This is a genomic window from Marinobacter sp. EVN1, from assembly GCF_000475375.1.
Taxonomy (GTDB): Bacteria; Pseudomonadota; Gammaproteobacteria; order Pseudomonadales; family Oleiphilaceae; genus Marinobacter; species Marinobacter nauticus.
The window spans coordinates 1-57671 of sequence record NZ_AXCB01000045.1; the positions used below are offsets into that span (position 1 = coordinate 1).

At 57.8% G+C, this 57671-nt stretch carries 43 protein-coding genes (1 of these 43 running past the window's edge); 26 read left to right on the top strand and 17 right to left on the bottom strand.

Translation table 11 applies throughout. The annotated features are described in order from the left end of the window. The 5 genes from Q674_RS34815 to Q674_RS34835 all read left to right on the top strand — a co-directional run. A partial coding sequence (locus Q674_RS34815) for a type VI secretion system Vgr family protein (protein WP_023009419.1) occupies positions 1–1168 on the top strand: 1168 nt, incomplete at its 5' end. A gap of 18 nt (positions 1169–1186) precedes the next feature. Beyond that, positions 1187–1726, top strand: a complete 540-nt coding sequence (locus Q674_RS34820; RefSeq protein WP_023009420.1) for a DUF4123 domain-containing protein — start codon at positions 1187–1189, stop codon at positions 1724–1726. Positions 1727–1765: 39 nt separating this feature from the next. Further along, positions 1766–5806, top strand: coding sequence for a hypothetical protein (locus Q674_RS34825; protein ID WP_023009421.1), 4041 nt, complete (start codon positions 1766–1768; stop codon positions 5804–5806). After that, positions 5796–6854: a hypothetical protein gene (locus Q674_RS34830; RefSeq protein WP_031210280.1), complete on the top strand. Its 1059-nt coding sequence runs from the start codon at positions 5796–5798 to the stop codon at positions 6852–6854. The genes Q674_RS34825 and Q674_RS34830 overlap by 11 nt, the downstream gene beginning before the upstream one ends. 137 nt (positions 6855–6991) lie before the next feature. Beyond that, positions 6992–7441 (top strand): DUF4124 domain-containing protein, encoded by a 450-nt coding sequence (locus tag Q674_RS34835; protein WP_022993270.1) that lies wholly within the window; start codon positions 6992–6994, stop codon positions 7439–7441. Positions 7442–7467: 26 nt separating this feature from the next. Here the strand turns inward: Q674_RS34835 and Q674_RS34840 are convergent, their stop codons facing one another. The 4 genes from Q674_RS34840 to Q674_RS34855 form a co-directional block, all read right to left on the bottom strand. Continuing rightward, the gene (locus tag Q674_RS34840) at positions 7468–8562 is read right to left on the bottom strand and encodes a rhomboid family intramembrane serine protease (RefSeq protein ID WP_023009424.1); all 1095 of its coding nucleotides are present in this window, start codon (positions 8560–8562) and stop codon (positions 7468–7470) included. Between the two features lie 43 nt (positions 8563–8605). Further along, positions 8606–8938 carry a hypothetical protein gene (locus tag Q674_RS34845; RefSeq protein WP_011787111.1) on the bottom strand — a complete coding sequence of 111 codons (333 nt, stop codon included), beginning with the start codon at positions 8936–8938 and terminating at the stop codon, positions 8606–8608. Positions 8939–9005: 67 nt separating this feature from the next. Further along, positions 9006–9704, bottom strand: coding sequence for a PspA/IM30 family protein (locus Q674_RS34850; RefSeq protein ID WP_011787110.1), 699 nt, complete (start codon positions 9702–9704; stop codon positions 9006–9008). Positions 9705–9718: 14 nt separating this feature from the next. Next, a complete protein-coding gene (locus Q674_RS34855) occupies positions 9719–10123 on the bottom strand; it encodes a YjfI family protein (RefSeq protein WP_011787109.1) in 405 nt (134 codons plus the stop codon). A gap of 205 nt (positions 10124–10328) precedes the next feature. On the opposite strand from Q674_RS34855, the gene Q674_RS34860 reads away from it, so the two are divergent. From Q674_RS34860 to Q674_RS34870, 3 genes are all read left to right on the top strand, one after another. Beyond that, complete coding sequence (locus Q674_RS34860) at positions 10329–10955, top strand: hypothetical protein (protein ID WP_023009425.1); 627 nt, start codon at positions 10329–10331, stop codon at positions 10953–10955. Between the two features lie 43 nt (positions 10956–10998). Next, positions 10999–13002 carry a flotillin family protein gene (locus Q674_RS34865; protein ID WP_014422948.1) on the top strand — a complete coding sequence of 668 codons (2004 nt, stop codon included), beginning with the start codon at positions 10999–11001 and terminating at the stop codon, positions 13000–13002. 89 nt (positions 13003–13091) lie between these two features. After that, entirely contained in the window at positions 13092–18341 is a 5250-nt protein-coding gene (locus Q674_RS34870; protein WP_023009427.1) for a DNA repair ATPase, read from the top strand. 60 nt (positions 18342–18401) lie between these two features. Here the strand turns inward: Q674_RS34870 and Q674_RS34875 are convergent, their stop codons facing one another. After that, positions 18402–19811, bottom strand: coding sequence for an SPFH domain-containing protein (locus tag Q674_RS34875; protein WP_023009428.1), 1410 nt, complete (start codon positions 19809–19811; stop codon positions 18402–18404). Between the two features lie 201 nt (positions 19812–20012). Here Q674_RS34875 and Q674_RS34880 point away from each other — a divergent pair, with 201 nt between their 5' ends. The 3 genes from Q674_RS34880 to Q674_RS34890 all read left to right on the top strand — a co-directional run bounded on the left by Q674_RS34880 (position 20013) and on the right by Q674_RS34890 (position 22797). After that, a complete protein-coding gene (locus Q674_RS34880) occupies positions 20013–21332 on the top strand; it encodes a glycerophosphodiester phosphodiesterase family protein (protein ID WP_023009429.1) in 1320 nt (439 codons plus the stop codon). 88 nt (positions 21333–21420) lie between these two features. Beyond that, positions 21421–21858 (top strand): YtoQ family protein, encoded by a 438-nt coding sequence (locus Q674_RS34885; protein WP_023009430.1) that lies wholly within the window; start codon positions 21421–21423, stop codon positions 21856–21858. A gap of 51 nt (positions 21859–21909) precedes the next feature. Continuing rightward, positions 21910–22797 carry a DNA ligase gene (locus Q674_RS34890; protein ID WP_031210281.1) on the top strand — a complete coding sequence of 296 codons (888 nt, stop codon included), beginning with the start codon at positions 21910–21912 and terminating at the stop codon, positions 22795–22797. 1 nt (position 22798) lies between these two features. Here the strand turns inward: Q674_RS34890 and Q674_RS34895 are convergent, their stop codons facing one another. Continuing rightward, the gene (locus Q674_RS34895) at positions 22799–23398 is read right to left on the bottom strand and encodes an ATP-dependent zinc protease (RefSeq protein ID WP_011787101.1); all 600 of its coding nucleotides are present in this window, start codon (positions 23396–23398) and stop codon (positions 22799–22801) included. A 204-nt stretch (positions 23399–23602) separates the two neighbouring features. Here Q674_RS34895 and Q674_RS34900 point away from each other — a divergent pair, with 204 nt between their 5' ends. The 3 genes from Q674_RS34900 to Q674_RS34910 all read left to right on the top strand — a co-directional run bounded on the left by Q674_RS34900 (position 23603) and on the right by Q674_RS34910 (position 25512). Beyond that, complete coding sequence (locus Q674_RS34900; protein ID WP_227501135.1) at positions 23603–24520, top strand: esterase/lipase family protein; 918 nt, start codon at positions 23603–23605, stop codon at positions 24518–24520. Continuing rightward, complete coding sequence (locus tag Q674_RS34905; protein WP_014422941.1) at positions 24517–24813, top strand: hypothetical protein; 297 nt, start codon at positions 24517–24519, stop codon at positions 24811–24813. The genes Q674_RS34900 and Q674_RS34905 overlap by 4 nt, the downstream gene beginning before the upstream one ends. A gap of 120 nt (positions 24814–24933) precedes the next feature. Beyond that, positions 24934–25512 (top strand): outer membrane beta-barrel protein, encoded by a 579-nt coding sequence (locus Q674_RS34910; RefSeq protein WP_011787098.1) that lies wholly within the window; start codon positions 24934–24936, stop codon positions 25510–25512. 72 nt (positions 25513–25584) lie between these two features. Here the strand turns inward: Q674_RS34910 and cysK are convergent, their stop codons facing one another. Together cysK and Q674_RS34920 are read right to left on the bottom strand one after the other, a co-directional pair. Then, a complete protein-coding gene (cysK, locus tag Q674_RS34915; RefSeq protein ID WP_022993261.1) occupies positions 25585–26556 on the bottom strand; it encodes a cysteine synthase A in 972 nt (323 codons plus the stop codon). 16 nt (positions 26557–26572) lie between these two features. Continuing rightward, positions 26573–29449: a transporter substrate-binding domain-containing protein gene (locus Q674_RS34920; protein ID WP_022993260.1), complete on the bottom strand. Its 2877-nt coding sequence runs from the start codon at positions 29447–29449 to the stop codon at positions 26573–26575. 181 nt (positions 29450–29630) lie between these two features. Here Q674_RS34920 and Q674_RS34925 point away from each other — a divergent pair, with 181 nt between their 5' ends. Beyond that, positions 29631–30410: an ATP-binding protein gene (locus Q674_RS34925; RefSeq protein WP_023009432.1), complete on the top strand. Its 780-nt coding sequence runs from the start codon at positions 29631–29633 to the stop codon at positions 30408–30410. A gap of 4 nt (positions 30411–30414) precedes the next feature. Here the strand turns inward: Q674_RS34925 and Q674_RS34930 are convergent, their stop codons facing one another. From Q674_RS34930 to pdsR, 3 genes are read right to left on the bottom strand one after another with little or no spacing between them, the layout of a single operon-like run. After that, on the bottom strand, positions 30415–31722 hold the full coding sequence (locus tag Q674_RS34930; RefSeq protein WP_022993258.1) for a DUF3422 family protein: 1308 nt from the start codon (positions 31720–31722) through the stop codon (positions 30415–30417). Then, positions 31719–33755 (bottom strand): proteobacterial dedicated sortase system histidine kinase, encoded by a 2037-nt coding sequence (gene pdsS, locus Q674_RS34935; protein ID WP_023012125.1) that lies wholly within the window; start codon positions 33753–33755, stop codon positions 31719–31721. Before pdsS ends, Q674_RS34930 begins: the two co-directional genes overlap by 4 nt. Positions 33756–33758: 3 nt before the next feature. Continuing rightward, the gene (gene pdsR, locus Q674_RS34940) at positions 33759–34460 is read right to left on the bottom strand and encodes a proteobacterial dedicated sortase system response regulator (RefSeq protein WP_011787092.1); all 702 of its coding nucleotides are present in this window, start codon (positions 34458–34460) and stop codon (positions 33759–33761) included. Positions 34461–34649: 189 nt separating this feature from the next. On the opposite strand from pdsR, the gene Q674_RS34945 reads away from it, so the two are divergent. From Q674_RS34945 to Q674_RS34965, 5 genes are all read left to right on the top strand, one after another. Beyond that, positions 34650–36788 carry a marine proteobacterial sortase target protein gene (locus Q674_RS34945; protein ID WP_023009434.1) on the top strand — a complete coding sequence of 713 codons (2139 nt, stop codon included), beginning with the start codon at positions 34650–34652 and terminating at the stop codon, positions 36786–36788. Further along, the gene (locus Q674_RS34950) at positions 36785–37372 is read left to right on the top strand and encodes a class GN sortase (RefSeq protein ID WP_022993255.1); all 588 of its coding nucleotides are present in this window, start codon (positions 36785–36787) and stop codon (positions 37370–37372) included. Before Q674_RS34945 ends, Q674_RS34950 begins: the two co-directional genes overlap by 4 nt. Positions 37373–37421: 49 nt before the next feature. After that, entirely contained in the window at positions 37422–38141 is a 720-nt protein-coding gene (locus tag Q674_RS34955; RefSeq protein ID WP_022993254.1) for a lysophospholipid acyltransferase family protein, read from the top strand. A 71-nt stretch (positions 38142–38212) separates the two neighbouring features. Further along, entirely contained in the window at positions 38213–38455 is a 243-nt protein-coding gene (locus tag Q674_RS34960) for a GlsB/YeaQ/YmgE family stress response membrane protein (RefSeq protein WP_011787088.1), read from the top strand. 1 nt (position 38456) lies between these two features. Then, positions 38457–38858 (top strand): MAPEG family protein, encoded by a 402-nt coding sequence (locus Q674_RS34965; RefSeq protein WP_011787087.1) that lies wholly within the window; start codon positions 38457–38459, stop codon positions 38856–38858. A 57-nt stretch (positions 38859–38915) separates the two neighbouring features. Here Q674_RS34965 and Q674_RS34970 read toward each other — a convergent pair whose 3' ends face one another. Next, complete coding sequence (locus Q674_RS34970; RefSeq protein ID WP_022993252.1) at positions 38916–39356, bottom strand: OmpA family protein; 441 nt, start codon at positions 39354–39356, stop codon at positions 38916–38918. A 225-nt stretch (positions 39357–39581) separates the two neighbouring features. Between Q674_RS34970 and Q674_RS34975 the strand changes: the two genes are divergently transcribed. Next, entirely contained in the window at positions 39582–41033 is a 1452-nt protein-coding gene (locus Q674_RS34975) for a rhomboid family intramembrane serine protease (protein ID WP_023009435.1), read from the top strand. 18 nt (positions 41034–41051) lie between these two features. Here Q674_RS34975 and Q674_RS34980 read toward each other — a convergent pair whose 3' ends face one another. Next, positions 41052–42506, bottom strand: a complete 1455-nt coding sequence (locus Q674_RS34980; protein ID WP_031210286.1) for a hypothetical protein — start codon at positions 42504–42506, stop codon at positions 41052–41054. Positions 42507–42770: 264 nt separating this feature from the next. On the opposite strand from Q674_RS34980, the gene Q674_RS34985 reads away from it, so the two are divergent. The 3 genes from Q674_RS34985 to Q674_RS34995 all read left to right on the top strand — a co-directional run bounded on the left by Q674_RS34985 (position 42771) and on the right by Q674_RS34995 (position 46357). Beyond that, positions 42771–43340 (top strand): SCO family protein, encoded by a 570-nt coding sequence (locus Q674_RS34985; protein ID WP_023009437.1) that lies wholly within the window; start codon positions 42771–42773, stop codon positions 43338–43340. 11 nt (positions 43341–43351) lie between these two features. Next, positions 43352–44875: a methyl-accepting chemotaxis protein gene (locus tag Q674_RS34990; RefSeq protein ID WP_023009438.1), complete on the top strand. Its 1524-nt coding sequence runs from the start codon at positions 43352–43354 to the stop codon at positions 44873–44875. Between the two features lie 180 nt (positions 44876–45055). Beyond that, positions 45056–46357: a methyl-accepting chemotaxis protein gene (locus Q674_RS34995; protein ID WP_227501239.1), complete on the top strand. Its 1302-nt coding sequence runs from the start codon at positions 45056–45058 to the stop codon at positions 46355–46357. On the opposite strand, the gene Q674_RS35000 is transcribed toward Q674_RS34995, so the two are convergent. Continuing rightward, a complete protein-coding gene (locus Q674_RS35000; RefSeq protein ID WP_023009440.1) occupies positions 46354–47346 on the bottom strand; it encodes a two-component system response regulator in 993 nt (330 codons plus the stop codon). The genes Q674_RS34995 and Q674_RS35000 overlap by 4 nt on opposite strands. Then, entirely contained in the window at positions 47340–50240 is a 2901-nt protein-coding gene (locus Q674_RS35005) for an MHYT domain-containing protein (RefSeq protein ID WP_023009441.1), read from the bottom strand. Before Q674_RS35005 ends, Q674_RS35000 begins: the two co-directional genes overlap by 7 nt. Before the next feature lie 215 nt (positions 50241–50455). On the opposite strand from Q674_RS35005, the gene acnA reads away from it, so the two are divergent. Then, positions 50456–53218 carry an aconitate hydratase AcnA gene (gene acnA, locus Q674_RS35010; protein ID WP_023009442.1) on the top strand — a complete coding sequence of 921 codons (2763 nt, stop codon included), beginning with the start codon at positions 50456–50458 and terminating at the stop codon, positions 53216–53218. Between the two features lie 109 nt (positions 53219–53327). On the opposite strand, the gene Q674_RS35015 is transcribed toward acnA, so the two are convergent. Continuing rightward, complete coding sequence (locus tag Q674_RS35015) at positions 53328–55373, bottom strand: GAF domain-containing protein (RefSeq protein WP_023009443.1); 2046 nt, start codon at positions 55371–55373, stop codon at positions 53328–53330. Beyond that, positions 55360–57084, bottom strand: coding sequence for an ATP-binding protein (locus tag Q674_RS35020; RefSeq protein ID WP_023009444.1), 1725 nt, complete (start codon positions 57082–57084; stop codon positions 55360–55362). Before Q674_RS35020 ends, Q674_RS35015 begins: the two co-directional genes overlap by 14 nt. Positions 57085–57245: 161 nt before the next feature. Between Q674_RS35020 and Q674_RS35025 the strand changes: the two genes are divergently transcribed. Next, positions 57246–57671: the start of a diguanylate cyclase gene (locus Q674_RS35025; RefSeq protein WP_023009445.1), read on the top strand. Its footprint extends 1260 nt past the window's final position; the window shows 426 of its 1686 coding nt (coding positions 1–426); the start codon lies at positions 57246–57248; its stop codon lies off the right edge, out of view.

A 57671-nucleotide genomic window follows, 5' to 3' on the forward strand; every position in this document is an offset into this window, starting at 1 on the left:
GCTGCTCACCGCCATCACCCATACCGGCAAACAGCCCCAGGCCCTGGAAGAAGAGGGGGGCAGCGAGCCCACCAGCTACCACAACACCTTCAGCGCTATCCCGGCCGACAAAACCTGGCGCCCGCTGTGCAACCACAAACCCGTGATGGACGGCCCCCAGATGGCCCTCGTCACCGGTCCCGAGGGTGAAGAAATCCACTGCGACCAGTACGGCCGGGTGAAAGTGCGATTCCCGTGGGATAGATACTCGAAGAACGGCGAGCACAGCAGCGCCTGGCTGCGCGTGGCCCAGGGCTGGGCTGGTGGCCAATACGGCTTCATGGCCTTGCCCAGAATCGGCCACGAGGTCATCGTCAGCTTCCTGGATGGCGACCCGGACCAGCCCATCATCACTGGAAGAACCTATCACGCCACCAATACACCGCCGTACGCGCTGCCGGAACACAAAACCCGGACCACCCTGAAGACCAAAACCCACAAGGGCGAGGGCAGCAACGAACTGCGCTTTGAAGACGAAGCGGGCGAAGAGCAGATCTACGTGCACGCCCAGAAAGACCTGGATCTGCTGACGGAAAACAACCGCACCGAAGTTATCAAGAACGACAGCCATCTGACGGTGGAAAACAACCGCTTCAGCCACACCCAAGGCAACAGCCACCACACCGTGGACGGCGAAAAGCGCGAACAAACCGGCAAAGACCACAGCTTCAATGTCACCGGTACTCTGCACCTGAAAGCCGGCACCGCCTGGCTCAGCAATTCCGGCACCGAACTGCATATCAAAGCCGGCCAGAAAGCCGTCATTGAGGCCGGCGCCGAAATCACCCTGAAAGCCGGCGGCAGCTTCGTAAAGATCGATCCCAGTGGCGTGGCCATGGGGGGCGCGAGTATAAAGATGAATGCCGGTGGGGCTGCAGGTAAAGGCAGTGGGCAGAAGGTGCAGGTGCCGGAGATGCCGGGGTTGGTGACGGCTGCTGGCGGGTCTGTGGCGCCGGAGGCGTTGGCGGAGGCTAGCCAGAGAGCGAGTGCTCAGCCAAAAGCCATCGTTGCCCACCGACTGAAACAGGCTCGGATGAATCGAACGGCTATTGTTGAGCAGTGCCAGCAGAAACCCGATGGCACTTGTCCGCTTGGGAACTGTCCTTGCGGTAAGAATCAGACAGCGTGATACGTGAAGGAGCCCATTGTGGTATTTGCAAAACCTTCGACTGACAAGGTGCGCTATATAGTGCTGGAGGCGCAGCAGAAACCATCAGTTGTGCGGTCTTTGTATGAACAGACAGACGCTCCGAAGTGGCTTTATCTGTTTGCTGAGACTGACTGGCAACAGTACCTGGCCGAAAGCCCCGTTGTTCTGGAGGCTAAACAGCAGAGCCCGGAGTATCAGTGGGCTTTGAAAGGCTTGAAAGAGGGGCGGCTTATCGGGCTGATTCTGGAGTCCTCTGAGAGCCTTGAGTCCGTGACGAGTTGGCTAAGGGCTCGCTTGACAGTGCGCTTTGACGGGGAAAGACAGGGCCTGCTGCGACTTTACGACCCTGAGGTATGGCAACGCTTATCTCCGGGGACTCAAGATCAGGCGGATGTGATTGAACGGGTTATTTATTGGTACGGAGAAAGCGGTCAGGAACGTTGGCAAACCACCGACAGACCAAATCTGTTCACTATGTTGCCCGTCCCAACGCTTTCAGAAACTCAGTGGCAGGCATTGAACACGCCTGAGGCCTGAGTCCGAATTGATACGTTTAGAACGCAAGGAATGACAGGGATGTCTGAGAATAGTGCAAAGCAGTCTACAGCTGGTTGTAGCCCGACTTGCGAGGACGAATCGCTGATTATCGAGGTTATCGGCAAAGAGCACCCGGATGGGCATGCTTTTCGAATCTTTGATGAAACCAACTACGAGCAGCAAGAGTGGCTGGAGAAACAGGTTGAAATAGAACCTCTGGAAAATTCCATTTTGCATGTCTGGCCCTGGAAGGGGCAGCCCTCCAGGAATGTCTGGATAGAAATCAAGTCTGAAGATGGCCCGATTCGGGTGCCCTTTCTGGATGATGCGACCAGCACCGAAAGGGAGGTTGAGCATCAACGCCACGTCGTACTACCGGTCGTGCCGGCCACCCTGTTGTCTGGAATAGAGCTACATGGGCAGAAGCCAGCCCGCCAGGTTCTGGCTCGTGCGGGGTTCCTGTATATCTTTTACAAGGAAAAGCTATGGCGTGAAATTGAAATCCGCATAGATGAAGAAGGGCAAACTTCGTATCACGATGTGGCACTTACCAAGTATCGTTCGCGCAGTGGTCAGCTAGAGCCTGGATACCGGAAAGTCACTGGGTCCGCAATGAGTGAAATCTGGATACCGGCCCGGATTAACAGTGATTGGCTGACATTGGAGATGGCCTTCAGCGAATCGCAGTGGCCGGGAGAGCGCGTGATGCATTTGGAGCGCTCTGCTACAGACCGGGAAAATCGTTGCGTTAGCATCGATATGCGTTTTGGATCAGAAACGAAAGAAAGTGTAGATAATTCCAATACTTCCAGCGGTAACACTGTTGCATTTCTTGCGGAGTATCTTTCACCGCAACGCTCCCGGGTGCCCGCATTGGAGTGGCAGTTTGACCGCCCCGATGACTATCTGTTGGATCTAGAAGGAACCTATCCGGATCGGGCTATGCAAAAAGCAAAGTCCATTCACCAGAGGCAGGAAAGTCCGGATCCCGAAGACCCGATCGCCGAAGACGAAAGACCGGAGATGACTGCTCTCAGCAATTGCCTCCATCGATCATTGCACCAGGCAGAGGAGACACTGATACAGCAGTGTCGGCCAGAGGACCCAGAGCCCTTCACTTGGCCTGGCTCTGGAACTGCTGAGACGGATGCTACGATCAATGCAAAAAAACGTGGCATTGGCGTTATTCTGCTGGACGATCCGATCTACCAGCTTCGATACAACCAGCGTCGTCGACAGGTGGCGGCCTGGTATATGAATGCCGCTGTGCGGCGCGCCAAGGCAAGACCATACTTTGACTCTGCCTTGCTGGTTCACTCTGTGATCGAGCCAGAACAGATCGCGTCGGAGCCTAATCAGCTTCACAAGCACATGGCGGAAATAAATAATCAGGGCAGAGCAGAGCTTGAACGCTCGCTTGCGGTTTCTGAGCGTCAGATGGGGCGAGCTTATCTCGAGAAGGTGCATTCTGAGCTATTGGAATTGCTATCAAACGAACGCACCCATCATGTTCTGACGGATTTGTTCACTCATGACAGCTATGATTACGCTGGTGCATTCAATTTCGTAACATCTCTGGTTATGAACCTTGTCACCGAACCGGCGGAATGTGATGCCCTCGACATTGACGTTGAGGGTGCGGTCGATGGTGAAGGAAAACACTGGTTACAGGGACTGTGTGAGGGCCGGCACAGTCGCGTTCTCTACTCTCTGTTGTTTCCCCGCTTCAGCCCGGAAGATCAGAAAAAACCGTATCAACCTCCGGCAGAGCCTCAGGTCAATCATGGCAATGGGCAGTTCCGCGAAACGGAACTCGCAGCCATGTCTATTACCGATCTTCCCGATATTGAAGAGCTAAAAACGATCGATGGACTTGAATTAGCAGTCGAAGCTGCCGCAGGGTCCTACGAAACACTTCTGACGGCGAATATGAGGCTCGGTAGTCAGGTTCTAATGAGTGTTCACGGCAATATGTGGGCGGCGATTCATCATGCCAGCCAAGCTATTGAGGCGAGAAATGCAAAGCTGGCGGCTATAAAGAAGCAGTTGGCAGAGCTTCGAATAGAAATCTCCAATCTTGAAAACCAACGCTGGAACATCGAACGGAGAATTAACAACCTCAGAGGAAAAGAAGCTGAGCTTGAGGCGATCCGGAACAAACTGATCGAGCTCGACGTACGCTTCAAAGAACTGAGCCGGCAGAAACAATCAATCATGAAAACGGCGGTTGCTGGCAGAATGAAGCTTTATTCAGTTTCGTTGGAGCAATTACGTCGGTCCCTACCGGAGCTTCTAGGGAAAGTGGAGTTGATGCGACTCTCGAAAGCGCGTCAGAAAGATTATTTCATCTTCGAGTTTAGTGAGGCTGAGCTCAGGTCTGGAACTGGAAAGCGGGCTGTAGAGCTTTTTGGGGACTTGATCCAGGCAGGCGAAGAACCTGATGTTCGCGCGTCAACAAGTAAAAGACGCAGCAAGGCTGCGGGTATCGCATCCGAGGTTGCAGAGGATGTATACGTGCTGGCAGTCCCTAAAACAGAAACGGTTGTGACGTTAATTGAGGATATCCGGAAAGCTGAGTCTGACTTCCGGCAAGCGGTGCGTGCGTTAGCTGAACTCGACGAGCTCGTTGGGCCGAGTCCCGGCACCCCCGCCGCGGCAATGGCTGCCGCTGCACAAAGAATCGAAGCAGCAAAGGCTGAAGTTGCCCGAGCGGAACGGGAACTCAAAGCATTCGAGCAAGAGATTGATAGCCGTAGAAGCCGTGTTGCGAAGAAAGAACAGTATATTCGTGACCTGGAGGCTGCGAACGATGCGGCGAACCGGGTTGATCAGGCAGAGATTAGTAGTAATAGATCCAGTCGTTTATATCGGGTGCTGAATAAGCCTGCTTTTCCGGTATTTGTTGGTTTGATTGAGGTGTTTAACTCAGCGAGCGTTTGGTCAGGGCTGCCCCAAGATGCAAGGATTAAAGGGAACAATCGTGCCGGCCTCCGAGTATTCAGCGCGGGTTTAGATTTGTTTGTTGCGGGCACGGCAATTAGTGAACGGTGGGTGCTGGGGCCATCTAAGATCTTGGCACTTGAATTGACGGGAAAAAGCGGAGCAGCGTTCGTTAAATGGTTTGGAACTCCGTTGACAATCAAAAGCGGGCTTGGCGCCGCAGCCGGTTTTCTGATGGCTTTGGATGCCGGGTGGGATGCCTATTACGAGTATCGGATGGGAAATCACAAGGCGGCGTTCGGCTATGGATTGCTGGCGGGTAGCGGGATCGCTTTCGGCTTTGCAAGTGTTGTCGGTAAATCAGGACTTCTGTTGGTGTTAGGGCCGAAAGGTTGGCTAGCAGTAGGTGTTATCCTGGCCGTAGCGGGCCTGGCGACGGTTTTCGCATTCAGCGACGAACCGCTCGACATCTGGATGCGGCATGGGCCTTTTGGGCCACTGGCAGAGAAACCCTTCTTGAAAAGACCGGGTGAAGCTTACTATCGCCTGATCAGCCAGTTAATGGGCGTCACGGTCAGACTTGAATACAATCCCTTGCGACGAATGGCGCGAGACGGCGTTCTGGAGGGCTATAGCGATGATCAGATCGCCGCTTTGTCGATGGCTGGTGAGCGTCTTGTGATTGAAAGTGCCATTCCTGAATTGTTCAGTTCTGGTGGGGTTGTCAGTGTTTTACCGAAGCTTCAACTCAACGAAACGATTGCTGTCGCTAAAGGTAGATCGGGTCACGTTCAGAATAACCGAATAGAAGGGGCTGATGTGGAGCCTTATGTGCTAATGACAGAGGAGTCTGGTGCGGGTTTGCATATTTATCTGAATGCACCTGAGAGCGCGAGACGCAAATTGGAGACTGCAGTCTGGCAGAGCGATGCGTGGGAAACGCGAACGTATAGATGGAAGGCCAAAGTCCAGATTCAGGCAAGGCAATCGCTCGAATCCATGTTGATGGTCTTCCCGGCGCCTCCACCGCAAGATCCTCTCGTATTTAATGAATCGGACGAGCGTCATACCCAACCTGACTTTAGCAGCGAAGACCAGCCATTTTGGTACAGTCAAAGAGTTCAAGAAAATGTCGATTGATGCTTCTCCACACGGTAGCTCGAGTGATTGTTATGGATCGCATAGCTACCGCCCTGATGCGATTCCCGAGCAAAAAAATCAAACTCAGGAACTAAACCGAACCGGATTAGATCGCTCAGCCAGCTTACGTTTGCCGTGGGGTAATACCCGAGAAGTAATGCCGCCCACCTTTATTTCAAGAGACCCGCCCAAGAAGTTGCGGCGACTGGAGAAAAAAGAGGATCTGGCAGAGAAGTACGGACTTCACGTTGAGAATAATCATGAGTGCTTCCGGCATGCACCATTGGCTTTTCAGGCGCGCTTTTTCGACATGATGAGTATTGCGGGTAAGATTTGGGCATACATTGTTTCTCCCGGATATTTGATAACATTGATTTTGATATCGCCGTTGTTCACGTCCATTAGTAGAAACTATTCCGAGTACATACAAAGTCTTGGTTTATTTGAATTTATCATGCTGGGAGGTGGCTGGATTCTCATTTTGATCGCAGATCTGGCCTTCCGTCTCTTCCCGAAATGGCTTTTACGGAATGGCCGAGGCCCCGAATGGGAATTCAACCGTCGAACCGGCATGATCAAGGTCTGGCAATACCCGAAAAAGTTTCCTTTTCTCCCCAGAAAGCCTCCGGTGGTGGTTGAAAAACCTTTCTACGAATTTGATGCCTGGTGCTGCGCGAGGGTGGACCGTTTCGGTAGTGTGTTTGATCTGGTGCTCTCTCACCGATACAGCAAACTGGACGTTACCGTTGGCGATCTTCTCGGCGCCCATGGCAGCCCCACCATGTGTTACGCCTACTGGGATTTCATCCAGAATTACATGGACATCACCAGGCCGCTGCCGGAGCTGCCCTTGCTGGAGCAGTATCGACACCTTGACCCGACCACCGCAAAGCATGATCAGGCAACGGGCCGTCCGGCGCGTTACTGGCGGGATATGGATGACAAAACCTTCAAGCAGAAAGTGGACGATATGTTTACCGATGTCTCCATCATCGATACAACACGCAGGCCCGACCTGATGGCGGAAAAGTTGAGTTATGTGTCCTGACTTGTGAACTGGGGGCTTCCATTGCCAACCAGGTAGGACGGCTCTTGTGACTACCCGGTCAAAGTTCCCAAACCCATCATCGGGTAGACTACTCCTTCGAAAGTTGTCCAAAGCATTATTCGAAAAGGAATTCAGTTATGACACGCAAGCTTCTCATCTCTTTATTTCTGCTATCCCTTGGTCCGTTTTCTCACGCTGCCGTCTACCAGTGGACAGATGCCAACGGTCAGACCCATTTCGGCGATCGCCCCCCGGCGAAGGCCAGTTCCAAGGAGGTGCGCGTCAATGCAGCGCCGGCCCAGGCTGATGCCACAGCCCGTGACCGGCAGCAGAAAATGACGGAGTTCCTGGAACAGCAACAGAAGGAGCGGGAGGAGCGTCAGGCCAAAGAGGCGAAAGTCCGGCAACAGGCCGAAAAGCAGGAGGAGCTATGCCGGAATCTCCAGGCCCGTCTCAAGCACCTGGAGAGTGTTTCGACCTTCTACGATATCAATGAGAAGGGTGAGCGGGAGTACGTGTCAGAGGAAGAAAATCAGCAGATTCGGGACCGTTTCCGCGCCAAGGTTAAAGAAACCTGCGGCGAGTAGGTACCTATTGCGATTAACCGGCAAGGCTACCGGTTAATCGCAGCCTCCGGCTGATTCAGCATCGCAATAAGCGGATTTTTCCGCAGCACATAATCCCGCAACAGGTAGCCAAGCAGTAACCCCAAACCAAAGCCGCCCAGATGCGCGGCCCACGCCACGCCGCCCTGGGCGGTGAACATCCCGAACAGGTTTATCAGGCTCCAGATCAGGAAGTACCAGTGAGGTGCGAGTTTCTTCTGGTAAACAATGATCATGAAGGTAAGACTGGCGTGCCGGAACCACATCAGGTAGAGACCGAACAGGGCAGCGATGGAGCCACTGGCCCCGACCAGCAGCAGAGGGCCCTGGCTGGCATCGAACAACAGCAGTTCCGCAAGGGCCGCCATAATGCCGGCAAACAGGTAGAGTGCCAGGAAGGCACCATGCCCCAGCGCATCTTCCAGGTTGTCGCCGATAATCCACAGAAAGTACATGTTCCCGACCAGGTGCATCAGGCCACCGTGCACAAACTGATAGCTCAGCAACTGAAGCACAAAATGTGACGGGCTTTGGGTGTCGGAGTTCAATCCCAGGTTTACGAAGATCCACTCATTAGCCTCAGGGGACAGCGCGCCAACACCAAACACCAGGGCACAGAGGAACACCAGGGTTCGGGTAACCCAGGGGGTGCGGTGGGGTTTTACGTTGTATTCCACCGGCATGGCGGTCAGGAACTGGAACAGCCAGGATTTCCAGCTCACCTTCTGGTTCAGGTCTTTAAGGGCCTGCTTCAGTTGCGGCGACTGCATTACCTGATCAACTTCGTGTTTGTCGAGCCAAACGCCGTCACAGCCGGGGCAGCAGTCAATTTCCGTGGTGTAGTGAGCCAGCAATTGGTAGTGGGTCATGGGCATGCGACACCGTCGGCAAAGCCGGTCGCTGGTGCGAAGCGCGGGGCCGAGGTGCTGCTCGTGATCGTACTCGTCTACGCCGTCATGATGCTCGGCAATCGCCTGATTTAATGCGCCATCTTCAAACCATAGCCCGTGGCACAGGCGGCAGTCGAATATGGAGGGATGGCTGGAGGAGTCCAGGCTTGCGGTATTGCAGGCCGGGCACTGTCGATAGCGGTTTCTGGGCATGACGTCCTTTTCCTGGTAAAGCGGTTTCTGAAGCGCCTGGCGATTACTGATCCGAGGCAGTCAGATACTGCCTGGCAAATCCCTGCAACTCCTCCGCCACGCGCTGGCGAATAGCGGCACGATCCTGCGGATCCAGTTCGTACTTGCGTGCCAGCAGTTCGAAATCCTCGTCTTTGAGGGTTACCGTCAGCCGCGGGCGGGCACGGCCTTTACGGTAGGGCAGGTGGAGCACCTTGCGCACCATGTCGGCGGTCGTCATATCCTGCATGGCCGCCGACACGCGAAACGCGCGCTGGATGTCGTTGGACAGGTCGAAGGCCATCTGTACCGCCTGAACGGCCTGTTCTTCTCGGGACCAGTCCTGTTTCTTCGCCATGGGGTTGCCTGTGAGAGCGCCTTTGAGGTGCTTGAGTGAGCGCCCCGAACTCGGGGCGCTCAGGGTTTTACGGGTTTGCGTTGCCGCCCTTGAGGCGTGCCAACACATCGTTGACGGCATCCTGTTCGCCGTCAATGCCGGCGGCTTTCAGTTTTTCGTCCAGATCTGCGCCGGTCAGCTCTTTTTCCAGGGTGGCGCTGGCGGTCTGGCGGTCTTCTTCCCGGGCCTGGCGCTCGCGAATCCGTTCCAATGTCTCTTTCGCGGTGCTCAGGGAGGACTGCTGGCTGTTGATGTTGGTGTCAATCTGCGCAGTGGTGCGTAGCACCCGCTCGTTGGTCTTCACCACTTGCAGTTCCCGGCGGTAGTCGGCCAGCTGTTTCTCGGCTTTCTGAACGCGCTCTTTCAGCCCCACAATGCGCTGTTGCAGCAGTTCCCGGGTTTGGGTCAGCTCCGAAGCGCGGCGCTCATGGCCAACAATTCGCTCGGCCACTTCCCGGGCCAGGTCTTCCTGGCCAGCCGCGATGGCTTTGCGGGCATCGTCTTCACGCTTGGCGGCGCTGTCCTGCTCGGTACGGATCTGTCGGGCCAGGGAGGCCGCTTCGGCCATCAGTGACGCCAGCTCCTGCTTGGCCTGTTTCAGCTCATGCTCGGAATCGCGCAGTTCCTGTTCCAGAATCCGGTTGCCCTGGCCGTCGACAACGGCTTCACCCAGTTCGTTCACACCCCCGCGCATGGCGGTCAGGATTTTTTTAAGTACGGTTCTCATGTCTCAGCCCTCACTCAAGCCAGGTAGTCTTCAAAAGTCTGTAACAGGTCGATGGCATTCTCGGCGAGGGTTACCAGTTCCTGCATGATCTCGCTGGTGCCGGACGTGGGGCTCAGTGCGCCATAGACCACATAGTGCTGGCCGGTTTTGCCAAGAGAGCTTAAGGGCATGGGAACACTGATGCGCAACATGTTTTCATGCAGCTCGTTCAGACGTTCCGGGGCCAGTTCCTGTTCGTCGAAAAGGTACGCAAGGCACAGAATCTGGGTGTCGGTTACGGTAATATACACCGGTGTTTCTTCGGCGCCGGACACGATTACCTGCAGCACCGGTTCTTCGCCGGCAATGGGCATGACATCGAAGGTTCGGCCAGCATGGGTGGCGTCACCCAGGGCCAGGGTGAGAGATTGGGTATCCACGAATAGCTCCTTCCTGTGGCGTTGAATCGGTTCGGCCGATCCGGACGAACCTTGTCCTGTCGCTTGACATTTTATGTCAATCATCCGAGTCTATACCTCGCAATTAAACATTTGCAAGAAATAGTTTGTTTACGTTATAAACAACTCGTCAGTCTGACACGGACTGTCGCCCAGTGGATTTACCAGAACGGATGTCTGGTCGCGTATGGATACATTCTTTGCAATTGCCTTCTCCTTCCCCACGGTCATTTTTTCCGTATTGTTGTGCGTGGCCATCGTTTACTGGCTGATTTCCCTTGTGGGTCTGGGCGATATCGAGGCAGATGGCGATATTGATGCCTCTGGCGACTTCTCCGGCCTGATGGTGACCCTGGGGCTCCAGGGTGTCCCGCTGCCACTCGTGCTTACTCTGATGTTCCTGATTGCCTGGTTGGCGAGCTATTTTGCGGAGCTGTTGCTCGGTGCACTGGTGCCTGATGGTTTCCTGCATGCACTGTTCGGCCTGGCGGTCATCGCCGGCGCTCTGGTGATGAGTGTTCTGGTGACAGCCGTTGTTATCCGCCCACTTCGGCCACTGTTCCGGCGGGCGTATTTACCCCCGCTTCAGAAACGTATTATCGGTACCGCTTGCGTGATTACCTCCGCAACAGTGACTGAAACCAAAGGCCGGGCAGAAGCGATTCTCGACGGTGCCCATCTGGTGCTGCAGGTCCGCAGCCATTCGCCTTTGGCGCATCGCGAGCGCGCGGTGCTGATCGAACATATTCCGGACAAGAACGCCTGGTGGGTGGTTCCGGAAGCTGAATTCCTTGCCGGCGAATCGGCCGGTTAATCCCCGCACCTACTCCCTTCAATCAGCGCAGGAGAATGACTAAATGGACTTATCTTGGATGATGCCAGCAATCATGACCGTCGGGGTCCTGGTTCTGCTGATACTGGGCATACTGGCCCTGTTCAAGGCGTTTTACCGCAAGGTGGACCAGGGCCAGGCCCTGATCGTGAACGACCTGTCGCCCACGCCCAAGGTGTATTTCACCGGGGCCATGGTGCTGCCGGTTATCCACCGCGCCGAGACCATGAAAATCTCGGTCATTACCCTGGAGCTTAACCGTACCGGCAAGGAAGGGCTGATCTGTAAGGACAACCTGCGAGCCGACATTACCGTTGCCTTCTACCTGCGGGTGAATGAAACCCAGGAAGACGTGCTGCGCGTGGCCAAATCGGTGGGTGTGGGCCGTGCCTCAGACCGCGATGCCGTGAACGAGCTGTTCAATGCCAAGTTCAGTGAAGCGCTGAAGACCGTTGGTAAGAAGCTCGAGTTCATGCAGCTGTTTGAGGAGCGTCAGCGCTTCCGCGATTCCATCGTCGAGACCATCGGGGAAGACCTGAACGGTTATGTGCTGGAAGACGTGGCCATCGACTACCTGGAGCAGACGCCGAAGACCTCACTGGACCCGAACAACATCCTGGATTCCGAGGGCATCAAGCGGATTACTGAAATCACCGCGCTCCACAATGTGGAAACCAACCGTCTGGAGCGGGACCAGGAGCTGGAAATCCAGCGCAAAAATGTGTCAGCGCGGGAAGCGTCGCTGGAACTGGAACGCAGCCAGGCCGAAGCCGAAGCGCGCCAGCGCCGGGAAATTGAAACCCTGCAGGCCCGTGAGACTTCGGAAACCGAGCAGGTGCGTGAGCAGGAGCGGGCCCGTGCCGAAGCCGCTCGTATCAAGACGGATGAAGAACTGGCGATTGCGGACGAAAACAAGCAGCGCCAGATTGAAATGGCCATGAAAGCCCGCGAGCGTGCGGTGCAGATTGAAGAAGTGCGTATTCGCCAGGCCCGGGAGCTCGAGGATGTTAACCGTGAGCGGGCGGTGGAAATCGAGCGCATTGGCATGGAAAAGGCGCTGGAAGAAGAACGCAAGGAAATTGCCGATATCACCAGCCAGCGTATTGCCGTTGAGCGCAACGTGGCGGAAGAGGAAGAGAACATCAAGGATGTTCGCAACCGTTCTGAAGCAGACCGCCTGAAGGTGAAGAAAGTGGTGGCGGCCGAAGCCGAAGCCGAAGAACTGAAGCTGAAAGATGTGAAAGCGGCGGAGGCGGCATTTGAGCGCTCCAAGCTGGAAGCCGAGCAGGTTCGGGTTACCGCCCAGGCGGAAATGGACGCGGCCGAGAAAAAATCGGTGGCTGACGAGAAACTGGCCCGTGGTCGCCAGGCTATGGCCGCGGCCGATGGCCTTGCTGAAGCGCAGGTCAAGGAAGCTCAGGCGTCTGCCATCCGGGCCGATGGTCTGGCCCGCGCCGAGGTCAAATCGGTTACCGCCAAGGCCGATGAAGAAGCCGGCATGGCCGAGGTTCGGGTGCTTGAGCAGCGTCTGGAAACCGAAGCCATGGGTGAAGAGAAACTGGGTGTTGCCAAGGCCGATGCCCGTAAGGCTATGGTTCTGGCCGAAGCCGAAGGTGAGCAGCGCATGGGCCACGCCAAAGCCGAAGCCCGCGAAGCCATGGCCAAGGCCGAAGCGGCTGGTCTGGTTGAGAAACTCAAGGCCTACGATGGCATGTCTGAGGAATCCCGTCACTTTGAAGAGTTCCGCATGAACCTGGAAGTTCATGAGAAGGAAGTGATGGCCCAGATCGACGCCCAGAAGGCTGGCATGCTGGAAAATGGCCGGGTTATGGCTGCTGCCCTGAAAGACGCCAAGTTCGAAATGATCGGCGGCGACGGCGGCATTTTCGAGAAGTTTGCCCAGGGCCTTGGCTACGGCAAGAGTGTTCAGGGCGTGCTGGACAAGTCCCCCTCGCTGCAGGCGGCGCTCTCGAACATTGCCGGCCGGGTGGCAGGTGAAAAGCCTAACCGCAGTTCCGAGACGGCCTGATAAGGCCGATGGCTCCCGGTACCGGACCCAAGGTGCCGGGAGTGCTTTCCCCTAACCGCATTCCCCTCTTTGGTTCAGGATGATTTGGTATGTCGACGGATCGCACCGAGCTCGAAAGCATTGTTCAGGAAGGTTCAGCCTTTGAAACCATCAAGCGCCGGCTGAAAGAGCAGGGCGGCCAACTGCGTGAGCAGGTGTCCGGGCTGAACCAGGCCCGCGAAGAGATCTTTGGCAGTGCCGGCATGAACGTGCTGGGCCGGGCCCGGGTGCGAACCGAAAACAACGCCATCGCCCGGGATGTGGTGCGTCTGGGCGACAAGCTGTTGTTCGGTTTCAATCTGCAGCTGGGCTTGCGCAAGACGCTGGTGATTGAAGATGTGTTCAGGCTGTACCACCTGAACGACGGCGACAGCGGGTTCGAGATGACCGAAGCGGCCATTGAGGGTTCGTTTCTCAAGGATGAACGCTTCGCCACCGACTTCCGGGAACTCCAGCAGTACTACAACACCGCCACGCTGTCGCAACTGGTGATTCTCAAAGGCATGTTGCTGATGGCGTTCCGCATCGGTGACAAGCTTGATGATCTTCGGGTGTTTCGCTGGGAACTGAAGCCCGATGGTGAGGTCAGCCGCTACATTGATAATCGCGGCGAGCGCGATCTGTCTTTCCCGGAACGTTTCAGTTTTCCCTGGAAAACCGTGGGCCGCGACAGCCAGGTTCAGGGCCGCTCTCCGCACCTGAACATCGCCGACACCCTGTTTGTGGATAACCTGCGGGGCAACATTACTTTCAAGGTGGAGAACAACACCTCCACCGGCGAAGGCATCTACTCGGACCCGGTGGAGTCCGATTCCCAGTCACTGGACGACGCCAGCTTCGATTTTGCCGATCTGGGCGAGATTCTGCTAGTGCGGATTCTGCCGTTTAACGAAGAACACTGGCGCTACTACCTGTTCAACCGCACCGAGCGCAAGATCGAGCGGGTTGACGCCATGGCCGGTTCCGTCGCGTCGCTGCCGGACAATCACGGCCTGATTTTTCCGTCGGGTTACTACCTGAGTACCGGCGAGCTGAAAACCTTCCAGATTCCTGACGGGGATTTCCGGCTAAAGCGTACCTTGCGGGCCCCCAACGGTGAAGACATGCTGTATGTCTTCTTCGAACAGCGCACTGGTCAGGTGATCCTGTTCCGCTACAACCTGATTCGCAAACAGGCGGATGTGCCCCTGATTGGCCACGGCTACGCCCTGTTCGAAAACGGGCATCTGGTGATTTTCAATGCCGACAAGGAACCTACGCTGGTGCACCCGTTGCAGGTGTGGGAAACGCCGTTCACTTCTGAAAGTTTCCACGCTGCGGCGAACGTCGCCAACGATTCCGAGCTGGCGCGCATTGGCAATCCCGAGCTGGTTCGGGGAATTGCCGAGCTGAATACGGTGGTTACCCTGGTGGAGGGCGCCAGCGCCAGTGAGCGGCATTTCACCAACCTGATTCGCACCGTGGACCGTATTCTGGACCAGTTTTTCTGGCTGTCAGCGCGCCAGGAAGAAGCCTTGTTTGCCGGGTTAAATCAACAGCTCAGCACCATCCGAGGCACCGCAGAGCTGGTGCTGGATGAGTATGAGAAAGTCCAGAGTATTCGCGCCCAGACCGAAGCTGCCATTACCGAGGTCGCTCAGGACCAGGGCGCGTTGATGCGGGACCTGAAACCGGATAGCTGGAAAGCACCGGATCAGTTTGTCAGTTACCTGGCACGTTTGCGCGATCATCGCGGCCGGGTGCGAACTCTCAATGATCGGCGCTATGCCGACAAAGCCCGTATCGACAGTCTTGAAGAGGAGCTGGCCGAGGCTGAGGGCCGGCTGACCGAGCGCACCTTCCGTTTCCTGGCGTCGCCGGAGGCGCTGGATGGCTACCGCCAGACCCTGACCGAGTTGCAGACTGCGCTGGCCGAGGCCGACAGCCGGGATGCCCTGAAGAAGATTGTCGATCGCTATCGGGAACTGACTGAAGGCCTGGACATGATCCAGGGCATGCTGGCGTCGATGGGCGGTGACGATGCCGCGCTGGAAACGGCGATCACCGATAATATCTCCGGCATCTACGCCACCATCAACCAGCAGCGTTCCGAAGCGGAAATCCGGCTGAAAGAGCAGGGCAGTGCGGAAGCCCGGGCCCAGTTTGCGGCTCGTATCCGGCTGTTTGAGCAGAGCCTGGCGAACGGCGTCAGCGCGCTGTCGGATGTGCGCGAATGCGATGGTCTGATGACCCGGATGCTGGATCAGCTGCAGGAGCTGGAAAGCCAGTTTGGCGAATATGACGAGTTCCTGGCGGCCATTCTGGAGCAGCGTGAGAACGCCCATGAGAGCATCGAGGCACGGCGCCAGCAGCTCCAGGATCAGCAACAGCGCCGGGTAACCACGCTCACCGATGCCGCTGCCCGTATTCTCAAGAATCTGGGCCGCCGTACCGAACGTTTCAGCAGCCCGGAAGAGCTGCATGCCTTCTTCGCCTCTGATGCCATGGTTAGCCGGTTGCGCAGCATGGCCGGAGAGTTACGGGAGCTGGGCGCCGCCATGGAAGCGGACGATTGCCTGGGCCAGCTCAAAGCGGCTCAGGACACCGCCCTGCGCAGCGTTCGGGATAAAGCCGATATCTTTGAGGATGGCGGTGCCGTAATCCGGTTGGGCAAGCACAAGTTCAGCGTTAACCAGCGGGAGCTGGATCTGACCCTGATTCCCCGGGACGATCATGTCCTGCTGCACCTGACCGGAACCCAGTATTACGAGCGCCTGGAGGAGCCCGAGCTGGACCGCCTCCGGGGCTACTGGAACATGAGCCAGCCTTCGGAATCCGACCGGGTGTACCGGGCGGAGTATCTGTCGGCACTGGTAATCGATGAGTTCCGCAAGGCCGGAGACCTGCCGGTTAACGTCGCGGATCTGGATGAACTGACCGGTTACATCCGCAAGTTCGCCTCGCCCCGATACCGGGAGGGCTACGAAAAAGGCATCCATGATCACGACGCAGCGCTGATTGTCAGTACGCTGTGGCCGGCGATTCAGAACGCCGGGTTGCTGCGTTTCAGTCCCAGGGCGAGGGCACTGGCCATGCTGTTCTGGGCCGGGTTGAGCCAGCAACAGAGCGCGGGCCAGCAACTGCGTTCCCGGTGCCTGTCTGCCGGCATCCTCAGCCGCATGATGCAGTCCGATGAGCTGCTGGAATCCCTGCAACAGGAACTGGAACCGCAGCTCGCAAACTTTGTGGAAGAACAACAATTGAGCCTGGCCGGGCCGGGCAGCGATGGGCGCAGCCTGGTGCATTCCGCAGCCCAGTACCTGGTACGGCAGCTGGCGGAAGAATCCGAAGTCTTCGATATCACTCGCTATGCCGGGGATCTGGCGACCGGCTTTGTCGAGGCACTGAAACGGGATAACCAGTTTGCCCAGTATCAGCAGGCACTGGAGGTCGTGGCCGATCAGCCGGCTGCTCGCTGGAGCATCACCAGCCACTGGTTGAAAGCCTGGATGGCCAAGACGGATCAGCAGCATCTGCTGCACTATCTTCCGGAGGCCGTGGTCGTGCTGAACGTGGGCGAAACGGTGAAAACCTCGGTTCGCAGTGTGGAGCTGGCGTTCCAGATTGAAGGTCTTCTGGGCCAACACCCTCGCATTGAAGAGCGCACGCTCAGTCTGCAACTGGATGAATTTGACGAGCGTCTGCGATATCACCAGCAGGAGATCATTCCTGGCTGGCAGCAGTTGCAGGAGGTGCGGCAACAGGTACTGGAGAAATGGCGTGGCCAGTTACGGCTGGACGAGTTCCGGCCCCGCCCGCTGTCGTCGTTCGTACGTAACAAGCTGATCAGCGAGAGTTACCTGCCGATCATCGGCGATAACCTGGCCAAGCAGATGGGCACGGCGGGTGAAGACCGCCGTACCGACCAGTCTGGGCTGCTGATGATGATCTCGCCGCCGGGCTACGGTAAAACGACGCTGATGGAATACGTGGCCAACCGTCTGGGCCTGATCTTCATGAAGATCAACTGCCCGAGCCTGGGCCACGACGTGATGTCGCTGGATCCGGAGAAGGCACCCCATTCCACCGCCGAAGCGGAGCTGATCAAGCTCAACCTGGCGCTGGAGATGGGCAATAACGTGATGTTGTATCTGGATGATATCCAGCACACTCACCCCGAATTCCTGCAGAAATTTATCTCCCTGTGTGACGGCACGCGCCGCATAGAAGGGGTGTGGCGCGGCAAGACCCGCACCTACGACATGCGCGGCAAGCGTTTCTGTGTGGTGATGGCCGGGAACCCGTATACCGAAAGCGGCGAAGTCTTCAAGGTCCCCGACATGCTCGCCAACCGGGCCGACATCTACAACCTGGGTGACGTGCTCTCGGGCATGGAGCATGCCTTTGCGCTGTCCTACATCGAGAACAGCCTGAGCTCCAACCGGGTGCTGGCACCGCTGGCCACCCGGGGCATGGCGGACTTTTACCGGTTCGCCGATCTGGCCGAAGGCAAAACGGTGGCGGATTCGGACTTTGAACACGACTACAGTGCCGCCGAGCGCGATGAAATCGTTGCCCTGCTGAAGAAAATGATCCGGGTGCGGGAAACCGTGTTGCGGGTCAATCAGGCTTACATTGCCTCCAGCGCCCAGGCAGAAGCATACCGTACCGAGCCCACCTTCAAGCTGCAGGGCAGCTACCGGAACATGAACAAACTGGCGGAGAAGCTGTCGCCGGTGATGAGTGACCAGGAGCTGGAAGCCCTGATTGATGACCACTACCAGGGCGAGGCTCAGCTGCTGACCTACGGTGCCGAAGAGAACCTGCTCAAGCTCAAGCAGATGCGCGGCACCATGAATGACGAAGAAGCGGCACGCTGGCAGACCATCTGTGAGGAATACCGCCGCCGTCAGCAAGCCGGTGGCGACGAGGAAACCGGGGTGAAAGTGGTTCGCCAGCTGGGCCTGATCTCGGAACATTTGCAGCAACTGGGGCAACAGGTGGTTGCCGGACTGGACAACGGAAAACACCCGGAACCCGATCTGGATAAAGCCCTGAGCCAGCTGTCCCGTTCCCTCGAAACCGGCCTCACCGAAGGCCTGCAATCGGTACAGCTGAATCCCGCTGTCACCGTCAACCTGGACAGCCCGCCCCAGGTGGGCGACGCGCTGATGGCCTTCGCCCGGATCTTTGAAGAATCCATTGTGCCGCTGGTGAAAACCATGGATGGCAAGCTGGATCTGGATTTGAAAACCCAGAGTGACATGAGCCGGGTGTTGCGGGTGATCCGGGAGCTGCAGGAGCGTTTGCTGGCCGGTTGACCACGTTGATACCGGGGGGCGAATGTCTGGATCGCCCACCCCGGTATCAATGCGTTGGCTTTACTGAGGGATGGTCTGTCCTGAAGACCGGCGCAACTGCTCCATAGCACCAAGACTGGTAAACACTTCCAGGCTACTGACCGGGCTGGCGCCTGCGTCGGCCCCGACATAGTAGTCCGGCATATCGATGGTTACGTCCTTCAGTGCCGGGTACATTACCTGGGCGATATCGCGCTGGATTTCGGCCATGTAGATATCCCGGGCGGCCTGTTTGGCCAGCAGGTGTGCCTTGGCGACTTCGGCTTCCGCCAGGCCTTGCTCCCGAATGGCTTTTGCTGCGTAGGTGGCGGCTTCGGCATTGGCTTTCTGGATGTCTCTCTCAGCAACCGAGATTTCCAGCTGCTTCTGTTTCTCCAGCACGGCTACGGCCTTTTCTTTCTCTTTGCGGACGGTCTCCAGTTCTGCCTGCTGGCGCTCCATTTCCACTTCCTTCTGCTTGGAAATAATGGCCAGTTCCTTGCTGCGCTGGGCGTCCTGTATGGCCCGGGCCTTCTCGATCTCTTTTTCCAGCTGCGCAGTTTTGGCTTCGGCGCGGGCGGTTTCCTGGGCCTGGATCGCGGTAATCCGCTTGGCGACCAGGTCCTTCTTTTTCACCAGCAGCTCATCCAGTCGCTTCTCGGGCAGCGGACGGCCAATGGTCACCTGGCGTACCTGAATGCCATAAGCATCCAGCGGGTTGGCAATGCGCTTGGCTTGGCCGGCGCTGTCCTGCAGGATGATGTTTTTCCAGACCAGCTGCACTTTCCGCTCCAGCCGGTCGCCGTCGTCGTTGGTTGAAGATACGGCAGCCAGGTCGGTCTGCTCCACTTCCACCTGCTGTCGCTCGGTTTCGTAAAGGCCATTCTGCAACTGGTCTTCCAGTTGAACCTTGAACTTGTTCAGACCACCCTGGAAGAACTCTTCGCCGGTGTACTGGGTGGCGGTCACTACGGTCACGTTCTTGGCGTTCTTGATCAGCAGGGAATCGATCAGGTTGTCGTAGCTGCGGAACTCACGATGCATAGCCACAATCTTTTCGGGATCTGCTGACAGTCGGAACCGGAAAGTGGCCGGAATCCGGGCGGTGTAGGTGTCAGCGAACTGCACTTCCACTTCGCCCAGCTGGCGGGTGGATTTGATCTTTTCACCACTCTCCTGGTTACCGAAACTCAGGGTCATGGCCTGATTGTAGGTATAAACGTTTGAGAAGAACGGTACCTTGAAGTGCAGGCCGGGCTCGGTGAACACGCGGATGGTGCCAAACAGGGTGTCCTGAACCACATAGGTGTAGCCCAGCTCCGTGGTAAAAAAGGAAGACATGGCCAGGAAGACCGCGAACAGCGAGCTTGCGATGGCCAACAGATATTTTTTCAGATTATTCAGAACAGCAGAGAGCAGTTTCTCTGTCCGTGAGATTGCCGGGGCGTCCATTCGATACTCCAGATGGGTTCTTGGGGCGGCCGAATGTACCGGAATGTTGTAAATAGTGTGTAGGAAGATCAGTCAGATCCTTGTAGGAAAAGTCTGCATATGAGGAGAAGTTGATCGGCTGGTCAAAAAAACGTCATGCGGTGGTCATGGCTCTTGTGAACACTGACGCTGCAGTATCATTCATTTCACAAGGAGCAGGTTATGAAGTTACGCGTTATCGCAAGTGTGGTGTTGAGTACTCTGATGGCCGGAGCCGCCAATGCCACACCAGGCTGGCATGATGAACGTCAGTGGATGCCGCCTGGGCTGGAAAAGGCATGGCACGATCACCGGGGGCATAAGGGTTGGCACAAGTATCAGGGCAAGCCATCGGTTCAGGTGGGCGCGAGGCCGTACTGGTTGGTTGAGGATATGGATGACGGCCCGCTCAAGGAACGTCTCAATAGCTGTGACGTGCGCAACTTCCAGGCTACGGACTTCTCGATTGGCCACCGGGGAGCGCCCCTGCAGTTCCCGGAACATACCCGGGAGTCCTACATCGCCGCCGCCAGGATGGGCGCTGGCATTCTGGAGTGTGATGTTGCTTTCACCAAGGATCGCGAGCTGGTGTGTCGCCACGCCCAGAATGATCTGCACACCACCACCAACATTGTCACCATTCCGGAATTGAACGCGAAGTGTACCCAGCCGTTCGTCCCTGCTGATCCGGCGTCCGGTACTCCGGCCAAGGCTGAATGCCGGACCAGTGACATCACGCTGGCGGAGTTCAAGACCCTCGAGGGTAAGATGGACGCCTACGATCCGATGGCGACCACACCGGAAGAGTATGTCGGCGGCACTGCTGACTGGCGTACCGATCTGTATGCCAGCCGGGGCACCTTGATGACCCACCGCGAGAGTATAAAGCTGTTCAAGTCACTTGGCGCCAAGTTCACTCCGGAGCTTAAAACGCCAGTGGTCGATATGCCGTTTGAAGGCGAGTACAGCCAGCGGGACTACGCCCGTCAGATGATTCAGGATTACATCGACGCTGGCATTAACCCGAAAGATGTGTGGCCGCAATCGTTTAATCTGGACGACGTACTCTTCTGGGTGAATGAAATGCCGCGCTTTGGTGAACAGGCAGTGTTTCTGGATCAGTCGCCGATCACGCCGGATACAGAGTCTCTGGCGCACATGGAAAGCCTGAAGTCCCGGGGCGTGAACATTCTGGCGCCAGCGCTCTGGAAAATGCTGGCGCTGGATAGTTATGGCGAGATTGAACCGTCTGAGTATGCCCGCAATGCCCGCATGGCTGGTCTTGATCTGATCGCCTGGACCGTGGAGCGTAGTGGTCCCCTGGCAAATGGCGGTGGCTGGTATTACCAGACAGTTTCGGATGTCATCAATAACGACGGCGATGTCATGAATGTGATTGATGTGCTGGCTCGGGAGGTGGGCGTCATTGGTGTATTTTCGGACTGGCCGGCCACGACCACCTATTACGCCAACTGCATGATGAACCCGAAAGGGCGCCGTTAGCGGGAGCTGTAACACCTGTCTGATGCCTACATTAAAGCCGGCCTGTAGGTTAGACTGGCCGGCTTTAAACTGGCGTAAGGAGCCCAACATGATCTGGACCGTATACCTTTCTGGCGAAATTCACACCGACTGGCGCGAGCAGATTGCTGCGGGTGCCGAGGCGGCCGGCCTGCCGGTAGAGTTCACGTCTGCCAATACCGATCACGAATCCAGTGATGCCGCAGGTGACTTCCTGGGCAAGCCCGAAAACAATTTCTGGCGTGACCACCAGTCGTCCAAGGTAAACGCCATCCGCACCAAAACCCTGCTTGAGCAGTGTGATCTGGCGGTGATCCGCTTTGGTGACAAGTACAAGCAGTGGAACGCGGCCTTCGACGCCGGTTATTGTTCGGCTATGGGTACGCCATACATTACCCTGCATGACGAAGACATTGTGCATCCGCTCAAAGAAGTGGACGCCGCCGCCATGGCATGGGCTCAAACGCCGGAACAGGTGGTAGAGCTGCTGAAGTATGTAACGGCTTAAGAGCCGCAATATCGGAATTCTGTAAACAGGGACGTAACAGGGCAAAGGACTATGCCACTCTGCAATACCACCCGTGTCAGGGCGATGCCTCTGGCATTCAGTTTTATTGTTGTATCAATCTTCCTTTCAGCGTTTGGGCACGCCAGTGGCCGGCCGCCGGCTCTTCCGCTCGCCAATGTCTACCATCCCGGGGTCAATCTGGAAGAGTACTGGGTCAGTGAAAAGCTGGACGGTGTCCGGGCATTCTGGGATGGCGAGACGCTCTGGTCTCGGGGCGGGTACAGGTATAGCGCACCGGCCTGGTTTACCCGTCAGTTTCCCGCTCATCCCCTGGATGGCGAACTCTGGAGCGGTCGTGGCCGTTTTGCGGAACTATCTGGCGTAGTCCGCAAAGTTCAGCCAGTAGGCCAGGAATGGCGTCAGGTGCGCTTCTACGTCTTTGATTTGCCCGAGCCAGATCGGCCTTTTGAGCAACGCTATAGACGCTTGCAACAGCTGGTGACCGCAGCAGATTCGCGTTATCTGGTACTGGTGGAACAGCGGGTAGTTGCCAGCCACGATGAGCTGATGGCCCGGCTTGAGCAAACGGTCGCGGCCGGTGGTGAGGGACTGATGCTGAAACGCCGCAAAAGTTGGTATCAGGCGGGCCGTTCAGATGACCTGCTCAAGGTGAAAAAACATCAGGATGCGGAAGCCACAGTGGTTGCTCATCTTCCCGGCAAGGGCAAGTATGAGGGATTATTGGGGGCACTGGAGGTAGAGCTGGAAAGTGGTCGCCGGTTCCGGCTTGGCACCGGGTTTACCGATGAGGAGCGGCACAATCCGCCTGCTATTGGCGCCCGGGTTACGTTCCGCTATCGCGGCCTCACGGCTACAGGCTTACCCCGGTTCGCCAGCTTTCTAAGAATTCGTAATGACGAACCGGAGAGTATCGAATAGTTCAGCCTGCCAGCGCCTTCTTACTCTCGGCGAGTTCCTCGAGGGTGCTGTATTCACACTCGTTTTCAACGATAAAGCTGCGGCCTGAGTCGATCAGGATGTTGTCATCGCGCATGAAGCGACGACCCAGCAGCACCGGATAAGAGAACTTGCCCCGATCCGTCAGTGAAAACTGGGTTTCATGGGTTTTGCCGCCAATACAGAAGTCCATTTTTATCACGTATCGGCGTTGTGACGGCGCGCCCTTGCGCTTGATCAGTACGGTCCGGTATACCGGCCGTTCGAATTCGAGAATCACTTCTTCGTGATCAATATCCCCTTCACTGGGCTGGTCTTTGTGGTCGCCCAGTGGAAGTTGGAACCGGACCCACTCTTCATTGTCCTTCTCGAACGGTTCAACATTGACCGCATGCAGGGAGGAGGTCTTGGCACCGGTGTCGAGACGGGCTTTCAGGCGTATGCCGGTTTCGCCCATTACCACCCATTCCACAAACCCCATAACCTCGGGTTCCGGTGTGGCCTCTTCTGTGCTTTCGGCCGATGCCGGAAGCGCGGAAAAAATCAGGCTTGTCAGAGTGAGTAAGAGAACAGCAGATCGCATTGGATGCTTCCTTGTATTTTCCCGGTTAAACGACAAATACGGTTCGAAAGCGTATCAGGATTCCCTCTCTGTCGCCCTTGCGGGCAGATTAAACTTCCTTGAGCCGAAGCGTTGGCAGCCATTCGCCCGTGAGCCGTATTCTGGCCCGATTATCGCCATAGCCATTGTCCCTGGCAGGCGTACACTGGAGTTATCAACAGGAGAATGATGATGGCACCTCAGGTCTCAACCGGGCGAATCCAGCAACAGGTAGCGGCCATCGCCAGTGGTTTTCTTGGCGACTGGCTGGAGCATCGTGGCAATGGTCTTGCCGTTCCTATGTCCGTATTTGCCGGAGATACAGAGCTGCAGGTAGAGAAACCGGAACCCGAGGCGCCCGGCCGTACCCTGTGCCTGTCGATCCACGGCCTCATGGAACTGGAGTCGGTATGGGATTTTCCCTCGCGACCGGGTTACCACTATGGGCGCTACCTGGCGGAACAGCTTGGCGATGCCAGCGCCCTGAAACTGCGTTTCAACACCGGTCGGCCGATTTATCGTAACGGTCAGGAGCTGGCGGCTCTGCTTGAATCCCTGGTCAGTAACTGGCCCGTTCCGGTGCAGCGGTTGATCCTGATCGGGCACAGCATGGGCGGATTGCTGATTCGAAGTGCCTGCCACTATGGTCTGGTGAATGGGCACTCCTGGGTCACACGGAACCCGGATTGCGTGTACATCGGTTCGCCACACGATGGCTCCTGGCTGGCGGTTGGTGCCCACCGGGCGGCCGGCTGGTTAAACCGGAGATCCCGGGACTATCTGAGGGTGATTGGTGAAGTGATCGACCTGCGTAGCGAGGGTATCCGTAACCTGTCCCGGGGCGATGTCCTGGAACCCGGTGTGGAGCCTCAGCCACTGTTACCGGAGGCCCGGCATTATGTGATCAGTGGCTTGCTCCTGCGCGGTCAACAACACCCTGCGAACCTGCTCTTTGGTGACGCCTTGGTGCAGCAGGCCAGTGCTGAAGGCGCTGGCCAATCCGGCTGGCAGCTGGCGGGCTGTGCGAATTTTCCGGGTGTGGATCATATCCGCCTGGCTCACCATACATCGGTGTGCCAGCAACTGGAGGACTGGTTGGTATGAACAAGGGTAATGGCGACATGCACTGGTGGCTGGACCTGGTAGATCTGCTCGCTCACGGGGTGCAACACGGCGCGGTGAAACTGCAGCGGGTTCATTTGTCGGTGGCCGAAGAAAGCTTTCGGATACTGGAAGCTGTGCCGGTTACCCGGCCCGGAGCGAGAGTGGTTCGGGTATGGCACCACGGCATTTCCCGGCTGAGTTATGGCAGTGTGGCGATGGCGGGAGCGGCCGTGACGCGGATTACCGACGGTTATCTGCGGGAACGAGATGACAGGAATGTGAAGAAATCTTAGTCCGGTTTTAACCCGGTACCCCTGAATTCTTCTGTAGGCTGGTTTTACGCAATCGGGAAACAGGATTTCCGATTGATCGTTTCGACGAATGGAAAACCCAACCACAGAGGAAAACGCGTTATGAGCTACAAAGCTGGATTTGCGTGTGCAACTGTTCTGACTGCTGCCGTCTTCACTGCCCCTGCTGTCTGGGCTCAGGATAATGTCAGCCGCGACAAGTCAGGACCGTACATCAGTGGTAGTTACGGGGGATACAAGGCCCACGGTGGCGAATTCGAGGACGAGAACGATCTGCTTGGCGCGGCTCTGGGCTATCAGTTCAACGAATTCTTTGCCCTTGAAGCCGAATACATCGATTTTGGCAATTTCGGCGATGATGACGTGGAAGGTAAGCTTAAAGGCGCGGGCCTGAGTGCCATCGGTCGCCTGCCACTGACCGACAGCTTTGGCGTTTATGCCAAGGCCGGTGCGTTTGCTTCCGCGTTTGATGTTGAAGCCTTCGATGAGGACGAAACCTACGATGAGGTGAATCCTTTTGTCGGTGCCGGTGTCGACTTCCGGGTAACCGAACAGCTGACGGCGTTTGCTGAGTACAACCGCTACAATGTGGACATCGATGAAGACGACTTCAACGGCCAGGTAACCAACGACGGTCCGGATTTCGATACCGGTCGGGTTGGTCTGAAATTCCAGTTCTGACACTGACGTCAGTCGTTAAAAAAAGCGCAGCCCTTAGAGGCTGCGCTTTTTTGTTTTCAGGCACGGTGAGAATTACTGCTGGTTCTCAAGCTCGCCAAAGGTATCGGCAAACAGGGCCGACGAGAGGTAACGCTCGGCCGAATCCGGCAATACCACCACAATGTTTTTGCCCTGGTGTTCCGGCTGTTTGCTGACCCGAATCGCGGCCACCACCGCAGCGCCGCAGGAAATGCCGCACAGAATGCCTTCTTCCCGCATCAGGCGATGGGCCATGGCCATGGCGTCCTCGTTGGACACGGCCTCTACCTGATCGACCAGGTCAAGGTCGAGGTTCTTGGGTACAAAGCCGGCCCCGAGACCCTGAATCTTGTGGGGGGAGGGTTTAATCTCGTCGCCCCGCAGTGTCTGGGCAATGACCGGTGAATCCGCCGGCTCCACCGCCACGGTGGTAATCGCTTTGCCCCGGGTTTGCTTGATGTATCGGGATACGCCGGTCAGCGTGCCGCCGGTACCAACGCCGGCAACAAAGATATCCACTTCACCGTCGGTATCGTCCCAGATTTCCGGGCCGGTGGTGTCCTCGTGAATCTTCGGGTTAGCGGGATTCTGGAATTGCTGCGGCAGGAAGTGGTTGTCCGGGTCGGAGGCAAAAATCTCCTCGGCCTTGGCGATGGCGCCCGGCATACCCTTGGCGGGTTCGGTGAGTACCAGTTCGGCTCCCAGGGCCTTGAGAACCTTACGCCGCTCCAGGCTCATGGAGGCCGGCATGGTAAGAATCAGCTTGTAACCGCGGGCAGCGGCAACATAGGCCAGGGCAATGCCAGTGTTACCACTGGTGGGCTCGACAATAGTCATGCCGGGTTTCAGGGTACCGCGTTTTTCGGCATCCCAGATCATGGCGGAACCAATCCGGCATTTGACCGAGTATGCCGGGTTCCGGCCTTCGATCTTGGCCCAGATCGTTGCGCCATCGTTTACCCGGTTCAGCTTCACCAGCGGTGTGTTGCCGATGGAAAGGGAATTGTCGTTATAGATACGTGCCATGTTCTGCTCCTGTTCCTTATGTCTTGCGTCCGGTCTGTCTTGCTTCCAGGCGGTTTCGACCATTGCCCTTGGCGGCGTAGAGCGCCTGATCGGCCTGCCTCAGATACTCTGCCGGTGAGCCGGTCGGCTCGGGCACGCCATAGGCGAGGCCAATACTGACCGTCAGCTCGATCGGGCTACCCTGGCAGGTATCGCACTGCCGGTTGGCAACCGCTGTCCGGAAACGTTCCAGTCGGTCCATGATATCGGATGCGTCTTCGTAACTGGTGAAAATTATGAATTCCTCACCACCAAAACGCGACAACCGGTCGGTTTCCCGGCGGAAGTGCTCCCGCATCACATCAGCCAGTGCCTGAAGGCACTGGTCACCGGCTTCATGGCCCCAGGTGTCGTTGATTTTCTTGAAGTGGTCGGCATCCACCATGGCCACCGCGAATCCGGTTTTATGGCGCTGGCACCACTGGAAGCTGCGGGGAAACTCGCGGTCGAAATAGCTGCGATTACCCAGTTGAGTGAGATTGTCGGTTACGCTCAGCCGTGATAATGCTTCGTTGGCCTCGGCCAGCTCCCGGTTCAGGCGGCCGAGCTTGCGATTCCAGTACACCAGCAGAGCCGTTATCACAAGGCCGGCAATCAGAATCTGCCAGAAACGGGTGTAATCAACCCGTTCCTCAATCCGGAGATTACGCCAGGTACTCTCCAGGTTTTCCCTCTCCTCTCGAGTGAGGCTGGAAACCAGCCGCTGCATGATGTTGTGCAGTATAGGCTCGTCATTTCGAGTAGCAATGGCCAGAGACCAGTCGGCAGGAACCCGGCCGATCACTTTCAGGTCGGCCAGGCCGAGTGACTGCATGTAATAACTGGCGGTCGCCAGCGTGGTGATGTAGCCGGCCAGTTTGCCGTTTTGCAACTGCCGTAACCCTTCTTGCTCGGAGCCAACCGGAACGAGCTGCAGCGAGGGGTAACGTTGCTTGAGGAGCTCGGCAAACGCGTAGCCGTCGACCACGCCAACGGGCCTGTCGCCCATATCACTCAGCCGTTCGATAAACGGTGCCTCAATGCGCCCCATGATGACATTAGGCACTTCAAGGTAGGGTGTGGTGAAGCTCATATAGCTGGTGCGTTCCGGGGTTTCCATAGCCATAGGGAACATGTCACAGCGGCGGTCGCGGGCGGCGTCAATGGATTCCCGCCAGCTGTCGGTTGGCACCAGTTGGAAATTGAGGTCACCCCGTTCCCGGAACAGCTCCAGTACCTGGGCTGAGAGTCCAACATGCTGGCCATTCTCGACGGCTTCCAGCGGGCTCCAGTCTGGATCGACACAAATACGGACTCTGCGATTATGCTGTTGCAGCCAGTCGGCTTCCGTTTCATTCCACTCAATTCGGCCACCTGACTGGTCAGCCCGGCGGGCCGTGGCGCCGAGCCAGCGGGTTTCGATGGTTCTCTGCTCGGTGGGTGAGATCGACGCCAGAGCCTGATTCAGGATATCCGCCAGGGGCGACAGGGTCGGTCGGATGCCGAAGCGCAGATCCTCTCCGGTAAAACCGGGAAGTACCAGTTCGCCGGCAATACGCACGCCGCTGATGCCAAGTTCATGTATCCAGTAATTGCCCGAATGCAGGGCATTGATCACTACATCCACGTCGCCCTTCGCCAAGGCGTGGAACATAGGCTCCTGGGTGCTGAAGGTGAGCAGATTTTTTGTGCCCAGAATCTCTTTGACGGCCTCTTCGTAATAGATGCCGGCACCGATGGCCAGGCGGTAGTTTCTCAGGTCTTCCAGCCGGGTGTAGTTCAGGCTGTCACTGCGGGTAAATATGACATTGGGGATAGTGTGATAGGGCTCGGTGAAACGGGCAAAGGCTTCCCGTTCCGGGCGATAGGACATGTTTGCCATGATATCGATATCGCCGTTCTGCAGCATTGGAATCAGCTCGTCCCACTGGCCGCGTACCGGAATGATCTGCAGGCCGGTAAGGTCGGCCAGACGATCCATAACGTCCACGCTCAGTCCCAGGGTTCGGCCGCCATCGGTAAAGCTGAACGGAGCATAATCGTCCATGAAACCAACTCGAACCGGCCCGAGGCTGGCCAGGAACCGTAGTTGTTCGGAACTTAAAGGCAGCCTGGCGGATTGTTCTGAAGAATAGCCACCGAACTCCTGCCAGCGTTCGCGCAGATTACTCAGACGGTTTGTCGGAATGGCATCCAGCCCGGCCTGTAAGCGGTCGAGGAGTAGCCGGTCGCCAACTCTGACGCCAATTCGAAAGTCTTCCCGCGATAACTGGTTCAGAGGTGCGGGCCCGGCCATCTCCAGAAAACGGAAGCCGGCCTGGTTGGCCAGGTACTCCATGGTCAGGCGTGGGCCAACGGCTACATCCACCCAGCCAAAGGCCAGGGCCCGCACCAGGCTGGGCAGGGTGTCGTAGGTCTCTATGGTGAGGTCTTCTTCCTGCAGCCGATCCAGGTAGTATATGTTCTCCACCACCCCGATTTTCAGGCCTGCCAGGTCCTTCAGTTTCTGGATTGGGGGCAGGTAACGAGCGCTGTCGCGCATCAGGTAGACTTCGCGAAAATGGTAGGGTTCGGTAAACAGGATCTTTTCAGCCCGCTCCGGGCGCCAGGAAATACCATCAATGGCGTCCAGATCGCCCCGCAGGAATGCCGCGTAAATGTCTGGCCAGCTGCCGGCCCGGAAATCGAAGGTCAGGTTGGCGTTACGAGCGACTTCTCGCAGGACGTCAATGGAAAATCCCGTTGGAGTGCGCCCTTCGAAAAAAGTGTATGGCTCGTTGTCGGCGACTACGCCGATGGTAATCACCGGAGGCCTGTCCTCAGGGGACTCTGCCTGGGCGAGCCCGGCAACAACCAACGACAATAGCAGAGCCATGAAAGATAGCCGGGAGACGACTAAGATCGGGCGCTGTAGCGTTGAAAACGTGGGGAATGTCAAAATGAACCTTCTATGTTGCTTACCGCTACAGTGTAGTTGCAAATCGTAACCTCTGACAGCCATAGCTGGCCAGAATTCATACAGACTTTGTGAAATCTTCAACGAGGAACCGCAGCCCATGGCAGAACAGGCGTTTGATTGGCAACACACACCAGCCGCCGTCTGGCGGAGGCATCGTTCAGGCTTGCGGGCCATTCGCCGGCTGGACCCGGTGCAGTGGCCGGCGCTGACCGGCATCGACCACCAGAAGCAGGCGTTGGCAAGGAACACCGAACGTTTTCTGGCGGGTAAGCCCTCCAATAATGCGCTGCTCTGGGGATCGCGGGGGACGGGCAAATCTTCGCTGATCAAGGCCCTTCTGAACCGCTATTGCGATCAGGGCTTGCGCATGATCGAGGTGGACAAGGACGACCTGGTCAATCTGCCTGAAATTGTCGACGACATCTGCGATCTGCCGTTCCGGTTTGTCATCTATTGTGACGACCTGTCGTTTGATGTGGGGGAGTCTGGTTACAAGGCATTGAAAAGCGTGCTGGAAGGCTCACTGGAGCTGCCGCCGGAGAATGTGCGGGTGTATGCCACGTCTAATCGGCGCCACTTGATGCCGGAGTTCATGAGCGACAACCTCAAAAGCGAAGTCCGGGATGGCGAACTGCATCCGGCCGAGGCTATTGAGGAGCAGGTGTCGCTGGCCGACAGGTTCGGTCTTCAGTTGTCGTTCTACCCGTTTTCGCAGGATGTCTATCTGCAGGCGGTGGATCTGCTGTTTTCCCAGGTACAGGACCGTGAAGCTCTGCACCTGGAGGCGGTGCGTTTTGCTACCGGCAAGGGCGTGCGCAATGGCCGCACTGCCCAGCAGTTCTATCGCCAGTTCGCAGGCGACCCGCGCTTCTGCTGAACCGCTACTGCCGGCGTGCCATGCGGATGAAACGATGGTGGATGATGCGGATGCCGATGAACACCAGTACCATCACCACCGGTATGGCCAGGGCTGTCACCAGCGACTCGTTGATCGGTAGCCCGGTGCCCTTCAGGGCGTCCAGCCCAAGTTTCAACAGGCCAATCAGGTAATAGGAGATGGCCACCACAGAGAAGCCTTCCACGGTATGCTGCATCATCAGCTGAATGCGGGAACGGCGGTCCATGGAACTGAGCAGTTGCTGGTTCTGGCTCTGGATGGCCAGCTCCACCCGGGTGCGCATCATTTCAGAGGCCCGGTCGACCCGGCGTGACAGATCTTCCAGGCGTTCGTTGACGGCTTCGCAGGTTTTTACCGCCGGGGTCAGGCGCCGGGTCATGAATTCCGTGATGGTCAGGTGGCCGGAGACTTCGTCTTCTCGTAGTTCCTCCAGTCGGGTCAGTACCAGCCGGTGATAGGCCCGGGTTGCCGAGAACCGGAAGGTGGTATGGGCACGGTAGGCTTCGATTCGGGCTGCGATGTTGGTCAGTTCGGCCAGAATCTGCTGTTCATCCAGGCTCTCGTTGTCCGCCAGGGACTGAGTGATGCGGGCAAGCTGCTGATCCATGTCGTTCAGGGAAGGAGTGATTTCCCGGGCCACGGGTAAGGCCAGCAACGACATCAGTCGATAGGTCTCGATTTCCATCAAACGCTGAACCAGGCGACCAAGCTGGCTGTTGGACATATGGTGGTTCAGCACCATGAACCGCCCGAAATTGTCGCTGTGCAACTGGAATGAGCCGAGTACCCGGGCTGCCCCTTCCTGCGGGCTGCTACCCACCAGGCGCATACCTTCAAAATGTTTGCGCATAAAGGCCAGCTCGCTGCGTGCGTCCTCTGAGGAGGCGCGCACCTCAACGTGAAAGGCCCCCACCACGGTCCCCTCCAGCTGCGCCAGCCAGCCGTCCGGCAACAGGCTCAAGCCGGTTTCCGCAAACGGATCCGCGTCTGAATCGGCCAGATTGATGAAGGTGTAGGACGTAAACTCCATATGCACTTCACGCCGGATCCGAAGCTTGCCGAAGCTCTGTTCGTAGCAGCTTACCTCTTGCTCCGGCCAGGGTTCACCCAGCAGCCGGTGCAGTTTCTGGAGATGTTCAAACTGCCGGGTTCGTTGTTCCGGTGTGGTGATCACCGCAATCTGGGTGACCCGGGCATGGGGCGGAATAATCTGGAACGGTCGGGAATGAAGTTCCTGGTACAGATCCGCCCGAAGCGGGTGAAAATCCAGGCTGCTGGTGTCGGCACTCACGGTAATGTCCTTGCTTTGGCCTCGGTAGCGGGGATGATAACCCGGAAGCAGACCCCGTCAATGCCACTCTGGTGCTGGTTTCTGGCCTCTACCCGGCCACCATGGTAGTCGGCAATCAGTCGCACGATCAGCAAGCCCTGGCCAAGATGCCCGTCGTGGGCGCCGCTGCGTTGCGAGACGAACGCGCCGAAAATATCGACGCCGTCATGGTCAGGCAGTCGGGAGCCTTCGTTAAACACTTCGATCAGGTAATGGCCATCGTGAATGTGCAGGCAAACATCAATGCCGCCGCCTTCTGGCGTGAAATCCCGGGCATTATCCACCAGCTTGTCGAGCATCTGCACCAGCATTTCCGGCGAGCCGTTCATCGCACAGTCAGAAGCCGGGCCTGAATAAACGATTCGATGCCCGGTATCCAACTGCTGGTACGCGGAGGTGGCTTCAGCCAGCACCCGGGCCAGATCGAACGGCTCTTTTTCGGTGTCCTCAAAGCTCTGCTCCAGCCGGGCGGCTTCGCTCATGCTGTGCAGGATACGTCGCAGGCGTTCGGTGGCGGTAGCTGCACGCTCAAGGTATTGCTGCCGTTCGTTCTCGGCGACTCCCTGGGCCAGGTTCTCAAGGGAAGAACGCACCACCGCGACCGGGGTTTTCAGCTCGTGGGAGAGGCGTCTGGAAAAGCTCTCCAGATACTGATTGTAGTTTTGCAGTCGGGCTACCATTTGGGCAAAGTGCTGCTGCAGTTGCCCGAGTTCGTCCCGGCTTCGGGGTGAGGGAATGGCGGCCAGAATGCGACCATCGTCGTCGACACTGGCCTCAACCAGTGCCTGCAGCCGCGTAATGCGCCAGGAGAGCCAGCTGGCATAACCCAGAAGCACCAGCATCAATGCCAGAATGATCAACAGGCTCCGGGCCAGAACGCTCCCCAGGGTTGAACCGGACAGGGTCAGTAACTGATCCAGGGACTGCTCAAGTAACAGGATCCGGCCGCCGAACAACTCATGCCGCGTGGCCAGCCAGACCGAGCCATCGTCGTGCCGAACCAGGCCGTTGTCGGGCAACCGCGGCATCTCCTGGCGATTGTTTTCCTTCGGCAAGTGCATCGGTTCCGGCTGATACAGGCGAATCAGCCCACTCAGTGCGTTGAGGCTGATCTGTTCCAGAATCTGCCCGGGGGACAAGTCATCAAACACCGAGGCTGGGGCTGGCGCAGCGACCCGACTGTGGGCCAGTATCCAGGACCCCGGTTCCAGTACTGTGGCCTGCTGCCCGGGGCTGATCTGACTCTTCAGCAGGTGCTCCAGACGGTTGTCCTGTTGCACCAGCATCGGTGGTGGTTCCAGTGTTGTGCCCGCGTCATTGTTTGGCTGACCTTCCCTGGTGGCCTGAAAGCCAAGCCGGCTGCCTGGTGATGGCAAGGGGAGTTTAAGTTCCAGTTCCCAGCTTGCGCCTTTGTCTTGCCAACTGGCCTGTAGCCGGTGATCTCTGGCTTGTGCCGGCTCAGCCCGGTACACCGGTACGTCACCAGGGGCCACCGCACGGATAAACCAGCGTTGCCCCTGGTTGTGGGTGCCCAGTTCCCGGGCCGGGGCCTGAAGCCATAATTCGAGGCGTTCATGGGCCTGGTCTGGTCGGGCGGGATTATAGAGCGCCAGGCCCTGATCCAGTCGCTGGATCAGCAAATACAGGAACTGGTCATCGTGACTGGCCTGCCAGCGTAACGGGGACGTTGTGCCGGCGGTTTGCCAGGGGGCAGGCTGGTCACCCTCGTCGAATCCGGGCCACTCATGGCCGTAGCCATCAATGGTGATGGCCTGGTCGGTGCTGCCTGCGTAGATGGCGCCCTGGTCGGTGGCGACCGGGGTATCCAGCAGCCGGTCGCCGGCCACGTCTGCCAGACGGGCGCCCTGGGCCTGAAGCTGCTGCAGGGCCTGTTGGCGCAGGGCACTGTCCAGTTCCAGCACAAAGCGTAGCCCTGCCCAGGGAATCAGCAGCATCAGCAAACTGGCCAGCAGCAACTGTCGTTTCAGGCTCAAGACTCAGACCTCACGGGCATTCCAGCGGTAGCCCATGCCATAGGCGGTCTGAATGCCGTCGAACTGGTCATCGAGCTGGCTGAATTTGCGACGGATGCGCTTGATGTGGGACGTCACGGTATTGTCATCGAGCACGGTGCTGGCGGCTTCCATCAGCTGCTCGCGGCTGCGTACATGGCCCGGGTGCTGAACCAGGGCATGCAACATCCAGAATTCGGTCACGGTCAGGTCCACAGGCTGGCCCTGCCAGGCCACCGTCATCCGGTCCACATTCAGGGTCAGCTTGCCCCGCGTGAGGATGTCATCGGGTTTCTGCAGCGCTTCGGCCCAGGCTTCCGCGCGCCGAAGCAGGGCGGTGATGCGCGCCAGCAGGTGTTCCAGACTCATGTCTTTGGTGACGTAATCGTCGGCGCCCAGCCTAAGGCCGTGTACGGAATCGATGTCGCTGTCGCGTGCCGTCAGGAAAATAATCGGCAGGGTGGCGGACAGGCTGCGCAGATCCTGACACAAGGTAAAGCCCCCCTCGGCTTCCTCGCCCAGCCCGACATCGATAATGGCCAGATCTGGCAGGCTTTGGCGCAGCACCTGCCAGGCCGCCGGCCGGTCGCCATAGGTGGATACCCGGTAACCCCGGCGTTCGAAGGCCGCGCGATAGTTGTCGCGGATGCCGGCTTCATCCTCAATCAGGACGATGTGCTTCTTCATGGTCGGTTCAGTCTGCCTTGTTGACGAAATCGCAGTGCCATTAAATCACGCTGACCATGGCACACAAGCGATGTAGAAGCCATTGCCATAATTCATCATTTTTCATCGTCGGCCTGCCTGTTTCTGCCATCGGGTTGCCCCGTGGCTGAGCTGAAATAGTGGCATCACTATCAAGACAAGGAAAATCAAATGATGCTGCTATCGCTGCTTGCTCACCCGGTCGTTCGGCCGGAATGTCACCGTCCCTCCTTAAAACCGTTGCTGTCGACCCGGGCCAGACGAAACATGATCCGCTGCGCCGAGGGCATCAGCCTCTGGCTGGCCATGGTGTTGATGTTGTTTGTGCATCCGTTGTATGCCGAGGCCCGCGCCATGGAATCCGAGCAGCCCGGGCAGCTGTATCTGGTTGATCGCAAAAGTGCATGGCAGGAACCGGCCCTGGTACTGGACAGCCGGTTTGACGTGCAGGTGACCGGGTTGCTGGCGCAGACGCACCTGACCCGTACCTTTCGCAACACCAGCGATGTCTGGCAGGAAGGCCTGTTTGTATTTCCGTTACCGGAGCAGGCCAGTGTCTATGGCCTCACCATGACCGTTGGCGAAAGGCGGATTGTGGGCCAGCTACAACCCCGGGCCCAGGCCCGCCAGAACTATGAAAAGGCGAAGCAGGCTGGGCAGAAAGCGGCGACCGTGGAGCAGAACCGGCCTAACCTGTTCACCAGCCGGATTGCCAACATCGCACCGGGCGAGGAAGTGACCGTGGAGGTGCAATATCAGCAACCGGTAAATTATCGTCATGGCGAATTCGAGTTGCGTTTGCCTACCACGCTTACACCCCGGTACATGCCGGGCGCCCCTGTTTCCACGCCCGCCAGTGCATGGCAATCCGGCTGGTCATTACCGACCACACAAGTAGCCGATGCCGATGAAATCAGTCCGTTCACGGTGCTTCCTGATGACGTAAACCCCGGCAGTCACCGCGCAACCATTCAGTTGGATATCGAAGCCGGATTGCCTGTTGATGAGGTGACCAGCCCCAGCCACCCGCTGCAGGTCAAGTTGGAGGGTAGTCGTGCAACAGTAGCGCCGGAACAAGGGCAAATCCTGATGGACCGGGATGTAATTGTGCGCTGGCGGCCCGCTGACAACCAAGCGCCGACGGCCGCGTTGTTCCGTCAGCAATGGCAAGGCGAGGATTTTCTGATGGCCATGGTCATGCCGCCGGCAACCACCGGCCAGGTTCTTCGCCGAGAGCTGCTGTTCGTTATCGACACCTCCGGCTCCATGGCCGGGGAGTCTATCCGCCAGGCCCGCTCGGCTTTGTTGAGGGGGCTCGACACCCTGCGCCCCGGTGACCGTTTCAATGTTATCCAGTTCAACAGCCAGGCCCATGCCCTTTATACGCAACCTGTGCCTGCCAATGGCCACTATCTGGCCCGGGCGCGGGATTATGTGCAGGATCTGAATGCCGACGGTGGCACAGAAATGGCCGGTGCGCTGTCACTGGCGATGGGAATGAACAGCTCGGAGCCGTCCGGCCATGTGCAGCAGATGGTGTTCATGACGGACGGGGCCGTCGGCAATGAATCGGCACTGTTCGATCAGATCCGCACCGGGCTTGGAAACCGCCGGCTGTTTACCGTCGCCATCGGTTCTGCACCAAATATGCATTTTCTCCGGGAAGCCGCGCGCTGGGGCCGGGGCCAGTACACCGCGGTACACAGCGCAGCGGAAGTGGATAAAGCCCTGGGTAAGCTGTTTGCCGCCATGGAAGCGCCGGTGATGACGGATGTCGAGGTGCAATGGCCGGATAACGCTGCACAACCGGTGCCGGCCAAGCCGGGGGATCTGTTCCATGGTCAGCCTCTGGTGCAGGTGGTTCGTGGTGCGCCGGCCGAAGGGGAAGTGACGGTCTCCGGCCGTTTGCCCGGTGGCCGGCCGTGGCGCACCAGCCTGGATCTTGCCAGTGCGGCGCCGGGTAAGGGCCTAGACCGACAGTGGGCCCGGGGGCGCATCGATGCAGTGATGGACAGCGCGCGCCTGGCGGGCACTGGGCCCGATGAAGCGGCCATCGTTGAGTTATCACTGAGCCACGGTGTGATGTCGCCGTTCACCAGCTTCGTCGCCATTGAGGAGCGTGTATCCCGACCAGAGGGGGAATCCCTCAATCAGGAGGCCGTGCCCACCTTGCTGCCGGCCGGCAGCCAGCCCGGAATGCTGCGTTACCCGCAAACTGCCACCTTCGGTCCGTTGCTGACCGCCCTGGGGCTGGTGGGGCTGATGTTCTCGCTGGCCATTGTCATGCTCAGCCGGAGGCAGTCGCTATGAGCCGGGCGTTGCTATTATTGGTGGGTTGTTCCGCCACCCTGCTGGTTTTTGGTTTGTGGATTCCCTTCAAGGCACTGGTGGCCCAGGAAATGCTGGAGTTGGCCTGGGCCGAGAGCCAGGCCCGACAGAGCGAGGCGAGGCCCTGGCCCTGGGCCGATACCTGGCCAGTGGCGAAGCTGGATATACCGGAACAAGGCGTGTCCATGATCGTGCTGGAGGGCGTTCATGGTGAAAGCCTTGCGTTTGGTCCGGGGCGGGTGCCCGGTAGTGAAGGCCCCGGTGCGCCGGTGGTGCTCGCGGGCCACCGTGACACTCACTTTCACCATCTGCAGCATCTGGAACCGGGCGATGCGGTCAGGCTGCAGGGCATGGACCGGCAGTGGCGACGTTATCAGGTGACAGCCACCCGGGTGGTGGACAGTTCCCGGGAGTCCCTGGATACACGGTCTCTGGCCCGGGATACCCTGGTATTGATCACCTGTTACCCGTTTGACAGCCTGGACGCTTCCGGCCCGTTGCGTTATGTGGTGGAGGCAAAGCCGGCTTACGGTATGGAACAAATTGATACTGTCGCCGCTCTGTGATGTTGGCGTACACTTGTGCGCCAAAATGCAGTGGATCGGATCAAACAGAATGTCACAAGTTCGAAAAATCCTGGCCTGGCTCAGTGTTCCTGTCGTATGCCTGGTTATGATGTTGCTCTACCTCTTACGGCCTTTCAATCCTGACAACAACCGTATCCTGGGCTGGGTCGTGGCAAGAGTCGGCCGATGTATTCTGGGTATGAAGCGCCCCCTCTACGGCGCTGAAAACATGCCCAAGGATCGGCCGACCGTGATTATCGCCAATCACCAGCAGAACGATGACCTGTTTGTGATGGGTGATTTGCTGCCGCCTCGTGGGGTGGCGGTTGGTAAATCTTCACTGGTTTGGGTGCCATTCTTCGGGCAGGTATTCTGGCTGGGAGGCAACATCATCCTGAATCGCGGCCGTGCGGCCAAAGCTGTGGCCACCATGCAGGCCACCAGCGATGCCATTAACCGAGAGCGCAAGAGCATCTGGGTGTTTCCGGAGGGAACCCGCAGCCGTGGCCGTGGCCTGGGTAGCTTCAAGAAAGGGGCGTTTCATATGGCGGTTGCCGCCGGCGCACCCATCACCATGGTGTGTGCGGGCGAATACCATGGCAAATCCAGAGGCTGGACCGGACGACGGGAGCCTGTGCCTTTGCGGATTCTCCCGCCAGTCGAAACACAGGGCATGACCAGCGAAGACATTCCCGAACTGATGCACCGTTGTCGCCAACAGATGGAAGAGGCCATTGCTGACCTCGCACTTACCCACGGAACTGCTTGAACAGCCAGTGAAAACAGGGCAGTCTTTCGGACGAAACTGACGCTGATTCTGGACATATGGGGAGTGACATAATGAACCTGATCTGGTTTCTGATCATTGGTGGTCTGGCCGGCTGGCTGGCCGGACTGATCATGAAGGGCAAGGGCTTTGGCGTGTTGGCCAACATTGGTATCGGGATTGTCGGCTCGTTTATTGGCGGCTTCCTGTTTGGCCTGTTGCAGCTGTCGGCCCACGGTGCCATTGGTCGCCTGGTCACCGCAACAGTCGGGGCCGTGCTGCTGCTGGCCATCGTCAACAAGATCAAGAAGGGCTGACATGATCGTACCTGTCACTGCTGTTTTTGCGGCTGTCACTGGCCTGCTGTTGCTGGTGCTGTCGGCTCAGGTGGTCAAGTACCGGCTGAAATACCGCAAGGGTCTGGGCGTCAATGAGGATCCGGAGTTCGAAGCTGCCGTGCGGGCCCACGCCAATCTTGTGGAATACGCACCGCTGGGTTTGATCATGCTCGCCATTGCGGAGCTCAATGGCGTTTCCGGTTCGCTGATCTACTGGACCGGGATGGCGTTGGTGGTCGGCCGCATTCTCCATGCCTGGGGAATGATCAACGGCAAGGGCGGGCCTCATTGGGCACGCATGATTGGTATCCTGCTAACCTGGCTGGCGATTCTGGTTGCGGCACTGTTGCTGTTCTGGAACGTCTGGCAGGTATATGGCTGAAACAGTGTCCAGCCATTGAAGAACGGGGCCTTGGGGCCCCGTTTGTGTTTCTGTCGATTACAGCGCCCGGGCGACGTCCAGGCTCAGGTATTCCAGTTCCACACGCCGGTTGGCGGCGTGGTCCTCCGGCCTGGTCAGCGGGCGATCCGAGCCCCAGGTGGCAAGCAGGATGGACGATTGCGACACACCTTCCTGAATCAGTAGCCGGGCCACGGCGTTGGCCCTGAGCCGGGCCAGAAACCGGTTGTATTCGGCAGAGCCAAAGTTGTCGGCATGGCCGTGAATGCGAACCTGCATGCCGGGGTGCCCTTTGATATAGGCCGCGTGCCGCTTGAGCATATCGATATCCGGGGCATCCAGCGTGTGTTTGTTGAAACCGTAGTGGAATCGGGTACGGTGGGGGCGGTCGGCGTCGGCCGACAGTTGCCCGTTGGCGCCCGCGAAGGCCAGGGCGGCCTTGGCCAGCATATCGGGGTTGTCCAGAACAAGTACGGTCATTTGCTGCTTCCTCGAGTCGAGTGCCCGGCGTTTTTTGTTATGTCCCCTTCACTATTGATGTCAGAGGCCATAACGGCAATTGGCGAATGGTCGATAGCCGCCCGGGTTCTATAGCTACCGATTGAATGGCATTTGTGTGACTGTGTGATTACACCGGGAAAAGAAGGCCCCGCTGTGGTAAAAAGCAGCTTTTCAGGGACAGATTATGATGAATTGTGACCGCCCATGCTGATTATTCCTGCCGAGAATGCCGTAAACTGGAAACGCCCACCCTGGGTAACCCTGGGCCTGATCATGGCCTGCCTGCTGGTCTTTCTGTTTTACCAGGGCGGAGACGACCGCAAGTTCGAAGCCGCACTGGAAGACTATCTGGAGAGCGATCTGCTGGCCCTGGAGGCCCCCGCTTACGAGGATTACCTGCAGCGGGAAATCCAGTTCGAAGGCAGCCAGCAGCGGGTTCTGGAGTTGCAGGAATTCCAGCAACTTCAGGAAAATGAGGAAGCACTCTGGCAGGCGGTGACGTTGCTGCTGGATCGTGAGTTTTACCAGTATCTGCAGCAGAACCGGGATCTGATCTGGGCCCCGGCACAGCGCAACCTTTGGCTGGAGCAGCGCTCGGCGATCGAGCAACAGTGGATCAGCCGGATGAGTGCCTATCAGTTGGGACTGGTGCCGGCAGAGCTCTCGCTGTACACGCTCATTACCTACCAGTTCCTGCACGGCGGCTGGGGCCACATTATTGGTAACCTGCTGTTCCTGTTCCTGCTGGGTTTTACCGTGGAAAAAGCGCTGGGCCCGGGGCGCTTTCTGGTGGCTTATCTTGTCTGCGGTGCCTTGTCCGGCCTGGTATTTACCGCCTTTTCCATGGGTAGTCAGGTACCTCTGGTGGGCGCGTCCGGCTCCATTTCCGGGTTGATGGGTATGTATGTGGCTATTTACGGGCTGCAGCGCATCCGCTTCTTCTACTTCCTGGGCGTTTACTTCAACTATTTCCGGGCACCGGCCATCGCCATGCTGCCGGTCTGGCTGGGCAAGGAAATCTATGACTACTGGTTTGCCGGTGCCACCGGTATTGCCTATATGGCCCATGCCGGTGGCCTGGCGGCCGGTGCAGGGTTGGTGTGGCTGCTGGGTCAGAGCTGGCTGCAGGTGAAAGACGAGTTCTTCGAACCGGAGCAGGAAGAACAGGACGAACAGTTCACCAAGGCCTATGGCCAGGCCATGGCCAGCCTTGGCCGCATGGAGTTCGATCTGGCCCGGCGCCAGTTCGAGGCGTTGCGGGAGCGTTATCCGGAACGGCCCGTGCTGCTCGAGCACCTGTATCAACTGGCTAAATTAAGGCCGGACCTGGACAGCTACCGGATGCGTGCCGAAGAAATGATGGCCGATGCCATCGCCCGGCGGCAGCCGGAACAGATGGTGGATGTCTGGCAGGAGTATCTGAGCAAGGGCGAGGCCTATCATCCGTTGGCACCGGAGGCGCACAATCGTGTGCTGTTCGCCAGCCTGAAACGCCATGATTTCAAAGCCGCAGAGAAGGCGTTTGAACGCATGCGAGCCAAGGCCGAACCGGACATGGTGAATGAAGCCTGCCGGCTACTGGTGGCGGAGTTCGAGAAACTGCAGATGGAGCCGAAAGCGCGCCATTACCGGCAGCTGTTGCAGGTTCACGGCTGAGGCGTGGCAGGCACGCCCTCAGTCTGAAACCTGAAAGCTCGCTTTTGGCCCTTTCAACGGTTGTTGGTTCGCCGCTTGTTCCAGCCAGACATCAATGTGCTCGTGGGCCGGATGGTTCACGCAGCGCTTCTTGATGAACGACAGGAACGCACTGGCTTTTTCCCACTGCTGCAGGCCATTGGCGAGGGCCTGGGCCACAATCAGATAGGCCGGTGCCAGCTGATCGCTGTCCGGGAAGCGTTTGTGGAAATCCTGCAGCAAACGGATGGCCGCTTTGTGGTGGCCCCGATGGTACAGGGTGCCGGCACACTGCACCGCCAGTTCCGGGTCGTCCAGCTGGAACTTCGGCTCCACCATCTGCAGCGTCTGTAACAGTTGATTCAGCCCGTCTCCATCATGCCGTTGGGCCAGCCAGGCCATAATCCTGGGATGGTAGCGGTACAGCTCTTCGGCATCATTGCGGGCGGTCAGCAACTGGTAGAGCTGGCCGATGCGGGTAGGGTTGGTCCGGTCCCGTTTGAGGGCTTCCTTGAGCATGCTCTGCACACGGTCGTAGTTGCCATCCTTCAGGTTCATATCCAGATCGGCATCAAACCGGCTGCTGCGATCCCGCTGGTGTTGGTCGGTTTCCGAAATCTCGTCCTGAAGGTCTGAGGCAAAACCGAGTTCTTCCTGATACTGGAACAGCAGGTAGCCCAGCATGTGAAACAGGATCAGGGTAAAGGTACTGTTCAGGAAACCGGCCAGAGGTTGGGCCACCCACATGGGGAAATGGTTCACGGCAAAATCCTGCGCCGCGCCGGAAGCCAGGGTGAGCAGAATCAGGTACCCGTAAAGCAGGAAGTAGGGCGTGCCGATGCGTGAGATCAGCACCGCCAGGTTCATGGGGTTTACAGCAGCGCCCACAGAGCGTTCCATGGCAAGCACCATGATGCTGGCCGGCAGTGCCAGTATCACAAACGCCACGGCCAGCATCATCAGTATCGGCCCGCCCAGCATGGCGGCGGCGCCTACCAAACCGCCCATCAGCACAAACACCAGCAGTTGCAGCACCACAATGTCAAAACCGCTGCCGGTAAACGCCACCGACACGGGTGGCGGTTTCAGATGGCCTTCCGCGGTGTGGTTGATCACCGCATAGGTGTACTTGAACAGAGCCAGGGCCAGCACGAGCCAGATGATCAGGCCAATAATATTGGCCGGCGCCACCACAGGAACCAAAGTGCAGATGGCGATCACGATCAGCGGATCGGTGTGGAAGGGGTAACGGAAAAACGCCCCCACCCGCTGCCAGAAGGGCACCACCTCAGTGGCGGCGCCCAGATAACGCATGGCTTTACTGCAGCGGGGACATAGCGCCCGGCGCTGGCGGGTATCGGCATCCGGCATGCAACGGCTGCAATAGTGCATCTGGCATTCGCCACAATGCCACTTGGCAGGGTCACCCGGATGGTAATGACAATCGTGCTTCACGTGAGACAGTTCCTGATCCGTCAGAAATCAGCCGCCAATCATGACAGAACTCGACAGTTGCCGCACCCGCTGTGTTCACAGTTGGGTCTCGGTCCGTCTTGTTGTAGTGACGATGGTTATATCTACGCATCTGCCGGGTATGTATGTGAACCCCTGAGCCTTCGCTACGTATCATCACCCTGTAAGGAATATCTCGGAATAACCTTATAAGCCCATGGTTCCTTCAGCCGATAACCTGTTTACCGTTGCTCAGGAGATGACTCAATGCGAACACGTTCTGCGATTACCGGTGTCATCTTGTTGGTGATCGGTCTGTTGGTGTCTTTACCGTTGCTGGGCCATATCACCCGTGATGGCGATTACTACGGCTTCAAAACTAATATTGAAGTACCTCCGTTACCCGGGTATCAGCGTGGCAGCGAGGAGATTCGGCTGGTGTTTTTCGGCTACCAGCATTGCGGCACGGTCTGTCCGCTGCAACTGGTCAACTTGAAGGAGCTTCACGACCGAATGGCCGACGAACCGGTGCGCTTCGTATTTGTAACACTGGATCCCGAACGAGACAGCCAGCAGGAGCTTGACCGGATTATGGCCAGTATGGGCGAGGGTTTTCAGGCCGTCCGGCCCGTATCTCAGGCCGCTGCGCAAGAACTGGCGATGGGGTTTGCCGAATATGCCGCGAAAGTGGGTAACGGTGATCAGTACGATTTCGACCACAGTGCACGGATTTACGCCGTCACCGCAGATAATCGGCGCCATTTGCTTTACAGCTCCCCGGCGCTGGATCTGGCCCGGGTTGAGCAAGACATTCAGCGGCTTCTGTCGCAATTTTGAGGGTTTCAGCCGTGGCAAACAGCATTGCGATTGACGATCTGGCAAAAGAACAGGCGCTGGTAACCGACCGCCAGATGCTCTTTATTCTGTTGGCCCATGTACCTGTGGTGGGGCTGTGGGTGCCCTGGGGTTATGGTACCCATGGTTTTGCACTGGCGGCTTCGGTGTTGGTGGGTGTGGTGGCACTGGCGGGCTACTACCTGCTGCGGGGCACCCGGGCGAGTTCGGTTCTGTTCGCGGCCTGCCTGATGCTGTATTCGGCCATTATGATTCAGGCCCAGATGGGCCGTATCGAAATGCATTTCCACATCTTCTCGGCCCTGGCTCTGGTGATCATTTACCGGGACTGGGTGCCGGTTGTTGCTGCGGCCGTCACCATTGCCGCCCACCATCTGTTATTGACCGCTTTGCAGCTTTCAGAAGCTGAGGTGGGCGGAATGCCATTGATGATTTTCAACTATGGCTGTAGCTGGGGTATCGCCTTCCTTCACGCCGCCTTTGTGGTGTTTGAGGCCGGCATTCTGGTGTTCTTTGCGGTGCAGATGAAACAGGAGAGACATCAGGCATTTCGCATGATGGCCATTGTCCGCGACTTTGACCGGGAACATGATCTGTCCGGCCGCCTGCCCGCCACAGACGGTAACGCCAGTGCCAAATCCTTCAACGACATGATGGAAAAGTCCTGCGAGCTGATCCGGCAAATGCGAGAGTTCTCGCTGGAGCTGCGTCGGAATTCCGAACAGCTGTTGCGGGCGAGCGAGAGCACTCGTCGATTTGTAGATGAGCAGCAACAGCAGGCTGATCAGGTAGCCACCGCCACCAACGAGATGTCGGCCAGCGTGCAGGAAGTGGCGCACAATGCTCAACTGGCGTCGGAAGCCGCCAGCGATGCGGCGGATTCCGCTTCCGCAGGCAGCCAGGCCATGACTAGTGCCCGAACCATGACGGATGCAACCAACAAGGCACTGGAAGACAGTGCCCGAATGGTGGAACAGTTGGCAGGCAAGGTGGAATCCATCGCGCGGGTTACCGGTTCGATTCACGATATCTCCGACCAGACTAATCTGCTGGCGCTGAATGCGGCTATCGAGGCAGCCCGGGCAGGAGAGCATGGCCGCGGATTTGCTGTGGTCGCCGATGAGGTTCGATCTCTGTCGCGCCGCACTCAGGAATTCACCGAGGAAATTCGTGCCACAGTGGATGAGTTGAAGAACCTGTCCGAGGCCACCACTGCCGCCATGGAAATGGGGCAGACGCGCTCCACAGAATCCAACCGGGCGATTCAGCAAGCCGCGGAGGCTATTAACCGCATTGAACAGGCCATTGATTCGGTCAGCAGTATGAACAACCAGATTGCGGCGGCCTGCGAGCAACAGGCAGCCACGTCGTTGCAGATCAACGAGAACATTCATGCGGTTGCGACCCGTAACGCTGAGGTGGCCAAAGAGGCCGACAGTGTGCAGAACATGGCGGGTGAGCTGGAGAACAGCGTGGTCCGGGTGGACGAGTTGATCAGCCGCTACCGGTTGCCCTGAAAACCCGTCGGAAAAATTGATCTGGGTTCTGCAGGATCTGGCGCATCTGCCGTTAATATTGACAGTTATCAAGTTCAAACAAGTCCAATAATTCCGACTGCCGGATCTGCGTGAGTAAGAGCTATGTTCCTGTCTGAAAAACGAGCAAAACAACAGATTCAATCTTTACTGGATAACGGGGTGCCCACACGCTGTCCGGACTGGCTGGTGCCACTGGCAGAGTATTTGTCGTCGGTGCGTTCCGAGGCGCTTTCAGTGGCCAACGGGGCGGTGGATGTCTCCCGCCATATTTCTGATCTGGGCCAGGGCGCTCTGGAGTTTGACGACCGCATTCATAACCTTGTCGCCAATATTCAGACGTTGTCCGCCGCCATTGAAGAAATGTCGGCCAGTGCGTTGGAAGTGGGTGGCCTGGGCCAGGATGTACTGGAGCAAGCCTCCCGGGTAAATGAGTACACCAGGGAATCCATTTCCGCGCTGGAGGATATGGAGGCGCGTCTGGCCGAGGTGGATATCGCCCTGACCCAGGCCAACGAGGAAATGCGTTCGCTGGCGGAGCAAACCCGGAGTATTGAATCGCTTACCAACACCGTGAACGAGATATCCGACCAGACCAACCTGCTTGCCCTTAATGCGGCGATTGAGGCCGCCCGTGCCGGTGAGGCGGGCAGGGGCTTTGCCGTGGTTGCGGACGAGGTGCGGCAATTAGCTGCCCGAAGTGCGGGGGCGGCGCAGGAAATCAACGGGATTGTCTCGCAGATCATTTCCGGCTCCGAATCGGTCCAGTCCCGGTTGGGAAATTCCGTGCGTGCTGTGCAGGCTTCGGGGGAAAGCCGGGAGCGGGTGGCGGAGGTGATACATCAGTCCCGGGAGTCCTCGAACATCAACTACGACCAGGCAACCTCCATCGCCGCTGCAGCCGAGGAGCAGAGCCAGGTGGCCGCGGATATGGCGCGTCAGGTCAGTTCCAACTCTGAAGATTCCGATGCTCTGGCCAGCATTTTCCGGGATTTGATGCAGGCGATTCGCCCGCTTCGGGACGACACCGACCGCATCTTCAGCCAAATCCGGTTAACCACGCCTTGTCTCGTGCTGGCCAGTGCCAAGCGTGATCATGTGGTCTGGGTGGACAAGCTCATCCGCTTTGCCGTATTCAATGAAAACTCGATCACTGAGGCGGAAGTGAAGGATCACACCCAGTGCCGGCTGGGCCATTTCCTGGCCAGCGACAAGGCTCAGCCCATGCACCAGCTCCGCAGTGCTGACCGGCTGATTAAGGTGGTTCACCCACAAGTGCATAAAGCAGGCCGTGAGCTTTATAAAACGGCCCAGGAATTTCATCAGAAGAGGATCAGTTCTGATCGCTATTCTGAACTCTCCCGGGAGTTGGTAGCCACACTCAAGTCTTCCTCAGGCGAAGTCATTGACCTGTTGGATGACATGATTGAAGAAGTTCTGAAGCGTGGCGATCTGGGCTGTTAGGCCGCCTCTTCCTGCCAACGATGGCGCACGACAAGTATGGCCGGCAGGCAGCGGAAGAAGGCTTCGACCAACTCGGGGTCGAAATGCTTGCCGCTTTGCTCGCGAATCAAATCCGTTGCCTGTTCTATCGACCATGCTTTCTTGTAAGGGCGCTCGCTGGTGAGAGCGTCGAAGACATCAGCCAGGGCCACGATCCGGGCAGAGATGGGAATGGTGCTTCCTTTCAGGCCTTTCGGGTAGCCGCTGCCGTCCCATTTCTCGTGGTGATTCATGGCCACTTCCCGCGCCATGTTGAGCAGATCTGAGCCGTCTTCACCGATGATCTCCGCCCCGATTTCCGCGTGGCGTTGCATGATGGCCCATTCATCCGGCTCCAGCTTGCCAGGTTTCTGGAGAATGGCGTCCGGAATGCCGATCTTGCCGATATCGTGCATCGGGGCGGCATTGAGCAGGGTGTCGGACCAGGCGTCGCCGAGGCCGGCCTCCAGCGCGATCAACCGCGAGAAATGGCTCATGCGGATAACGTGCAGGCCGGTTTCGTTGTCCTTGTATTCCGCCGCGCGCCCCAGCCGCTGAACGACGGCCAACCGGGTTTCTATCAGCTCGTCCATACGCACCAGCGACAGATGGTTTTTCACCCTGGCCCGGACAATCGCCGCATTCACGGGTTTCGTAAGGTAGTCCACAGCACCCAGCTCAAAGCCCCTGGCTTCGTCATCGGCATCAGACAATGCGGTGACGAAGATCACCGGGATAGCGCGGGTATCCTGGCCGGCTTTCAGAGCGTTGCACACCTCGTAACCGGACATGCCCGGCATCATCACATCCAGCAGAACAAGATCCGGTTTCTCGCTGCGTGCCAGTTCCAGCGCCCGTTCACCATCTTTGGCGAACAGTAGCCGGTAGTGGTCGGAAAGTACGTTGCGCAGCACCTGAAGGTTGGCTGGCTCGTCGTCCACCAGCAGCAGGGTCTTGGTGTCGGTCAGCATTGCGAGGCCTCCAGGGTATCGCGAAAAGTGATCAGAAGTTCGGCCGCTTTCTCTGGTTCGAAGTCGTCGAGAGCCTCGTTCATCGCATCGGCGATCTCCGTGGGCAGTCCTGGCTTCAGCTGGTCGATAGCGCGTTCCGGAATTTCGCCCTGGCTCAGGCGTTCGATCACTTGTGCCAGCGTTTTCGGGTCTATGGCATCCGGTTCAGTCCAGCTTGCGGGGCGCGTTTCAGAGTCCGCTGCTTGTTCGGTCAGCCACTGGCGTGCCCGATCAAAATCGTTCTGGAGCTCCTGCCACAGGGCCTCCGGCACCGGTTTTTCCGATTTCAGCCGGGTCTCCAGGTTTGCCAGCGTTGCCGCTAAACGCCGGAAACCCAGATTACCGGCAATGCCGCGAACCCGGTGGGCTTCGGCTGTCGGGTTATCGGGGCAGAGCCGGATTGCTTCGGGTTGATTCTCTGGCGCTTGCAACAGACGTCCTGCCGCCCGTAGGTGTTTTTGGGCGTCCGGCCAGAGCTGCCTGAGCGTGGCGGTATCTATCGTACTGTCGTCGACATCATGACCTGCATTGCTCGGTGCCGAAGCCTCTATGCCCAGGACTCTGGCCATCTCGGCAGTGAGTTCCGGCAGATTGAGTGGTTTGATGGCGAAGCCGTCCATCCCTGCCTCGGAAGCCTGCCTCCGATCGTCTTCCAGCACGCTGGCGGTAAGAGCAATTACGGGCGTGTATCGTCGCTGGGCGGCTGCTTCATGTCGACGTATCGCCCGGGTGGCTTCGTGGCCGTTTATTCCGGGCATTTGCACATCCATCAGAATCAGATCGAAAACCTGGTTACGATAGAGGTCTATCGCTTCTTGTCCGTTCCCGGCCGTGGTGACCTCATGTTTGCGGTGAAGCAGCAGGGTTTTCAGCAGTTCGAGATTTTGTGGCACGTCATCAGCAACCAGAATGCGCAAAGGGGGAAGAGCGACTTCCTGGTCTGCCAGCGTATCCTCGTCCACGGCCAGGCCGGTAGGCAGGGGCAGTTCTACCTGGAAAACCGAGCCTTCACCCGGGCTGCTGGTTACGCTGATGGTGCCACCCATCAGTTCCACCAGTTGTCGGGCAATGGTCGTGCCCAGGCCAGTGCCACCAAAGCGACGGGTCATGCTGGAATCGGCCTGGGTAAACGGTTCGAAAATCCTGTCGATGCGATCGGCAGAAATGCCAATGCCGGTATCCTCAACCCGGATAACGACCTTGTGCACAGAGGGCTCCTGCACCTTCAGGGTGACGCCGCCTGTCTGGGTGAATTTTACGGCATTGCTTAACAGATTCAGCACCACTTGCTGAATGCGCAAGGGATCGCCCTGGTAGTATTCTCCGGCCTGGTAATCCAGTGTCAGATACAGCCCTTTGCGCGCGGCATTCAGGGATTGCGTGGCAATCACCTGGTCACAGAGGCGGCGCAGGTTAAAATCGTGCAGTTCGAGTTCGGTATGACCACCGTCCAGTTTGGCGGTGTCCAGTATATCGTTGAGCAGGTTAAGCAGAGACCGGGCCGAGGTTTTCACCACGCCAAGATGCCGTGCCTGGGTTTCATCCAGCGGTGTGTCCAGTACCAGGTCGGTGAAGCCGATAATGGCGTTCATCGGGGTGCGGATTTCATGGCTCATGTTGGCCAGAAACGCACTTTTGGCGGCGGCAGCCTGCTCAGCTTCCTCTTTCGCCCGGCGCAGATCGGTTTCCATTCGATGGCGTTCGGAAATGTCAGTGATGAAGCCTACGAAAGTGCTGATGCCACCCAGCCGGGATTCCCCAATGCCTAGCCGAACCGGAATCTGGTGGCCGTCTTTATGCAAAGCCCAGACTTCCCGGCCGGAACCGATGATTTTGCGTTTCCCGGTACGCAGGTAGTTTTTCAGATAACCGTCGTGGGCGTCCCGATGAGGGTTGGGCATCAGCATGTTGATATTCTTGCCCACGACTTCATCAGCGCGGTAACCGAAGATGCGTTCAGCGGATTCGTTAAAGGAGAGCACAATGCCCCGATCGGAAATTTTGATAATGCCATCTACGGCGGCATCGACAATGGTGCGCAGTTCGCTGGCGGTTTCCTGACTGCGCCTCATCAGGGCGCGATAACGGGCTACCGCGTTGACCCCGGAGGCGAGCAGGCTGAGCGTTACCGTTACGAATGCAATGGTCAGTGCCAGAATGGTGTGGCTGTTGCTCCGGGGCAGAAAATCCGGGGCGGGCTGGCCGATAAACCGGGCGGCTTCCATCGCAGTGTAATGCATGCCGGCGATGGCCAGCCCCATCACGGTACCGGCGAGTAAACGGCGCTTGTACCCGCGCAGGCGCGTTCTGTGGCGCAGTCCGAAGCTGATCCACAGCGCCAGGGTGCCTAGCATCACCGCCACCACAATCGACAGTGCGAATAACGTTGGGTCGTAGCGAAGTGCCGGCCCGATCTCCATAGCGGCCATGCCCAGATAGTGCATGGCACCGATGCCGGCCCCGACCACCACGCCACCACCGATCAGTCGCTGCCCGGTCAGGTCGTGCCGGGCCAGGAGGCTGAGCGCTACCCAGGAGGCAAACAGGCTCGGAGCGGCGGAAAGCGCGGTAATCCAGGGGTGATAGTGCACATGGGTGGGCATTTCAAAGGCCAGCATGCCGATAAAATGCATGGACCAGATGCCAAAGCCCAGAGAGGCAGAACCGCTGAACAGGTGCAGGCGCTGCATGTAAAGGGTGTTGCTGCGGCGCGCAGCGGCAGCCAGGGTTAGCCCCATGTAGGAGGCGCCTATAGCAATCAGCAACGACAACACCACCAGGCCATAGTCGTATTGGCCTGACACCAGCTTGTCGGTCTCTGGATTCAGAACAAAGAAGTGATCAAGCGCCAGCAAGCGAGATTCCTGTAAAAGCTGAAGAGATTTGAGGTATGTACGGTATCAGTACGGGATTGGCTTAAGTATCGTCTTTTTGTGTAACTTGTATACGCCAGGTCACGGATGATACTGACAGTATTCACCGGGGTAATGCGGAACATTCACGGGACTGCAGTTGAACTCTCGCCATTCGATGCAATAGTTAAAGGAGATTTCCGAAGAGGAGGCATCGCATGTCGAGTTCATCCCTGAGTAAAGACAGCCTGAATACCCTCTCCACCCTGAGCGCGGGTGGCCAGACCTACCACTACTACAGTTTGCCCAAGGCAGCGGACACCCTGGGCGACCTCAACCGCCTGCCGTTCTCGTTGAAAGTGTTGATGGAGAACCTGCTGCGCAACGAAGATGATACGACGGTCGACCGCTCCCACATTGATGCCATGGTGCAATGGTTGAAAGACCGGGGCTCGGATACCGAAATCCAGTTCCGTCCGGCCCGGGTTCTGATGCAGGATTTCACCGGGGTGCCCGGGGTAGTGGACCTGGCGGCCATGCGCGAGGCCGTGAAGAACGCTGGTAAAGATCCCGCCCTGATCAACCCGTTATCGCCGGTGGATCTGGTGATCGACCACTCGGTGATGGTGGACAAATATGGTAACCCGTCTGCCTTCAAGGAAAACGTCGCCATAGAGATGGAGCGCAACCAGGAGCGTTACGAGTTCCTGCGTTGGGGCCAGCAGGCCTTTGACAACTTCCGGGTGGTGCCGCCGGGCACCGGCATCTGCCATCAGGTGAATCTGGAATATCTGGGCAAAACGGTGTGGCAGAAGGAGGTGGACGGTAAAACCATCGCCTACCCGGACACGCTGGTGGGCACCGATTCCCACACCACCATGATCAACGGTCTGGGCATACTCGGCTGGGGCGTGGGCGGTATCGAAGCGGAAGCCGCCATGCTTGGCCAGCCGGTCTCCATGCTGATTCCGGAGGTGATCGGTTTCAAGATCACCGGAAAGCTGAGGGAGGGCATCACGGCGACCGACCTGGTGCTGACCGTCACGGAAATGCTGCGCAAGAAAGGCGTGGTGGGCAAGTTTGTGGAGTTCTATGGGGACGGTCTGAAAGACATGCCCGTGGCCGACCGTGCCACCATTGCCAATATGGCGCCGGAATACGGTGCTACCTGTGGTTTCTTCCCGGTGGATGAACAAACCATCAACTACATGCGCCTGACCGGGCGGGATGAAGCACTGCTGGAACTGGTTGAAAACTACGCCAAAGCCCAGGGATTGTGGCGGGAACCCGGTCATGAGCCGGTATACACCGACACCCTGGAGCTGGACATGGGTGAAGTGGAAGCCAGCCTTGCCGGCCCGAAGCGGCCCCAGGACCGGGTCGCCCTCACCAACATGAAAGCGTCGTTTGAATTGCTGATGGAAACTTCGGAAGGCCCGGCAGAAAGCCGTGAGGCCAAGCTGGAATCGGAAGGGGGTGGAACCGCGGTCGGTGCTCAGAGCGCCTATTTCGAACACCCCGCCAGTCAGCCACTTCACATGAATGGTGAATCTACCCGGCTGGACCCGGGCGCGGTGGTGATTGCGGCGATTACCTCCTGTACCAATACATCCAACCCCAGCGTGATGATGGCGGCTGGCCTGATTGCCAAAAAGGCCGTGGCCAAGGGTCTGAAAACCAAACCCTGGGTCAAAACCTCACTGGCGCCGGGCTCCAAGGTGGTGACCGACTACCTCAAAGTGGCCGGCCTTCAGGATGACATGAACGAACTGGGTTTCAACCTGGTGGGTTATGGCTGCACCACCTGTATCGGTAACTCCGGCCCGCTGCCGGATGAAGTCGAGAAAGCCATTACTGATGGGGATCTCACCGTGGCCTCGGTGCTGTCCGGTAACCGCAATTTCGAGGGCCGGGTGCATCCGCTGGTGAAAACCAACTGGCTGGCGTCGCCCCCACTGGTCGTTGCCTATGCTTTGGCGGGCAACGTACGGGTGGACCTCACCAAGGATCCTCTGGGCGCAGACCAGGATGGCAACCCGGTGTACCTGAAAGACCTGTGGCCAAGCCAGGCCGAGATCGCGGAAGCGGTCGAGAAGGTCAAGACCGACATGTTCCGCAAGGAATACGGCGAGGTCTTCGAGGGCGACGACATCTGGAAATCTATCAAGGTGCCGGAAAGCAAGGTGTATGAGTGGAGTGACAAATCCACCTACATCCAGCATCCGCCCTTCTTCGAAGGCATGGGTGAGCAGCCCGAGGCCATCGATGACATAACGGATGCCAACATCCTGGCCCTGTTGGGAGACTCGGTGACCACCGACCATATTTCGCCGGCCGGCTCCTTCAAGCCGGATACACCGGCGGGCAAATACCTGCAGGAACATGGTGTAAAACCAAAAGACTTCAACTCCTACGGCTCCCGCCGGGGCAATCACGAGGTGATGATGCGCGGCACCTTTGCCAACGTGCGCATACGCAATGAAATGCTCGACGGCGTGGAAGGCGGTTTCACCAGATTTGTGCCCACCGGGGAACAAATGGCCATCTACGATGCCGCCATGAAGTACCAGGAGCAGGGCACGCCGCTGGTTGTGATTGCCGGCAAGGAATACGGCACCGGCTCCAGTCGGGATTGGGCCGCCAAGGGCACCCGGTTGCTGGGCGTAAAAGCCGTGGTAGCGGAATCCTATGAGCGCATCCATCGCTCCAACCTTATTGGCATGGGCGTGATGCCGCTGCAATTCCCGGAGGGGACTGATCGCAAGAGCCTGAAACTCACCGGGGAGGAAACGATCAGCATTCAGGGACTGTCTGGCGAGATCAAACCGGGCCAGACCCTGACCATGACGGTGAAATACAAGGATGGCTCTACCGAAACCTGCGAGCTGAAGTCACGGATTGATACCGCCAACGAGGCAGTGTATTTCCAGCATGGTGGTATCCTGCATTACGTGGTGCGGGAGATGCTGAAAAACGCCTGAGGGGGCGGGTGCTTAATGAAACGGGTGGCTCCCGGACTATGTCCTTTCTGGACATGGTCCGCCCGACGCCACCATTTCTTCACCCGCCTTTAACCTGGCGAACGTAAGTTCACATTAATGGCAATTCCAGCCAAAATGTTGATCCTTGCCCTTCGGTAGAAGTGAAGCCTACACTGCCATCCATCTGCGCCATGATTTCCTTGGTGATTGCCAGTCCAAGGCCGGTTCCGCCTTTTCCCCGGGTTGCAGAGCCATCTGCCTGAGCGAACTTCTGGAAGATTCTTGACCGGAAGCTTTCGGGTACGCCGATACCCTGGTCTTTCACCAAGATGCGCACCGTCGATTCTGACGATTCAATATCGACGAGGACTTCGCTGCGCTCATGTGAGAACTTGACGGCGTTTGACAACAGGTTGGTGATAGCCTGTTTCAGCCGAATGCTGTCAAACAGCGCCGTAAGCCCCGGCGAGCCGTCCCGCAGTGTGATGCGCACCTGGCGCTGTTTGGCAAAGGGCTGGATTTCTTCAATGGCGGCGGTCACGCACGTTCCAATGCCTTGCTCCTCAGGCGCGATGGGCATGTTGCCCGCAATCAGTTTTTCGATGTCCAGGAGGTCGTCTATCAGCAGTTTCAGATGGTCGGCGTTGCGCTTTGCGATGGAGAGCATGTGCCGATTTTTTTCGTCGATGTTCCCCGTAATACCACCCAAAATCAGCCCCAGGGACCCGGAAATCGAAGTGAGGGGAGTGCGCAGTTCGTGGCTGACGGTGGAGATGAACTGGTTCTTCATCTGTTCGGCTTCGTATCGCTCGTTGATGTCTACGATATAGCCGTGCCAGAGAATGCTGCCATCCGGCAGTTTTTCGGGGTTGGCCTGCCCCTCGACCCAATGCCAGTTGTGGCCTTGCCACTGAATTCGATAACGCTGGTGCCAACGGCTCAAAGTGTCTGCGGACTGTTGAATGCTCTCCGCAACCTGTGGAAGGTCTTCAGGGTGGATAACGCCGAAAACCGGACTGGCATCGTTTGCCGCAGCTTCGGCGCTGATGTTGTAGATCTGCTGGATACCTTGGCTGGTGTAGGGGAAGGTGCTGTGGCCGTCTGGCCAGAGACGGTACTGGTAGAGCATTCCCGGCGCGTTGCTGACGAGTTTTTCCAGGGTCTCGGCCTGCCGGGACTGGTGAATGGCGTCGGCGACCCAGCGGGCCAGCAGGTTTACAAACATCTTTTCCGTTTCGGTAAACGGTGGTTTGCGCGGTATGGAGGATGAAAAGTTCAGAGTTCCGAACAGTGTGTCATCTATCCAGATTGGCGCGGCCAGGTAGCTTTCCAGACCAAACTCGGCGTAGCAGGGATGATCCTGAAATCGCGAACGCCCCATGTGGTTGATGGCGAGCACGTCACCCCGCTCAAGAAGAATGGAGCAGTAGGTTTGCTCAACGGGCAAGGTGAGTCCGTTCTCAAGTGCCTCGTTTCGGCGCGCATGGTGCCAGAGTACGGTGTAGGCGCCACCATTGATTTCGCTGACAATGGCCGTTTCTGTTCCCAGGAAATGGTTGGCCTTGTTGAGCGCTAGCGGAATGGCAGTATCAAGATTGCCTTTCACTTCCAGAACGATTTCGTTCAGTGTATTCAGTGCACGGGTGCGCTCACTGTAGTAGTTGCCCAGCTCCTGAAACTGGAGTTCGCGTTCGATGATATCGGCCAGGTCTCTGAGTGTTTTCTCGTCCCGGTTCGAAAAGCCTCGAGGTTTTTTGTCGATAATGCATAGGGTGCCAATGCGAAAGCCGGAGCGGTCCTCCAGCGGTGCGCCCGCATAGAAACGGATGTGAGGTTCTCCCGTGACCAGGGGGTTGTCGGAGAAGCGTTCATCGGCGAGGGCATCGGAAACCACGAAGGCTTCGGATTTCAGGATGGCATGGCCGCAGAACGAAATGTCACGACCGGTTTCCCGGACTCCCAGGCCATAGCAGGACTTGAACCACTGGCGTTCCCGGTCGACCAGTGACACCAACGCAATCGGCACATCGAACGCCTCGGCGGCAAGCCTTGTTACCCGATCGAAGCGCTCCTCCGGGGGAGTGTCGAGCAGCTTTGTCGCCTCCAGGGCGGAGAGCCGTTGTGGTTCTTCGGGTGGGTACTCAGGTGACTTCATGATCAGGCTCCCTTGAGGTCTCCTGGCGGGGGATGTCGAGCCAGAAATGGGCCCCTTGCTGGTAATAGTAGCCCACTTGGCCGTGCATCAGATGGGCCAGCTCACGGCAAATGGCCAGCCCCAGGCCAGTGCCGGACTGTGCCTGTTTTGAGGATGGGTTGGCTTGTGCAAACCGCTCGAACAGATGTGGGATAAACTGCTCATCCACCCCCGGGCCGTGGTCCGAAACGATGAATCGGATGGTGTTCTGATTAACCGCTCGGGCGGACAGCTGAACGGCGGCACCAGTAGGTGAGAACTTGATGGCGTTGCTGATAAAGTTGTCCAGTATCTGTCGCAGTCGCTGGGGGTCGGCTCGGACCACCAACGGTTCAGGGGCCGGGACTGCGCTCAAAGAGACACCATAATGGGTGGCCATTGAGCGATTGCCTTCGATGGCCTGCTCCAGGGCTTCACTGACCTGGATTGTGCCAATCTGCAACATCATTTTTCCGGCGATGGCTTTATTGAAATCCAGCAGATCTGAAATCAGCAGCTGCAGTTGTTCGCCGTTGCGCAGCGCTACTTGCACCATTTTCCGGGCCTTTTCCGGAAGCTCGCCGGCCGCCTCCCGGTCCAGCAGTTTCAAAGAGCCGTTGATTGAGGTCAGAGGCGTTCTCAATTCATGACTCACGGTGGCCACAAACTGGTCTTTCATCTGGTCCAGAGCTTCCCGTTCCTCCATCAGCCGGTTGAAGGCCAGCGCGAGATTGCGGGTTTCCGGTGGCCCCTTGGGCTTCAAGCGGCGGGTATCCGATGCGCCATCCACCATGGCCCTTATCCGCGTGGACATGTGTTCCAGGGGCCGGGTGGCAGTGCGCCCGAGTAGCCAGGCTGCGGTGGCCAGAATCAGTGCAGCCAGTACGCTGAGCAGCAGAAAGTTTTCAAATGAGGCCCTGGCCGGGCCGGTCACGCCTTCATAGGGCTCTGCGCGCAGAAACAACCAGCCGACACGCTCCAGATGACGGGTCGCATAAATCCAGCGTTTACCGGATTTGTCGGTCACGACACCCGATGTGACGCCAGACAGCGCTGCGTCGATAATCAGGTTCTCGCCGGGTGGGGGTAGCTCAGGCATCGGAGCGCCGGGGGTCAGCGAATCCACCTGAGTGAAATGCCCGGTATCGAGCACCTTGAAGATGGCGTTGCTTTTTTCACTCAAGGAGTCGGGAATGATGCCGGATTCAGCCAGGTTGATGCTGCCGCCCGCCAAGCCCAGCAAATCGCCGTCGTCACTGACAATGGGAGACAGAAAAGACAGCAGTGGCAATCCGGTGGTGCGGCCGATAATGGGACGGCTGATCACCGCTTGCCGGCTGGTCAGGGCTTCCCGGAAATGCGGGCGGTCTGAGTAGTTGGTGCCGATTCGTCTGGGCACAAACCGGTTCTCTGCAATGGCGACACCCTTGTCATCAAAAATGAGCAGGCCGCCTTCGAAATAACGTTCAAGACTGGGCTGGCGGCCGAGAAGCTCTTTCAACTCAGGCAGAGGGCGCAGGTTGTCGCCGTCCGTGAGAAAAGCCGAGAAGGCCTTCAGGGCCTCCAGGCGAATCTGAAGTTGTTGGTCCACAACTCGGGTAGCCGAGTCAGTTTCCAGCAACTGCCGTTGGGTCAGAACGTTCTCGAAATCCCGCACCAGTCCGTTATAGGCAAAAAACAACACGGCTGCCATGGTCGCAATACTGCTGGAGATCGTGATCAGGGTGACACGTATACCTAACGATGGGGATCTCAACGGTAATCCTTAGTGGCGTGGTCGAGAGCGGAAAAACGTGGTTACATAGAGCTTAGAGTATTTCCAGAGTCGGAAAAACCAGGATTCGGGGAGTTTTTTTGGATAACCAGCAGCAAGATTACATCAGTGATCGCCTGAACGTTCTGAGACTGCGTTTTATCGAGCGTTTGAGGGGCGAGTTGGCGTACCTTTCAGACTTTGCTGACCAGGTTAGGAAAGGTCATGTCGATGAACTGGCACTTAATGACTGTCGTCAGAGACTTCATAAGTTGGCGGGATCTGGGGGCACGTTTGGTTTCCCGTCCCTTGGAGAATTTGCACGAGATCTCGAAAAACGTCTCAAGCGAGAGCAGAAAGCGTTGGCGGCGGAATCTGACGGCCAGTTCGATTTTCTTCCCGTTGATGAAAACATCGCCGACCAGCTCGAGCTCCTGATTGGCATCGCCGATCTGGATAACCCGTTGTCCACGGAGCGGGAGCGATCGGTGCAACCTGATGAAGAGCTGATTTCCCATGGCATGCAG

Coding starts and splice junctions, on each gene's coding strand:
- Q674_RS34825 (WP_023009421.1), top strand. CDS start 1,766: ATGTCTGAGAATAGTGCAAAGCAGTCTACAGCTGGTTGTAGCCCGACT.
- Q674_RS34830 (WP_031210280.1), top strand. CDS start 5,796: ATGTCGATTGATGCTTCTCCACACGGTAGCTCGAGTGATTGTTATGGA.
- Q674_RS34835 (WP_022993270.1), top strand. CDS start 6,992: ATGACACGCAAGCTTCTCATCTCTTTATTTCTGCTATCCCTTGGTCCG.
- Q674_RS34840 (WP_023009424.1), bottom strand. CDS start 8,562: ATGCCCAGAAACCGCTATCGACAGTGCCCGGCCTGCAATACCGCAAGC.
- Q674_RS34845 (WP_011787111.1), bottom strand. CDS start 8,938: ATGGCGAAGAAACAGGACTGGTCCCGAGAAGAACAGGCCGTTCAGGCG.
- Q674_RS34850 (WP_011787110.1), bottom strand. CDS start 9,704: ATGAGAACCGTACTTAAAAAAATCCTGACCGCCATGCGCGGGGGTGTG.
- Q674_RS34860 (WP_023009425.1), top strand. CDS start 10,329: ATGGATACATTCTTTGCAATTGCCTTCTCCTTCCCCACGGTCATTTTT.
- Q674_RS34865 (WP_014422948.1), top strand. CDS start 10,999: ATGGACTTATCTTGGATGATGCCAGCAATCATGACCGTCGGGGTCCTG.
- Q674_RS34870 (WP_023009427.1), top strand. CDS start 13,092: ATGTCGACGGATCGCACCGAGCTCGAAAGCATTGTTCAGGAAGGTTCA.
- Q674_RS34875 (WP_023009428.1), bottom strand. CDS start 19,811: ATGGACGCCCCGGCAATCTCACGGACAGAGAAACTGCTCTCTGCTGTT.
- Q674_RS34880 (WP_023009429.1), top strand. CDS start 20,013: ATGAAGTTACGCGTTATCGCAAGTGTGGTGTTGAGTACTCTGATGGCC.
- Q674_RS34885 (WP_023009430.1), top strand. CDS start 21,421: ATGATCTGGACCGTATACCTTTCTGGCGAAATTCACACCGACTGGCGC.
- Q674_RS34890 (WP_031210281.1), top strand. CDS start 21,910: ATGCCACTCTGCAATACCACCCGTGTCAGGGCGATGCCTCTGGCATTC.
- Q674_RS34895 (WP_011787101.1), bottom strand. CDS start 23,398: ATGCGATCTGCTGTTCTCTTACTCACTCTGACAAGCCTGATTTTTTCC.
- Q674_RS34900 (WP_227501135.1), top strand. CDS start 23,603: ATGATGATGGCACCTCAGGTCTCAACCGGGCGAATCCAGCAACAGGTA.
- Q674_RS34905 (WP_014422941.1), top strand. CDS start 24,517: ATGAACAAGGGTAATGGCGACATGCACTGGTGGCTGGACCTGGTAGAT.
- Q674_RS34910 (WP_011787098.1), top strand. CDS start 24,934: ATGAGCTACAAAGCTGGATTTGCGTGTGCAACTGTTCTGACTGCTGCC.
- cysK (WP_022993261.1), bottom strand. CDS start 26,556: ATGGCACGTATCTATAACGACAATTCCCTTTCCATCGGCAACACACCG.
- Q674_RS34920 (WP_022993260.1), bottom strand. CDS start 29,449: ATGGCTCTGCTATTGTCGTTGGTTGTTGCCGGGCTCGCCCAGGCAGAG.
- Q674_RS34925 (WP_023009432.1), top strand. CDS start 29,631: ATGGCAGAACAGGCGTTTGATTGGCAACACACACCAGCCGCCGTCTGG.
- pdsR (WP_011787092.1), bottom strand. CDS start 34,460: ATGAAGAAGCACATCGTCCTGATTGAGGATGAAGCCGGCATCCGCGAC.
- Q674_RS34945 (WP_023009434.1), top strand. CDS start 34,650: ATGATGCTGCTATCGCTGCTTGCTCACCCGGTCGTTCGGCCGGAATGT.
- Q674_RS34950 (WP_022993255.1), top strand. CDS start 36,785: ATGAGCCGGGCGTTGCTATTATTGGTGGGTTGTTCCGCCACCCTGCTG.
- Q674_RS34955 (WP_022993254.1), top strand. CDS start 37,422: ATGTCACAAGTTCGAAAAATCCTGGCCTGGCTCAGTGTTCCTGTCGTA.
- Q674_RS34960 (WP_011787088.1), top strand. CDS start 38,213: ATGAACCTGATCTGGTTTCTGATCATTGGTGGTCTGGCCGGCTGGCTG.
- Q674_RS34965 (WP_011787087.1), top strand. CDS start 38,457: ATGATCGTACCTGTCACTGCTGTTTTTGCGGCTGTCACTGGCCTGCTG.
- Q674_RS34970 (WP_022993252.1), bottom strand. CDS start 39,356: ATGACCGTACTTGTTCTGGACAACCCCGATATGCTGGCCAAGGCCGCC.
- Q674_RS34975 (WP_023009435.1), top strand. CDS start 39,582: ATGCTGATTATTCCTGCCGAGAATGCCGTAAACTGGAAACGCCCACCC.
- Q674_RS34985 (WP_023009437.1), top strand. CDS start 42,771: ATGCGAACACGTTCTGCGATTACCGGTGTCATCTTGTTGGTGATCGGT.
- Q674_RS35000 (WP_023009440.1), bottom strand. CDS start 47,346: ATGCTGACCGACACCAAGACCCTGCTGCTGGTGGACGACGAGCCAGCC.
- acnA (WP_023009442.1), top strand. CDS start 50,456: ATGTCGAGTTCATCCCTGAGTAAAGACAGCCTGAATACCCTCTCCACC.
- Q674_RS35015 (WP_023009443.1), bottom strand. CDS start 55,373: ATGAAGTCACCTGAGTACCCACCCGAAGAACCACAACGGCTCTCCGCC.
- Q674_RS35020 (WP_023009444.1), bottom strand. CDS start 57,084: ATGGCAGCCGTGTTGTTTTTTGCCTATAACGGACTGGTGCGGGATTTC.